Source organism: Brachybacterium subflavum, from assembly GCF_009299795.1.
Taxonomy (GTDB): domain Bacteria; phylum Actinomycetota; class Actinomycetes; order Actinomycetales; family Dermabacteraceae; genus Brachybacterium; species Brachybacterium subflavum.
The window spans coordinates 1-56,835 of the sequence record NZ_VIGP01000008.1 but is presented as its reverse complement, the minus strand read 5'-3'; the positions used below and the strand labels follow the sequence as shown (position 1 = coordinate 56,835).

The following is a 56,835-nucleotide window of genomic DNA, read 5'->3' as shown; positions in this document are numbered from 1 at the left end:
TGAGCGAATCCAAGGCGAGCCTGAAGCCTGTCGTCAACGTCCTGCTGATCATCGGCGCCGGAGGCGGCCTCAAGGAGATGCTCTCCGCGATCGGGCTCAGCGACACCATCGCCGACTACACGGCGCAGTGGGCGATCCCGGTCGTGCTGCTCGCGTGGATCATCGCAGCGCTGTTCAGGATCGCCCTCGGCTCCGGGACCGTCGCGGTGACAGCAGCCGCGGGGATCGTCGCCCCGATGGTGGCCCAGGCCGATGACGTGCACAAGGCGCTGGCCGCACTGTCCGTGGCGACCGGAGCGATGATCTTCTCCCACGTGTCCGACGGAGCGTTCTGGCTCTTCCAGGAGTACTTCAAGCTGACGGTTCCGCAGACGCTGAAGACGTGGAGCCTGCTCGTCACGGTGCAGTCCGTCGTGGGCCTCGCGGGGCTGCTCGTGGTCGACGGGGTCGTCGCGCTGCTCTGACGGCGCGGGGCCGAGGGATCAGGCCGACGGGCGCTTCGTCCCGCGGGGGGCGGGGCCGAGCTCGCGCAGCACCTCGCGCATGCGGGCGTAGGCCTTGTTGCGGTAGGCGATGAGCTCGGCCTTCGTCTCCTCGTCGTAGTCCTCGACGAGGCCGTGGCCGTTCTTCAGGCCCTTGTGGTCCGCGGCGACCGCGTCCTGGAGCAGCTCCGGGGTGGCCAGGCGCTCGCCGTAGGCCTCCTCGAAGGTGCGGAAGCAGTTCGCGTAGACGTCCAGGCCCGCCTGGTCGGCGATCGCGAAGGGGCCGAAGAAGCCCAGGCGGAAGCCGAACGTGGTGCGCACGATCGTGTCCACGTCGTCGACGGTCGCCACGCCCTCCTCGACCACGCTCGTGGCCTCCTTGAGCAGGGCGTACTGGAGGCGGTTGAGCACCATGCCGGGGGTGTCGGCGACCTGGGCGCCCTCGCAGTCGGCGCGGGCCAGCAGGTCCTTGACCGCGTCGATCGACTCCTGCGCGGTGGCCTCTCCCGCGACCAGCTCGACGCCCGGGATGAACGGCATCGGGTTGGAGAAGTGGACGGTCAGGAACCTCTCCGGGCGGGTGACCGCGGGGGCGAGGACGCGCACGGGGATCGTCGAGGTGTTCGTGCCGATGATCGCGTCGGGGCGGGCGGCGGCGGAGATCCGGCCCAGCACCTCCTGCTTGACCTCGGGCAGCTCGAAGACGGCCTCCTCGATGAAGTCCGCGTCGGACACGGCCTCCTCGATGCTCTTGCCGGCGCTCAGGTGCGCGGCGACGGCGTCGGCGCTGCCGGCGGGCACGAGCCCCTGCTCCTCGCTCGCACGGGCCTCGCCGAGGATGCGCTCCAGGGCGGCGTCGGCGGCCTCGACGCTCACGTCGGCGATCTGCACGGGGAGGCCGGCCATGGCCAGCACCTGCGCGATGCCTCCGCCCATGTATCCGGCGCCGACAACGGTCACGGTGCTGATGGTCATGAGGTGGACTCCTTCGTCTGGGGTGTGCGCCTGAGGCAAGGGCGTCGCGACCGTCCTCATGGGGCGGGATCGGACGCGCGGAACGTGCGGGGATCCGTGCGCTACACCCTCAGGGTAGTGATCCTATTTGATGAGTGCTAGTGGGATTGGCCTGGCCCTCGAGGCTGGAGCAACGCCGAGCAGGCGCCTTCGGTGGTGGTGAATCGAGGGCGCTCACTCAATAGCGGCGACGCCAGCGCCACGACGTGCTCAGCCGCCGTGCGTTGCTCGGTGCCGAACGTTCAGCTCGCGGGTGCGATCGGCGTCCACCGTCGCGAGGCGGCAGCTCCGGCGATCCTGTAGGAAATGGTTGACACAATCCCGGGCGCCACCTAGGTTCGACACCCAGAGAGGTCGGCCCCTGACCTCGCGGAACGATCCCGGCTGCCGACGACGACAGCGACCGGTCCCGACCAAGCTGGGACCGCAGCGACGCGACGTCGACCGCGGGCGAGATCCGTCGAACGACCCGGCGCCCTGAGGCCCGACGTCGACTGGCCCGAAGGAGGACCAGCTGGCATGACTGCACCACAGCACCAGGAGCTCGGACTGGGGGAGCTGCGCTATCCCGAGGCCGATCCGCGACTGAAGAAGTGGACCTTCGGCAACCTGATCGCCTTCACGGGCCCGGGCATGATCCTGGCGTCCGTGACGATCGGAAACGGCGAGATCTTCTCCTCCTCCCGGGGTGGCGCCGTGTTCGGCATGGCCATCATCTGGACTTTCGTCCTGTGCGCGATCATGAAGGCGGCCATCGTCTACTCGGGCGGGCGCTACATCGTGCTGACCGGGGAGCATCCTTTCCAGCGCTGGGCGCAGATCATCCCCGGACCACGGAACTGGCTCGCCCTGTTGCTGGGCGTGCTCGCCGTCGTCTGCTTCCCCTCCTGGGCTGTGGCGTACTTCCAGGGTCTCGGCCAGTGGTCCAACTGGACCTTCCACACCTCGATCGACCCGGAGATCTGGGGTCTCGTCTGGGGCGTCATCGGGTTTGCGACAGTGTTCCTGCGCAGCTTCAAGATCGTCGAGAACTTCCAGACCGTGGTCGTCGGCCTGATGGTCCTGTTCTCCTTCGTCGCCGTGTTCGTCTCCAACCCGCCGTGGCTCGAGGCCCTCAAGGGCCTCGTTCCGAACGTACCCAGCGACTACCCCGACTGGGTGAAGCGGGACTTCCCGGACGTCGCAGGACGCTCGATCCCGCTAGAGATCGTCGCCTACCTGGGGGCGCTCGGCGGCGGGACCTACGACTACATCGGCTACGTGGGATCCCTGCGCGAGAAGCGGTGGGGAATGCTGGGAGTCCCCGACCACGCGGTGCTCGAGGAGAAGCTGAACCAGCTCGACAGCAATCACGCCCGCATCCCGCTCGCGGAGGACACGGAGAACGTCGTCGAAGGTCGGGCCTGGCTGCGTGCGGTGAAGCTGGACGTGCTCGCCTCCTTCGTATCCGTCGGGATCCTCGCAATCACCTTCCTCGTGCTCGGCGACGTGGTGCTGGGCACGGGAGCCTCCCAGACGGTTCCGGGCGACGACGACATCCTCGGTGATCAAGCCGGTTTCTTCTCCGTGATCTCCCCGGTGCTGGTGTACCTCTACCAGATCGCTATCTGGGCGGCCTTCTTCGGGTCACTGCAGGCGCTGATGTCCACGATCTACCCGTACACGGTGCGTGAGAGCTTCGCGCCGAGCTTCAAGGCCCTACGCGAACCGAAGAACTGGCAGAAGGTGCGGGTCGCCGTGGCGACCTACACCTTCCTCGGCGCGGTGGTGCTGCTGTTCAGCGGCCTCAGCTATACCACCGTGATCTCCTTCGCCGGGATCCTGGGTGGGGTGCTGTCCCTGGGAGTCTGGGGGTTCGCCCAGCTGTGGACCGAGCACAAGGTGCTCACGAAGCCGTTCCGGATGCGCCGATGGGCGCAGGTGGTCGTCGCGATCAGCTCTCTGGTCCTGTTCGTCTTCGGCGTGGTGGCGATCATCCAGTTCTTCCAGGACTTCCTCGGATGAGCGCCCCCGCGGCGCCCAGCGCCCCCTCGATGACAGGACGTCGGCCCATGCGCACTCCCGTGTACCTGCTCGCGATCGGTTCCTGCCTCGTCCTCTCCTGGCTCTTCGCGGCCCGCGAGAACTGGATCGGACTCGCTCTCGTCCTGGTCGGCGCCGTCGCGTACGCGGTGCGCCTGGTGACGGCGAACCGGGCCGATCGCAGGGAGGCCGTGGCCGAGGCGCGCGAGCAACGGCCCGGCACGTCGGCCGAGCAGGAGGCGCTGCGCACCGAGCTGGGGCAGATGCGCGAGGCGTACGAGTGGAACCGTCGGGTGATGCTCCTGATCTCCGTGGTCATCGCGGGCCTGGCCACCATCGCCTGGGCCTGGAACCCCGCGCTCGCGCTCGCGCTGCTGCTGTTCGCGATCCCTTGCCTCGCGCTCGCCTGGCGCAGCACACGCGCTGTGCGCAGGATCGACAGGGAGCTCGCGGCGGTCCGCCGACATCCCATGACCTGAGACCGGGAAGGACTCGCAGATCTGATGACCTCATCGACGACGAACGGGCAGCGTCTGCGTTCGCCCATCTACGGCACCCTCGACAGGATCCCCGGCGGTCTCATGGTGATCCCGCTGATCCTCGGCGCGGTCGTGGGCACGCTCGCCCCCGGGTTCCTCGAGATCGGAAGCTTCACCACCGCCCTGTTCGCGACCCCGATGCCGATGATGGCCCTGGTCATCTTCGCGACGGGCATGCAGATCACCCCGCGCTCGATCGGCCCTGTCGCCGGCACCACGGGCGCGATCCTGCTGGCCAAGAGCCTGATCCCCGGCCTCCTCGTGGTCGCGCTGGGGTCGCTGGTCGGCATCCAGGGGATCCTGGGGATCTCGATCTTGGCGATGCTGGCGACCTTCGACAACTCCAACGGCGGGGTCTGGATCGCCTTCACCGGCAAGTACGGGACGCGCACCGATCGCGGCGCCTACGTCGCCTCCGCCCTGAACGACGGTCCCTTCTTCACGATGCTGTTCATCGGCGCGGCCGGGCTCGGCTCGATCCCTCTCGAGGCGTTCGCCGCCGCGGTGATCCCTCTGATCCTGGGCATCGTGGTCGGCAACATCGACCACCGATGGGCCGAGGTCATGCGGCCCGTGCCCAACATCGTGATCCCGTTCTTCGCCTTCGGGCTGGGCACGGGGATCGACCTGTCCGCGGTGCTCACCGGCGGCGTGACGGGGATCCTCTTGGGCCTGGTCGTCACCCCGTTCACCGGCGGACTCACCTACCTCGCCTACCGCTTCCTGCTGCGTCGCGGGCGGCGCTCCGGGATCGGCTTCGTCGCGGGCACCACCGCAGGCAACTCCCTGGCGACACCCGCGATCGTCGCCGCGGCGGACCCCCGCTTCGAGCCCTTCGTGGGCGTCGCGACGGTGCAGATCGCGACCGCCGTGCTGATCTCGGCGATCACCGCGCCCCTGATCGCGGCCTGGGTGCTGCGCAGAAACAACTCGCTCGATGACCCGGAGGCCGATGACGAGCCGACGGAGGCCGAGGCCGTGGCCGCGACGTCCTAGCCGACGCGCATCCCGCCGTTGAGGTTGTACGTCGAACCGGTCGTGAACCCGCCCGAGGGCCCGGTGAGGAAGGAGACCAGCGCGGCCAGCTCGTCGACCGTTCCCAGGCGCCCCACGGGCGTCCGCGCGATGAACTCCTCGCGGCGGGCGCCCTCGAGCGGACCGCCCATGATGTCCGTGTCGATGTTCGCGGGCGCGATCGCGTTGACCGTCACGCCGGTCCCGGCGGTCTCCTTGGCGAGGCCGCGCACGAGACCCTCGAGCCCAGCCTTCGAGGCCGCATAGGCGGTCTTGGAGAAGTTGCCCCCGCCGTCCTGCCCGGCGGTCGACGAGATCGCAACGATCCGGCCCAGCTGCTGGTCGAGCATGGTCGGCAGCACGCGGTGGCACAGGTGGAAGGCCCCGCCGACGTTGATGGCGAGGGTGCGGTGGAAGCCCGCCGAGGTCACGTCGAGGAACGACGTCGGGTTCGCGATCCCGGCGCAGCTGACGAGCGTCCCGATCGGTGGCGCCCCGGCCTCGCAGCGGGTGATCGCGGCATCCACGCTCGCCTCGTCGGCGATGTCGGCCTGCGCGGTGACGACGATCGGAGCGCCGGCCGCCCGCGCCCGCTCGGCCACGTCGGCCAGACCCTCCGCGTCGAGGTCGACGAGAGCGAGCGGGCGGCCCTCGCGCGCGAGCCGCAGGGCGACCCCGCGCCCGATGCCGCGGGCCGAGGCGGCGCCGGTGACCAGGGCGGTGAGGTCCTGCACGCGCGCCTCGTCGGCGAGGGACCTCGCGGTCATGAGCCCGACCCGTCGTCGGACGAGGCGCCCCCGCCCGTCGGCCCGACCTGGCCTCCGCTCGTCGGCCCAGCAGACGCCCCGCCCTCCGGCTCCCGATGCAGCCCGACCCCGTGCCACGCCTCGGGGTAGTCCACGAACCCGCGGTCCAGCGCTCCGATGCTGGTCGCGCCCAGCTGGCCCATGGCGAGCGCGAGCTCCTCGTCGAGGATGTCGATGACGCGGGTGACGCCGCGCTCTCCGGCGGCGGCGTTCGCGTAGCCCCAGGCACGGCCCACGGAGACGAGGTCCGCGCCGACGGCGAGGGCCTTGGCGATGTCGTCGCCCGTGCGCACGCCGGAGTCGAAGACGACGGTCATGTCCTCGCCCACGGCGTCCACGATGCTCGGCAGCACGCTGATGGTGCTCGGCGAGGAGTCGAGCTGGCGTCCGCCGTGGTTGGACACATAGATGCCCTGCGCGCCGACGTTCCGGGCCCGCTGGGCGTCCTCGGGCGTGAGGATCCCCTTGATGTACAGCGGACCGTCCCACTGCCGGCGCACGTCCTCGATGTTCTCCCAGGTCAGGGTGAGGTTCGCGAGGTACTTCGCGACGAACTCCTGGTGCGAGACGGCGTTGTCTCCCTGGATCTCGCCCACGAGGTTGCGGAAGCCGATGGTCGGCGGGCGCATGACCGCGAGCGTCCAGTCCAGGTGCCGCACGGCCTCCAGGGCGTTGCTCACGGTGACCTTGGGCGGGATCGACATGCCGTTGCGGTGGTCGCGGTAGCGCTTGCCGTTCAGCGGGACGTCGACGGTGACCACGAGGGCCTCGGCGCCGATGGCCTTCGCGCGCTGGATCAGGTTGGTGACGATCCGCTCGCTCTTGTACATGTACAGCTGGTACCAGAGCGGCCCGGTCGCGGCGTCGGCGATCTCCTCCATCGACCAGTTCGAGGCCGTGGAGATCGTGAAGGGGATGCCCGCCTTCCCGGCGGCCCGCACGGCGGGCAGCTCGCCGGTGCCGCCGATCATGCGCTGCAGGCCCAGCGGGCCCAGCACGTAGGGGCGGGCGAGCTCCATGCCGTCGACCTCGGTGGTGATGCCGACGTGGGAGATGTCGGTGAGCCAGCGCGGGCGGAACCTCACGCGGCGCAGATCCTCCTCGTTCACGGACTTCGTGATCTCGTGGTTCGAGGCGCCGTCGATGATGTCGAAGGCCATCTTCGGCAGGCGCCGGCGGGCGAGGGCGCGGAAGTCCTCGACCGACGGGGCTGACTCGACGGGATCGACGCGCAGACCGCCTGCGGCGATCATCTTGGCGAACTCGACGGCTCCGGACAGCGGGTTCTCGGGCATGTCTCCTCCTCGGGTCGGGCGATGTCCTCGGGCCGGGCGGCGCACGGCGGGCCGACGGGCTCCTCGGGTCGGGCGGATCGTTCGGGTCGGATGGTTCGAGCGGGTCAGGCGCCGTGCGGGTCGTTCACCCGGTGCGCGGGCTCGCGGCCCTCGGCCACGGCGATCACCTCGCCGAGGGCCTCGGCGCCGGTGGCGGCGGTGAAGTCTGCGGTCCAGCACAGGGAGTGGGGGGTGAGCAGCACGTTGTCGAACTCGAGCAGCGGGCTCGAGGTCGGCAGCGGTTCGGTCTCGAAGACGTCGAGGGCGGCCCCGGCGATGATGCCCTCGCGCAGCGCCTCGACGAGCGCCTGCTCGTCGACGACCGCTCCGCGGGCGACGTTGACCAGGTGCCCGTCGGCCCCGAGCTGCTCGAGCTCCCGGGCGCCGATCAGGTGGCGGGTCTGCGCGTTCGAGGAGACGGTGAGGATCGCGAAATCGCTGCGGCGCAGCAGCTCCGCGAGCTCGACCTGCTCGATGCCCTGCTCGGCGCAGAACTCGGGGCGGGGCGTGCGGTTGTACGCGATCACCTCGAGGCCGAGCCCGCGCAGCAGGCGCACGGTCTCGCGGCCGATGCCGCCGAGGCCCACGACGCCGATCGTCGAGCTCGCGAGCCCGCGGCCGCGCAGCCCGGCGCGCTGGTCCCAGCGGCCCGTGCGCACCAGCTGCGACTTGGGGACGAGGTGGTGGGCGAGGGCGAACAGCAGGGTCAGCGCGGCGTGGGCCATCGGCACGCGCAGGCCCGTCGGTGCGTTGGTCACCGGGATCCCGCGGCGGGCGCACGCCTCGAGGTCGACCTGGTCGAAGCCCGCCCCGAAGCGGGCGACGTGCTTGATCGTGGTGTCCTCGCCCAGCTGCTCCTCGCCGAAGGGGGACTCGCCCATCAGCAGCACCGCGTCGAAGCCGCGCAGCGCCTCGGCCGTGAGCTCCTGCTGGGCGACGTCGATCGGGGACCAGTCGATACCGTGCTCGGCGAGCGAGCCCAGGCCGATGTCGCCGTGGATGGTGCGGCCGGATGCGTCGATGCCCTCGGCGGCGACGGCGAGACGCCAGGGTGCGCTGCTCATGGGAGCCTCCTCTGGTGCGTGGGGTGCGTGGGGTGCGTGGGGTGCGTTGTCACGGGGCGACCGCCTCGGCCGCCTCGCGCTGCGGGATCGGCCGCCGGATCAGCAGCCCGAAGAACAGGGCGCCGCAGGCCGCGATGACGCCGGCGAGCACGAACGAGGGCGAGTAGCTGCCGGTCGCGTCGAACACCATGCCGGTGATCACCGGGGCGAGCGCGCCGCCGAAGTAGCCGCCGAAGTTCATGATGCCCCCGAACCGGGCCGCGTAGGCGTCGGGCACGATGTCCGAGGTCACGGCCCAGGCCTGCGCCTGCACGAGGGCGATGAGGCCCAGGGCGAGGCTCAGGACGACCAGTGCCAGGGCGAGGTTGTGGACCAGCGGCACCAGGCAGAGCAGCACGCCGATCGCGAGCGAGGCGATCACCAGCACGACCCTCTTCGAGGCGAGCGGGCTGCGTCCGCGCCGCGCCAGGATCAGGGTGATGCGCCCGCCGAAGATCGCGCCGAGCGCGGCGACCACGTACGGGATCGCCGCGACGGTGCCGGTCCCGGCGATGGAGACGCCCAGGGAGTGCTGGAGGAACAGCGGCAGGAAGGTGATGAAGATGTTCCAGATCCAGATCGAGGTGAAGAAGCCGAGCATCATGCCCCAGGTCTGGCGGAAGGTGAACAGCTTCAGCCAGGGGATCTTCACGGCGTCGGCCGCCTCGGCGGTGTCGCGGCCGGCGAGGATGTGCCGGTACTCCTCGTCCGAGAGGTGCTTGGCGTCCTCGGGGGAGCGGTAGAACGCCCAGAAGGCGGCGGCGAGGATGATGCCGGCGACGCCCAGGGCCAGGAACATCGCGCGCCAGCCGAAGGCGAGCATGAGCACCGTGAGCACGGGCGGCGCGATCGCCGAGCCCCACTTCGATCCCGAGTCCCAGATCCCCGCGGCCTGCCCGCGCTCGGAGCGGGGGAACCAGTGGGTGGAGATCTTCGAGCTGTTGGGCGAGTTCGGGGACTCGCCGATGCCCAGCAGCACGCGGAACAGCAGGAAGTGGCCCAGCGTGTGGCCGGCGGCCATGAGCGCGGAGGCGATCGACCAGATGCCCACGGCCAGGAAGTACATGCGCCGCGGCCCCACCTTGTCGATCAGGTACCCCACCGGCAGCTGGCAGATCGCGTAGGTCCAGGAGAACACGCTGCCCATGAGGCCGATGTCGGTCTGGGCGAGGCCGAGCTCGTCGATCATGTGGGGTGCGGCGATCGAGACCGATGCGCGGTCCATGTAGTTCAGGACCCCGGCGAGCAGCAGCCAGATCAGCACGAAGTAGCGGAGGTTGCGGACTTTCCGGTGGTCCCGCGCGCGGCGGGCGTCCTCGGCGTCGAGGCTCATGGTGACCTTCTCGGGGAGAGGGCGGAGCGGCGGTGCTCCGCGGGGAGGGGCCGACGGCGGGGTCGCGTCGTCCCGGGACCGGTCGGCCCGCGACGGGTCGGCGGCCCGAGACCGGTCGGCCCGGGACGGGCCCGTCGGCCGACGGGCGGCACCGCCGTCAGGCGGCGGCTTCCCCCGTGCGCTCGGCGCCGTCGCGCCGCTCGAACAGGGCGGTGCCGGCGACCAGGAGGGCGCCGACGAAGGGGGCGATCGCGAGCATGACGAGGCCGGCGGCCTCGCTGTCGAACGCGGTCACCATCCAGGAGCGCAGGTTCGGGGCGATGAAGCCGCCCAGGTTCCCGAGCCCGTTGATGAGGCCGACGCCCGCCGCCATGGCGGCGCCGGAGAGATAGCCGGTGGGGATGTTCCAGAAGATCGGCTGCGCGGAGACGAAGCCGATCGCGGCCAGGCACAGCGCCGCCATCGCCAGCACGGGCTGGCTGAGGAAGGCGCTCGCGCCCAGACCCACGCCCGAGAGCGCGAGCATGAGCGTCGCGGTGGAGCGGTAGGCGGCGCGGCGGTCCGCCCAGCGGCCCACGAACAGGTTCACGACCAGCGCGCACAGCCACGGGATCGCGACCAGCAGCCCCACCAGGAAGCCGACCTCGCGGCCGGTGATGCTGGCGACCTGCGCGGGCAGGAAGAACGTCAGGCCGTACACGGCGACCTGGATGGTGAGGTAGATGAGGGCGAAGTAGAGCACCCGCGGGTTCAGCAGGGCCTTCCACCAGGAGAGCTTGGCGACCTGCTCCTTGGTCTCCGCCTCGGCGGCGAGGACTCCCTCGAGCGCCTCGCGCTCGCCTGCGCTGAGCCAGCGGGCGCGGGCGGGGCGGTCGGTGAGCGCGAAGATCGCGACCACGCCCACGATCACCGCGAGCAGGCCCTCGAGCAGGAACATCCACTGGAAGCCGTGCAGCCCGAGCGCGCCGTCGAGCTCCAGGAGCCCTCCGGACAGCGGCCCGCCCACCACGTTCGCGATCGGAAGCCCCAGGTAGAACAGGGCGGTGGCCTGGCCGCGCGTGCGCCGCGGGAACCAGTAGGTGAGGTAGAGGATCACGCCCGGGAAGAAGCCGGCCTCGGCGACGCCCAGCAGGAAGCGCAGCACGTAGAACATGACCGGGCCGGTCGTGAACATGAACAGTCCGGCGACCACGCCCCAGGAGACCATGATCCGCGCCATCCACCAGCGCGCCCCGACCCTGTGCATGATCAGGTTCGAGGGCACCTCGAACACGGCGTAGCCGATGAAGAACAGCCCCGCCCCGAAGGCGTAGGCCGCGGCGCCGAGGCCGGCGTGGGCCTCGAGGGACTCCTCGGCGAAGCCGATGTTCGAGCGATCGATGAACGCGATCACGAACATGAGCATGAGGAAGGGCAGCAGGCGCCAGCGGGCCTTGCGGGTCGCAGAGGCGACCTCGGGGGAGAAGGCGAGCTCCTCCGCCTCGTCGACAGTGCGCGCGGAACGGGCGGTGCGCGCGGGACGGGCGTTGCGCGCGGGACGGGCGTTGCGCGCGGGACGGGCGGTGCGCACGGACCGGGGGTCGGCCGGCGCGGTGGACTGCTCCGGACCGTTGCCGGAGGGGGATGACGTCGTCGTCACGTAAGGCTCCTCAGGACGTGCAGGAGGGGGCCGGCCGGGCGCGCACGGCAGGTGCTGCAGGGGTCGCGCGCGCCCGGCCGACGGGGGTGGGGTCAGACCATGTGCTTGCCGCCGTCGACGAAGACGGCGTCCCCGTTGACGAAGCTCGAATCCTCGCTGACCAGGAACTTGATGAGGCCGGCGACCTCCTGGGGCTGGCCCACGCGCTGCAGGGGGATGTCGGAGGACATCCCGGCCTTGCGCTCGTCGGTCAGGGTGCCGCCCATGATGTCGGTGTCGATGGGGCCGGGGACGATCGCGTTGCAGGTGATGCCGTGCTTCCCGAGCTCGCGGGCGCCGCCGCGGGTCAGGCCCAGCACGGCGGCCTTCGCCGCCGCGTAGCCGGTCTTGGAGAAGGTGCCGCCGCCGTCGTAGGCGGTGATCGAGGAGGTGTTGACGATGCGGCCGCCGTGGCCGCCGTCGATCATGCGGGTCGCCGCGGCCTGCATCATGAACAGGGTGCCCTTGGCGTTGACGTCCATGACGCGGTCCCAGATCGCGTCGTCGAGCTCGAAGATCGTGTGGGGGCTGGGGATGCCGGCGAGGTTCACCTCGGCGAGCACCGGCGGCAGCTCGCGGTCGATGACCGCGAAGGCGGCCTCGACGGAGTCCTTGTCGGAGATGTCGACGCCGATGCCGACCACGGTGCGGCCGGACTCGGCGGCGAGCTCGGTCGCGAACTCCTTCACGGCGGCCTCGTCGATGTCCAGGACGGCCACGTCCCAGCCGTTGGCGGTCAGGACGCGGGCGACGTGGCGGCCGATGCCGCGCGGGGCGCCCGCCCCGGTGACGACGGCGGTGCGGCTCTCGGGGAACGTGCTGGTCATTGCTGCTCCTTCGCAGAGGTGGGGTGACGCGGGGTGACGCAGGGGCGGGACCGTGCTCAGGCGAGCGCGGAGGCGAGCACCTGGCGGATGTACTGGATGTTCTCGGCGATCACGCCCAGGGAGTCCGAGCCGTAGTGCTCGCAGCAGAACGGCCCGGTGTACCCGAGCTCGAGGGCACGGCGGATGACCTGGCGGTAGTTCACGTAGCCGTACTTCAGCGGCATGGGGGCCGAGGAGTACGCGCCGGTCGCCGGGTCGACGTCGCGCGTGTAGTTCTTGATGTGCCAGAAGTTCGCGTGCGGCAGCACCGTCTCGTACATGTCGGTGGGGTGCGGCATCGGGCGGTGCAGGCGCACGAGGTTGCCGAGGTCGGGGTTCAGGCCCACGGCCTCGTGGTCGACGTCCTTCAGGAACGCGACGGCGTCCTCGGGGGTGCCCACGTACGTGTCCTCGTACATCTCGAGGCTCAGCTGGAGACCGTTCTTCTTCGCGTGGTCGCCGAGCTCGCGGGTGCGCTCGATCGCGAGATCGCGCAGCGCGGGATCGTCGTGATGGCCGTCCTCGAGCCAGAACCAGATGGCGTCGGCCTGGGCGGGGGTGAGGGACTGCATGAAGCCGATGTTCACGACGCTCGCCCCGAAGCTGGGGGCGATGTCGAGCAGCCGGTGGGCCTCGGCGAGGAAGTCCTCGCCCTTCTCTCGGTCGACGACCGAGCTGCGGGTCATCGAGATCGAGGGGATGGTGAGGTCGGCGTCGTCCAGCGTGCTGCGGAACTCCTCGACGCGCGCGTCGCTCAGGCGGGCGAGCGGCACCCAGGCGTCGGTCGGGTCGATCTGGGTGATGCCGAGGTCGCGGGCCTGGCGCATCTGCGAGGCCCATACGCTCGCGGGCGCATCCTTGATGTGGCCGCCGTCGGGCGCGGTGGCGCCGAACGAGAGCATGTTGGCGGCGATCGGCCAGGACTCGGCAGTGAGCATCTTCGGTCTCCTTCACGACGAACGTTCCTATAGGATTTCTTCCGCCGTGGCCGATGTCAAGCGGGGCGGTGGGGGCGCGGTGGTCGCCACCTATAGGATCGCCGCGAGCATGTGTCGCGACGTCATCGCTGCGTCACCGGCCCGTCGCCCGCTGCGTGTCGTCACCCTTGCGCTCTCGTGTCCCTTGCGCTCTCGTCACGCTCGCGCCCTCGAGGCCCGCACGCTCTCGACGTCCGCACGTTCTCGTCGCCTGCGCGCTCCCCGAGGAGGTCGTGCGGGCGCCGGGGATCCGGAACGAGTGGCGCGTCAGTGCAGTCAAAGCGCCCTATGAACGCACTGGCGCGCCATTCGCCCCCACTGGAGGTGCCACTCGTCCCCACTGGAGGTGCCACTCGTCCCCACTGGAGGTGCCACTCGTCCCACTGGAGGTGCCATTCGCCCCCACTGGAGGTGCCACTCGTGCCCGCTGGAGGTACCGCGCGCCCCTCGGGGCGGCGCTGCGCGGATGGGGGTGTGCGCCGTGCTGCCGGGCAAGCGCTGACCGCTTCTCGAACTCGAGATGCGCACGGGCTCACCAGCTCATAGGGTCATTGCGGTCCGTCTCCCGCCGGGCGGGACCCGCCTCCGCACCATCACGAACAGCGAGGAACCTCCACCCATGCAGACCCTCTGGATCGGCACCAGCTGGAAGATGAACAAGACCCTCGCGGAGGCCCGCGAGTGGACCACGGCGCTTCGCGAGCACCTGGACGGCAGCGCCCCCGAGGGTGTCCAGCCCTTCGTCATCCCCTCCTTCACCGCCACCACGACGGTCGCGCAGCTGCTCGGCGAGGACTCGCCGGTGCTGCTGGGCGTGCAGAACGCGCACTGGGAGGACGCCGGCGCATGGACCGGCGAGGTCTCCGTCCCGCAGGCGAAGGACGCGGGTGCGCAGATCGTCGAGATCGGCCACTCCGAGCGCCGCGAGCACTTCGGGGAGACCGACGAGACCACGAGGCTCAAGGTCGCCGCCTCCCTGCGTCACGGGCTCACGCCGCTGCTGTGCATCGGGGAGAGCGCCGAGGTCAAGGACGCCGGCGGCTCCGCCGAGTTCATCCTCGACCAGGCCCGCGGCGCCCTCGAGGGCCTCACCGAGGAGCAGCTCGCGGGCGTCGTCATCGCCTACGAGCCGATCTGGGCGATCGGCGAGAAGGGCCGCCCGGCCGCCGTCGAGGAGCTCGTGGAGCCCTTCGCGGCCCTCGGTGCCGAGTACGCGAGCCGCGTGAAGGGCCTGCTCTACGGCGGGTCCGTGAACCTCGAGAACGCGGCCGACCTGCTCGGCATCGAGAACGTCACCGGCCTGTTCGTCGGCCGCACCGCGTGGAACATCGAGGGCTATCTCGAGCTGCTGCGGATCGGCGCGGAGCGCGCCAGGGGCTGAGCGCGGGGAGTGGGCGTGGACGCGGTCCGGGTCTGGTTCCCGGGTGTGCGACGCACTACCCTGACCTTAAGTGGTGAACCGGTTGGTTGATTCGGGCGCTGACGCCCCGATCCGCCGACCGGACCGCCCGACCGCACCCCCGACGATGGAGGACCCATGACCACCACCACCCCGCGTCTCGACGGCAGGACGGCCCTGGTCACGGGCGCCGGCTCCGGCATCGGCCGCGCGATCGCCGACCGCTTCGCCGCGGAGGGCGCGCGCGTGGTCTACGCCGACATCGACGAGCAGGCCGCCCGCGAGGCCGCCGGGGCGACCGGCGCCCAGGCCGTGCGCATGGACGTCTCCGACGAGCAGAGCGTCGAGGCGGCCTATGCGGACCTCGCCGCGCGCGGCGCCTCGCCCGACGTCATCGTCGCGAACGCGGGCGTGCAGCTGTTCGGCCAGGACGCGAAGACGGCCGACGTGCCGCTCGAGGCCTGGAACAGGACCCTCGCGGTGAACCTCACCGGCACCTTCCTGACCGTCAAGCACGGCGTGCGCGCGCTGCTCGCGAGCGGCGGCGGCTCGATCATCTGCACCGGCAGCCCCACGGGCCTGAACGGCGAGGGCGCCGACTTCGCCGCCTACAGCTCCACGAAGGGCGGCATCCACTCCCTCGTGCGCGCGACGGCGATGGCCTACGCGGGCGACAACATCCGCGTGAACACGGTGGTGCCTGGGTTTACCGAGACCTCGCTGGTCACCACGATCTCCGAGGACCCGGGTGCCCGCGAGGGCATCGTCGGGCGCACCCCGCTGGGGCGCGCGGGCACCCCCGAGGACGTCACCGGCATCATGGTCTACCTCGCGAGCGAGGAGTCCAGCTTCGCCACCGGCGCGATCTTCCGGGTGGACGGCGGCATGACCTCGCTGTGACGGAAGCCGGGTCCGTCGGCCGATCCGACCGGATCAGCGCTTCACGGCGTCGATCTTCAGCATCTTGGCGATGACGGAGTCGAGCTCGGAGTCCTTCCAGATCTTCTGCCAGTCCTCGCGGATGATCGACTCGCGGCCGTAGTCCATCGCCAGCAGGCAGGCGTCGGAGAACGGGTTGGAGCCGCGCAGGGCGTTGGTCAGCGAGATGAAGATGTGGCCGTAGAAGATCGCCTTCACGGCGTCCTCGGGGATGCCCTGCTCGTTGATCGCATAGTCCATCGAGTCCTTGAGGAACTGGCCGATCATGCAGCCGGTGGTCTCCACGAGCGTGGGCTCGAGCTGGGCGAGCTGCTTGACGCTCACCCAGTGCACGTCGATCACGGGGGCGTAGATCGCGCGGATGACGTCCTCGACGCGCTTCTTCGCGGCGGCGCGCTCGCCGTCGGAGGCGTCGGCCGCCTCCTCGTCGCCCTCGAGGGCCGCGACGACCTCCTGCGGGGCGGCGATGCCGCCGAAGGTGTCCGCCCACTCCTCGGGGGTGGTGCGCTCGAGGAAGACCGAGGGGTGCGCCGGGTGCGCGCACGCCTGCAGCACGCCGTCCTCGGTGGCGAGCAGGCCGGCGTAGGCGGCGGCCGGATCCAGGGTGAGCAGGACCGAGCCCTCCTTCATCTTCGGCACGACCTGCTCGGAGACCTTCCCGAGGACCACGTCGGGCACGGCGAGGATGACGACGTCGCACTCGCCGGCGACCTCGTCGATGTCGCTCACGGTGCGGCCCAGCGCCTCGACGCGCTCGATGCCCGCGGGAGAGGACTCGCAGTAGTGGATGGTCGCGTCGGTGAGATTGAGGTTGTTGGACACGCGCGTGCCCATCTTCCCGGCGGCGCCGACGACGGCGACGGTGAGGCTCGCATCGAGCTCGACCTTCTTGCCCTTCAGCGGGTTCAGCTCGCGGCTGTCGGTGGTGGTCATGGGGTCCTCCTGGTCGGTGGTGGATGAATGGGCGGTCGTGTGGTCAGCGGCGCTGGCCGACGGGTCGGTCGATGGGACCGGGCCGACGGGTCAGCGGCGCGCACGCAGGGCGGCGAGGGTCGCCTCGGTCCAGTCGCGCTCGCGCGCGATCGTGGTCTCGGCATCGCCCTGCCAGGGCAGCCAGTGCTCGGCGATCGCGGCGGGCCGACGGCCCTCGCGGTAGACGGCGTCGAGCTCGTGGTCGAGGTCCAGCAGGCCCTCGCCCATGCGGGCGCCGGAGAAGGTGAAGCCCACCCAGCCCTCCTGGCGGGCGAAGCGGAAGTCCTTGACGTGCAGGTCGAGGGTGAAGGGCGCGGCGGCGTCGATGACGTCGTCCGGGTGCTCGAGCGCGGAGACGCAGTTGCCGGGGTCCAGGCAGATCCCCACGAGCGGGGAGTCCAGGGCGCGCACGATCCGCAGCAGGTCCTCGGTGGGCAGCTGCTCGTAGGTCTCGAGCGCCAGGGCGATGCCCGCGGACTCGAGCAGGGGGAGCGTGCTGCGCAGGGCGGCGATCGCCTGCTCGATGCCGCCCGTGACCTCGTGGGTCTGGATCATCGAGCGCATCACGCGCGCGTCGAGGGCGCGGGCGATCGCGAGATACCGGGCGAGGTGGTTGGGATCGATCGTGCGGGTGCCGAGCTCGAGGCGCAGGCCGTGACGCTCGGCGCGCTCGCGCAGGGCGGCGAGCTCGTCCGCATCGGCGTCCTCGATGCGCGGATCATCGCAGATCTGGAAGACGTCGCAGCCGAGCTGCGCGGCGCGGTCGATCATGTCCGCGATGCCGAGGCGGTCGGGGTTGCGCTCGCTGCCCTCCCAGTACAGGGCGTAGCTGCCGATGCCGATGTCCATGCGGTGCTCGCCCGTGCGGTGCTCGGAGCTCCGTGCCTGGTCCACTCGCGTCACCTCTCGCCTCACCTCGTCGTGGCGCGGGGGAGGGTGCACCGCCCGCGGTCGTGATGGCTCCAGGGTAGGCGCGAGAGCCCATATTGGTCAACCGGTTGCGCGACGAAGGCGGGAGGGAAGGAGCGTGCAGAAGGATGGGTGGTGGCGCCTAAGGGCCCGCGGACCTCAGTCCTCGGTGGCCTCGAGGATCCGGTCGCGGGCGGTCGCCATGTGCGCGACCATCGCCGAGGCGGCGCGCTCGCCGTTGCCCTCCTCGAGGGCGGCGAGGATCTTCGCGTGCTCCGCGTGCGCGGCCTCCATGTCCTCGCGGTCGCGCACGGCGCGGTCGTTGTACACGCGCAGCAGACTGCGGGTGACCTGCAGCAGGTCGGTGAGCATGGCGTTGTCGGCCGCGGTGGCGAGCACCTCGTGGAAGGCGGCGTCGGCCGCGACGAAGGCCTTGAGGTCCTCGAGGCTCTCGCCCATGGTCGCGGTGCTCCCGCGCAGCGTCTCGAGCTGCTCCTCGGAGATCCTGTCCGCCGCCAGGCGCGCCGTATAGCTCTCGAGGCCCGCGCGCAGCTCGTTGAGCTGGTCGGTGTTCTGCTTGCCGATCATCAGGCCCCAGCGCAGGGTCTGGGGGAGCAGGTCACTCGCGGACCCGCGCAGGTAGGTGCCCGATCCGGGGCGCACGTCGACGATCCCCAGGATCTCGAGGGCAGCCAGGGCCTCCCGCACCGCCGAGCGGCCCACGCCGAGCGCGCTCGAGAGCTGGCGCTCCGGGGGCAGGCGCGTACCGGGGGCGACGTCGCCGCCGGTCAGGAGCTCCAGCAGCCGGCGGGCAACCTCGGAGACAGGGGTGCCGGCGGGCACGGCCGCCAGCGACGATGCGATCGCGTCGGAGGCGCTGTCGGAGAAGGCGGGCATGAGGTGAAGGTATCAAGAGCGCGGGGCGGGCCCGGCCCCGTCGGCGGGGGCGACGCGGAGCACGGTGCCCGCCGGCACGCGCAGCGCCTGCCCGTCGACCGTGCCTGCCGCCGCCTCCCAGTCCTCGAGGCGGGCGTTGGTCAGCAGGACCTCCTCGCCGCGGGCGATCAGGGCGGTGCCGGGGCCCCCGGGGCCGCGCAGCACGCGCACCTCCCGGCCCGACCAGGGCGCGAGAGCGACCAGCAGCTCGCCCAGCGGGCTCAGCGGAGCCCCGGCATCGCCGGTGAGCACGCCGCGGGGACCGGCGAGCTCACCCAGGGTGACGCTCTCGACCCCGCCGTGCGCGGCCTCCGCGAGAGCGGCGGCCGTCCATGCGGCCGCCCAGGACGTGCGCCCGCGAGGATCCGTGCTGCCGGGCACCAGGTGCGCGCCCCAGCCGGAGGCGTCGGCCCGATCGACGAGCTCGGCCTGCGTCGCGACCGCATTCACGCGCGGACGCAGCGTGAGCGGGCCGAGGTGCAGGCGAGCCGTCGGCCGCAGCATCCGCGCCGAGGCGAGCACGTCCCCGAGGGCGGCGACGCTCTCGGCCACGTGCCAGCTCTCGCGCATGTGCATCTGCGGGGTCGAGGGAAAGGAGAGGAGATCGGCCGCGGGGATCGCGTGGATCTCGCGGTTCAGCTCGGTGAAGTGGGTGCGCGAGCCCGCGACGAGCTCCGCGCTCCTGCCCGCGCAAGCGCCGCGCAGGCGCTCCCAGAGGCCGGCCGTGGTCACGTGGCGCTCCTCGTCGACGATCCCGATCCGGCGCACGGGCAGACCCGCGGCGCCTGCCGCATCGAGGAGCGCGGGCACGTCCGTGGCCTCGGAGGCGATGATCCGCAGGTCGACGGGCAGGCCCGCCGCGGCGGACTCCTCGGCAGCGGCCGCGACCACCCGCTCGGGCCCGAACCGATCGCTGACCTGGACCATCAGATGGTCGAACCCGGCCGCGGCCGAGATCGGCAGCGGGCCGCCGCGCTGCACGTCGGCCGCCGCGGTCGTGGCGCCGAGGCCGAGTCGCGGCAGCGTGCAGGCGGAGGCGGCCGTGAGGAGATCGGCGAGAGCGGGCGGGGTCGGATCCGACGCCGACGGGGGAGAGGGCCGCGCCGCAGCGGTCGGCGTCGACGCGGGGACGGCCGGCGCCTGCGACGGGGAGGGCTGCGCCCGCGTCGCGGCGGGCTCGGGGACCAGGGTGATCTCCTGGGTGATGCTCTCGCCCGCACCGACCTCGTAGGGGAAGGGCAGGGCGAGCGGACGCGAGTAGATCTTGAAGCTCGCGTCGGTCCAGTTCCGCTGGTCCTCCATCTCGAACACGTCGCCCAGCAGCTCCAGGCGCGCTCGCACCCCGGCGTGATCGAGGTCCAGGGCGCGGATGTCGAACAGCGGCTGCCACGGGGAGATCGGGCGCGGGAAGCGGACGTCCCGTCGATCGCCGCGGGTCGTGGTCACGACCGCGTCATCGCCCGCCATGGCGCGCGGGAGCATCGCGGTGAGCCCCACGCGGTTCGTGGTCAGCGGGGCCTCCGCCGTGACCGTGAAGCGCAGGCTCAGGCGCTCGGGCGTCAGCGTCAGCACCGAGAGGGCGGTGGCCTCCCCGCCCGCGCCGACGTAGCGCACGCGCAGGGTGCGGGTGAGGGAGGGACCGGCGCCGCGGGACCACTCCTCCGCGAGGACCTCAGGGGCCACGGTGTCCCAGTCGCGGTCGCGCAGCGCGGGACGCGCGGAATCCAGCAGCACCGTGCCGTTCCAGGCGATCTCGCTGACCTCGTCGCCCTCGCAGCGCACGGACCAGGGCCCCAGGGCGTGAGTGGTGCGGTGATCGGCGGGCGAGGCGGGTGCATCGGTGGGGGATGAGTAGTCGGCGGGCACGGGCGCTCCTTCGGGCCGCTGCGCACTGCGGCGGTGACGGCGGCATCGCGTTGGCGACGGGTGGGACCGGGAGCGCGAGGTGGTTCGGGGCGTCACTCCGCGAACCACTCTAACGAAACCGGTTGACCAATACATGCTGCGGTGCGTCCGGGGGGTCGCTGTCACACGGGTCAGCGCCCCAGCCGGCGGTACTCCCGAGGGGCCATGCCGCAGGCGGCCGTGACGTGGCTGTAGAAGCTGCTGAGCGATCCGAAGCCGCTCGCCGAGGCGATCTCCGCCGTGGTGAGGTCGGTCGTGATCAGCAGCCGCTGCGCCTCGGCGACCCTGCACATGGCGAGGTATTCGCCGATCGTGACGCCGACCGCCCGGCGGAACACCGTCATCGCGTGCGAAGGGGCGAGGTGGACCGCGCTGGCGACGTCGGCGACGGCGAGCTCCTCCCGGAAGCCGTCCATCACCACCTGGGCCATCGTGCGCACGTGCTGCAGGCGCTCGGCGGTCAGACCGCGCCGCCCTCCGTCCGACGGGCCGGTGGGGGAGGCGTGCTCGGTCTCCGTCTGCAGGATTCGCAGGAGGGCGGCACGGATCTCGAGCAGGGCGAACTCCTCGCGGGGCCCGTCCCCGATCTCCTCGAGCCAGAGGCTCGTCATCTGCGCGAACCTTGCCACCAGCTCCGGAGCCTCGATCACCAGCGGACGGGCGCGCAGCAGAGCCCCGACCGCCTCCTCGGGGAGTCCCCAGCGCATCGCGGTCGCGAGCGGCACGTGGACCCAGCACACGTCGCCCGGCCGGGAGTCCACCAGTCCGTGGGGCTGGGTCGCCCAGAACATGGCGATCCGTCCCTCGCGGACGATCAGCGGAGCGCCCACGTGCAGGTACCGCAGCTCCCCGCGCACCACCACGTTGACCTCGATGTCGTTGTGGCGGTGCATCGTCTCCATGACGGGCGGGTCGCCGCGGCGGCACCACAGCCCCTGGTCCGCGGCGACCACCTGGGACCTCGAGCCTGGGGAGCCTGCCATGGCATCACAGTAGGGGCCGCGCGACGGCGCCGGCGGGCAGGAGGCGTAACGTCGAGGTCCCATCGGGCACGAAGGATCGAGGCGACATCATGCGCAGCAGCGTCATGAGCATCCGCACCATCACCCGCAGCGCGTGCGCGCTCTCGGCCACGACTCTCCTGGCCCTCGGTGCCGCGAGCTGCGGGAACGGGTCCGACGGCGGCTCCGATGACGCCGCGCAGTCCGGATCGAGTGCGAGCGACAGCGGGGGAACGGACCAGGAGGCGGCCGACGGGTCCTCCGACGGCGGCGGGTCCGGCTCGGGTGCGAGCTCCGACGGCGGGTCGGATGCGTCGTCGGACCAGGCATCCGACGGCTCCTCGTTCGCAGGCTCCGACTCCTCGACGCCCTCTGCATCCTCGGACGACGACTCCGACGACTCCGACGGCTCGTCGGGCAAGGGATCCTCGGACGACGGCTCCTCGGTCGCCTCCAAGGGGTCGGGGTCCGGGACCGCCTCGGGGAAGGCGGACGGCGGCGGCAGCAATGACCAGGTCTCCGACTGCACCGCATCGCACCTGAAGATCTCCGTCGACCAGGGCGACCCTGCGGCCGGGAGCGTCATGTTCACGATCTCCTTCACGAACACCGGCGACGATCCCTGCCGCATCGGCGGGTATCCGGGCGTCTCCGCCGTCGGCGGGGGCGACGGCACCCAGCTCGGGAAGGCCGCACAGCGCGGGCAGGCCGGCAAGGCGGCCGTCCTCATCCCGAACGGCCACGCCGAGGCGTCGCTGAAGGCGGTCGATGTGGGCGACGGCGGCGGCCCCCTCGGCGACGAGTGCGAGGCGACCGACGCCGACGGCTGGCGCATCTATGCGCCGGGCTCGAAGAAGGCGCAGTACGTCGCTCAGGACGGTCTGCACGCCTGCGCGGGCGACGTCGACTGGCTGACCGTCGACGGGGTGCACGGGATGAAGTGATCGGTCGGCGGAGTCCGGCCGAGACCGAAGGATCCTGGACGAACGGCGCACGATCCCGCGAGACCTCCCCTGGGGTGCGTCCCTAGCGTGGCGGCATGACCACGAAGACGTTCGTCACTTCCCCCAAGATCACCATCATCGGCGCCGGCGGGTACGTGTTCCCGTTCCGCCTGATCGGCGACATCCTCAGCTTCCCCGCCCTGCGCGACGCGACCCTGTGCCTCATGGACGTGCGGCCGGACAAGCTCGGCCCCGTCGCCCAGGCGGCGCGCGACCTCGTCGCCCACCACGGCTTCCTCACCCGCATCGAGGAGACCACGGACCGGCGCGCGGCCCTCGAGGGGGCGGACGTCGTCGTCATCACGTTCCAGGTGGGCGGGATCCCGTCCTACCGCCACGACGTCGAGATTCCCCGGAAGTACGGCATCGATCAGGCCGTCGGCGACACCGTCGGCCCCGGCGGGGTGTTCCGCTTCCTGCGCTCGGTCACCGCCTACGCCGAGATCGCGGCCGACGCCCGCGAGGTGTGCCCCGACGCCGCCTTCATCAACTATGCGAACCCCATGGCGATGGCCACCGCGTACCTCAATTCCCAGGGCCTGCGCACCGTGGGACTGTGCCACAGCGTGCAGGGGACCACGCGGATGCTCGCCCGCACCCTCGACGTCCCCTACGACGAGGTCTCCTACCGCTGCGCGGGCATCAACCACCAGGCATGGGTGCTCGAGCTGTTCCGCGGCCAGGAGGACCTCTACCCGCGCCTGCGCGAGGTGATGGCGGAGCACCATCGGCCCGGCCGCGCCGCCGCCGATCTCGCCGGGGACGACGGCGACCACTCCGAGGCGGCCGAGGCCGCGAGCACCTACGAGGGCGGCAACGAGCAGGTGCGCACCTCGATCATGAACACCTTCGGTTTCTTCCAGACCGAATCCAGTCACCACGCCTCCGAGTACGTCCCCTACTTCCGCAAGGACCCGGAGACCACGAAGGAGTACATCCCCGAGCGCTGGGACTACTTCGAGATCTGCGCGGCCCACGACGACCAGGGCGACATCGACGCCCAGCTCGAGCGGCTCAAGGCCGAGCTCGCCCCGAGCGTCGAGTACGGCGCGCAGATCGTGAACTCGCTCGTCACCGGCACACCCAGCGTGGTGCACGGGAACGTGCCGAACCGGGGCGCGCTCATCACGAACCTCCCGGCCGACGCCTGCGTCGAGGTGCCCTGCCTGGTCGATGCCAGGGGAGTGCAGCCGACCTCCGTCGGCGACCTGCCGCCGCAGCTCGCGGCCCTGAACCGCACCAACGTCAACGTGCAGACCCTCGCCGTGCGCGCGGCCCTGACCGGCGACGTCGAGAACGTGTTCCAGGCCGTGGCCCTGGATCCGCTGACCTCCGCCCAGCTCACGCTCGAGCAGGCCCGCGCCATGACCACTGAGCTGCTCGAGGCGCACAGCGACCTGCTCCCGGGCGAGGTGCGCGATGCCGCGCGGCGCACGAACTCGCGGGACTGACACCAGAGGGCCTCGTCGATGCCCTCACCCACCCCGTCGGCCGGTGCATCCGAGGCATCGGCCGACGGTCCCATCCAGCCGTGACTCGAAGGAGAGTGACAGCGTGAGAGCCCCCGACATCGGGCGTCGCCAGATCCTGGCTGTTGCCGGCATCTCGATGGCCGGCGCGCTCGCCGCATGCAGCGGCGGCCCCACCGGCACGATCCATCTGCGACTGAGCTCGTGGAACATCCCCGTCGACCTCGACTCGTACCAGGCGATCGCTGACGCGTTCGTCGCCGACCACCCCGGCACCTCGGTGTCCGTCGAGGTCACCACCGGTTCCTTCCATCAGTGGTTCATCACGCGCCTGGCGGCGGACCTCGCGCCCGACATCATCCGGATCACCCCGCAGCAGATCGGCCGGTACGCCGCGAACGGCAGCCTCGTCGACCTCACGGACGCCGTGCCGAAGGATTACCGCAAGGACTGGAGCGACCCGTTCTGGGCGATCGGTCAGCGGGAGAACGGTCTGTTCGGCATCTTCCAGCACACCGACAACTTCATCACCTTCTACGACCGCGAGGTCATGGACCGGATCGGCGTCCAGCCGCCCCAGCGTCTCGAGGACGCCTGGACATGGAAGCAGTTCCTCGAGATCGCGGGGGAGGTCAAGAAGGCCACGGGCAAGTACGCCTTCTCCTACGGATGGAGCGGAGCGGACACCGCCTACCGCTGGATGCCGCTGATCTACCAGAACGGCGGCGCCTTCCTCGGGGATGACGGGCTCACGCCCTCGATGGACTCCGACGAGGCGATCGAAGCCCTCGCCTTCGGACGCAGCTGGTACGAGAAGGGCCTGGTGAGCCCCAGCAACATGAGCAAGTCCGGCGGCGGGCACGTCGACCACGACCTCTTCCTCACCGGCCAGGTCGGCATGGCGCTGACGAACCCGGAGGCGATCGCCGCCTTCGACGAGTCCATGAAGGGGAAGTGGGGGACCGCGCCGATGATCCGGAACTCCGGCGAGGCCTCCGACCTCGGCGGGAACGCGCTCGCGGTCACCCGCTCCTCGCAGAACCCGGAACTGGCCGCCGAGCTCGTCGCCTACCTGACGAGCAGGGAGAGCATCCAGGAGTTCTGCCACAACGGCAACTGGATCCCCTCGCGCAGCTCTCTGGACGCGAAGTCCATCCAGTACGCCGACCACACCGACGTCATGCAGCAGTTCATCGACCAGGGCTCCACGATCCCCCTGTCGATGGTGAAGGCGCAGTCCGGGGAGTTCTTCAGCTCCCTCAATGCGGTCTTCGGCGACTACCTGGATCTGTGCCTGCTCGGCGAGCTCACTCCCCAGGAGACGTCGGCCCAGATGATGGAGGCGATGCTCAGTGTCACGCAGCGCTGAAGCCCCGACCGACGCAGCACCCGCGGCGACCGCGCGACCCGCGATGAACACGGGAGCCGCGACGAACACGGGCCCTGTGAGCAGCACGGGGCCCGAGAGGAGCAGGGGAGCCGCGGCGAACAGGCGGGCCGGGCGATTCGTGCCGTACGTGTTCGTCGGCCCCGCGGCGCTCCTGTTCCTCGCCTTCTCCCTGGTGCCGATCGTCATCGCGATCACCCTCAGCTTCCAGGACACCCAGACCCTCGGCGAGGGGAAGTGGGTGGGGCTGGACAACTTCTCCCAGCTCGGCTCGGACCGCCTGTTCCGCACCGCCCTGCTGAACACCCTGGTCTTCACCGTGGGCACCGTGCCCACGGCGATGGCGATCGGGCTGGGACTCGCGATCGCCCTGAACCGTCCGCTCCCGGGCCGCTCCGTGCTGCGTGCGATGTTCTTCGTCCCGATGGTCGCCGCGGGCGTCGTCGTCGGCGTGGTCATGTCCTGGATCTTCAACACCGACTACGGCGTCGCGAACAATGCGCTCGAGATGCTCGGACTGGACCGCCTGCCCTGGCTGACCTCGCCGAGGATGGCGATGCTGACGCTGATCATCGTGGTGGTCTGGACCCGCATCGGCTTCTGCATGGTCATCTACCTCGGCGCCCTGCAGTCGATCCCCGCTGAGGTCCGGGAGGCCGCCGCGATCGACGGCGCCGGCCCCTGGGCGAGGTTCCGGGCGATCACCCTGCCGATGCTCACACCCACGACGTCGATCCTGCTGATCCTCAACGTGGTCTTCTCCCTGCAGGCCTTCGACGTCATCTACGTGATGACCGGCGGCGGCCCCGGATTCTCCACGACCGTGCTGATCCAGTACGTGTTCCGCTCCGCCTTCCAGGACGCCCGCATGGGCTATGCGGCGGCCCTCGGACTCGTGCTGGTCGCGATCCTCCTGATCTTCACCCTGCTGCGCCAACGCGCGGCCAAGAGAGCGGAGAGCTTCCTGTGAACACGACGACGATTCCCGGGCCCGAAGCCGCTGCGGCCGGTGCACCTGCTCCCGGCAGAGCGCCGCGCTCCGTCGGCGCACGCCGCCGCGGAACGAGTCCGCGCAGCTGGCTGCTGGTGGCCGGGCTGGCCGTGCTCGCCCTGCTCATGGTGTTCCCGCTCTACTGGATGCTGGTCTCGGCGCTCACGCCGGGCGGCCAGTCGCAGAGCTCCTCCTTCTACCTGTGGCCCTCGCATCCGAGCTTCGCCAACTATGCCGAGGTCTTCGCGACCCAGCCGGTCTGGCGATGGATCGGCAACTCCCTCCTGATCGCGTGCGTGACCACCGCGATCTCCGTCGCCGTCTCCCTCGGCGCGGGGTATGCGCTCGCGAAGTTCCGCTTCGCCGGCAAGGGGCTGATCTACGCGGCGTTCATGGTCACGATCATGATCCCGATCCAGGTGACCCTGGTCCCGTCGTTCCTGGTGGTGGCGCGCCTCGGACTCGTCGACTCGCCCCTCGCGGTCATCCTGCCCACCGCCTTCGACGTGGTCGGGATCTTCATCGCCCGGCAGTTCATGCTGAGCGTCCCCGACGCTCTGGTGGAGGCCGCTCGCGTGGACGGCGCCGGGGAGATCCGAGCCTTCTTCTCCGTCGTCCTGCCCACCTGCGGACCGCTGATCGGCGTGCTCGTCATCCTCGCCTTCATGGCGCGCTGGAACGACTTCCTGTGGCCGATGGTGGTGCTGCAGGGCAACGAGAACCTCACGATCCCCGTCGCCCTGTCCACGCTGACCAACAACCCCGCGTTCGCCTCGCCCTGGGGAGCGGTGATGGCGGTCGCCTCGATCACCGTGCTGCCGATCCTGGTCGTGTTCCTGGCCTTCCAGAAGCAGTTCGTGCAGGGCATCGCGAGCACGGGGATCAAGTAGGCGCCGCGACCCGACGGGGCGCGGCGCCCCGCAGCCCGCGGCTCTCCGCGCTCAGCCGCGTTCGTCGAGCGCGCGCTGGTGCTCGGCGTAGAACTCCGACTCGGCGGGCTCGGGGCGGTCCTGGCCGTTCAGCAGACGGTGCCAGAGCGGGTAGTAGGCGGGCTGCTGGGTGAGCGCGGTGAGGCGGTCCCGGGCGCCGTCGGGCAGCGTCAGGTCGCCGGCCTCCAGGTCCTCCACGAACTCCTCGAAGCGGCGGGCGGCGATCACCGCCCCGGCGATGCCGGGGCGCCCGAGGATCCAGGCGATCACGACCTGCGGAATGCTCCAGCCGAGATCTCCCGCGATCTCGTCGAGCTGCTCGATGATGTCGAAGGCGCGGTCGCGATCGACCACGTGCGGCTCGGGCCAGCCCGTGCCCTGGCGGGTATCGGGCGGGGTCTTCTCGCCGCGTCGCACCTTTCCGGTCAGCAGTCCCTCGCCCAGGGGGCTCCAGGCGAAGGTCCCGACTCCCAGGTCCCGCGCGGCGGGGAGGATCTCGTACTCGATCTCGCGGGCCTCGGGCGTGTAGTAGACCTGCTGGGCGACGGGGCCCTCGAGACCCTCCATCCGTGCCTCGTAGACCTCTTCGCGAGCTGCCAGCCGTTGTAGTTCGACACTCCCCAGTAGCGGATCCGCCCCTCGCGGATGAGCTCGTTCGCGACGCGGATGGTCTCGAGGATCGGGGTCTGGCCGTCCCACTGGTGCATGTACAGCAGGTCGAGGTGGTCTGTGCCCAGGCGCTCGAGGCTCTGCTCGACGGAGCGCCGCACGTGGATCCTGCTCGCCCCGGAGTCGTTGGGGCCCTCACCCACGGGGCTGCGCGTCTTGGAGGTGAGCACGATGTCGTCCCGGAGGCCGCGCATCGCCTTCTCCAGGACGCGCTCGGAGTCGCCGGCGGAGTAGATGTTCGCGGTGTCGATGAAGTTCACGCCGCGGGACAGGGCCTCGTCGAGCTGCCTGCGGGCCTCCTCGACGCCGAGGCCGGCGATCTTCTCGAAGCCGCCGCCCGAGCCGAAGGGGATGGTCCCGAGCGCCAGTCAGGAGACGCGGAGGCCGGAGGATCCGAGGGTGACCGTGTCCATGAGCAGGTCCTTCCATGCGGCAGGGCCCGGCCGCTCCGAGCCCCGGGACCCTCGACGGTACGTCGGATGAGGCGCCGTGTCGTCAGGTGCGCGCGGACAGGTCTGCCCACCGCCAGTTGTGCGGGACCTCCCGGGGTCGGTACGCGCCGACGGGGAGGTCGTCGGCCACGCGAATCATCCACAGGGCGAGGCGCCGCAGCAGGTCCTCCCGGACCTCGGCGAGCGCCGGGTCGTCGATGAGGTCGTGGACCTCAGCGGGGTCCTCCTGCAGGTCGTGGAGAGAGAAGGCCCCGAGATCGTCCATGACCAGCTTGTACCGGTCGTCGACGACCATCCGCATCTCGCCGCTCTGGGTGACCGAGTTCAGCTCGTCGAAGGACCGTCCCTCGTAGGAGAAGTGCAAAGGCGGCCTGTCGTGCTCCCCGTACGAGACGCCCCCGTACCCGTGCTCCGCGTACATCGTGGAGAACTCCGCGGCCGGCGCCTCCTCGCCCGCGAGCAGCGGGAGCAGGGACCGGCCCTGCACACCGGGCGGGAACGGCGCACCGACCAGCTCGCAGACCGTGGGCAGGACGTCGACGATCGAGACCGGCTCGTGCCGGCGCTGGGCGGCGATGCCGGGGCCGGCCACGCCCAGCGGGATCCGCACCAGCGCCTCCGGCAGCCCCGCGCCCTTGCGCTGCAGGCCGTACTCGCCGACGAGGTCCCCGTGGTCGCTGAGCACGATCACGACGGTGTCCTCCAGCGCGGAGCCCAGACGGTCCAGCAGGCGGCCGATCTGGTCGTCGATCAGTCGCAGCATCCCCAGGTAGTTCGCCCGCAGCCGTCGCCACTCGGCGTCGAAGCCGGGGCGCTTGTCCTCGATGAGGGAGTGCAGCCAGCGGAAGCGCCACCCCATCCGGTCCAGGACCTCGGGGCCGGCGGTGCGGTCCGGGACCCCGGCGGGGTCGAACATGCTGAAGTACGGCTCGGGCACCTGGTACGGGTTGTGGGGCTCGGGGAACGAGACCCACAGCAGGAAGGGGTCCTCGTCCGTCGCCTCGTCCAGGTCCCGGATCGCCCCGTCGATGATCCGAGCGGGCAGCTGCACCTCGGGTCCGAACGGAGCCGGCTCGTGCGCGACCGAGTGGTCGAGCTCGTGCAGCCAGGCGTCGAAGGACTCCTGCTCGGCGCCCTCGGCGGGACCGCCCTCGTGCATGAACGGCCCGTGATAGGCGTCGAAGTCCTCGGGCTGGGCGTGCATGTGGGGCTTGCCCGCGAAGTGCAGGCGATAGCCGCGCCCGCGCAGCACGTCCAGCATGTCCGAGGAGAACGCGGCGTGCTGCGGCGTGGAGTTCTGCCGCACCCGGTGCGCCGAGGGGAAGCGCCCGGTGAGCAGGCTCGTGCGGGCGGGGACGCATGCGGGAGCGCTCGTGTACGCCCTCTCGAAGCGCGTGCCGTCCTCGAGCAGCGCATCCACGCGGGGCATGGAGTCCGGGCCGCCCGCACCGGCGGTGAAGCCGGTGCGCTGCTGGTCCGTCATCAGGATGAGGATGTTCGGGCGACGGGGGCTCGGGGGCGGTTCGCTGGGCATGGGCCGGGCAGTCCTTCCGGTGCGGCATCGGCGCCGCGCATCGCGACAGATGCTACGGGTCGGCATCGGCCGCGCGCGCGGGGCGACTCGCCCCCGGCCCCGGTACGGACCCATGCCCATGCGGACGGGCCCCGATCGCACGAGCCCCTGCAGACCGACGACGGCGCAGAGATCTGCAGGGGCGCGGCGGCGGAGCGATCACCAGCCCTGCTGGCCGGGCTGCAGCGTGACCTCCTTCAGGTCGAGGTCGTTGGAGAGCGTCTTGGGCTCGTTCTTGAGCTCATCGATCGCGTACTCGTTGACGTCGGACTTCTCGTAGGTGCCCGAGCGCGACACGGTGCCCGAGACCTTGAGCTCCTTCGTCCCCGTCGGCACCTCGGCAGTCACGGCGATCTGCTGGTCCTTGCCGGTCCAGTCGTCGTCTGCCCGGGGCTTGACCTTGAGCGACGAGGCATCGACCTTCACGTCTTTGCCGTCAGCCGTGATCTTCAGATCCTTCACCGAATACTTGACATTCTCGTCGTAGACGAGCGTGTCGCCGAAACCGTCCGTCTTCTCCGTGTACTTCGACTTCTCGTCGAAACCGATCTGCAGCTCGAGACGGTCCTTGCCCTCCGATGCCCAGGAGTCCTCCTCGTTCCAGGAGGAGATCTCTCCGCCGACGTCGAACTGATAGGACGTCGACGCACCCTTGGTCTCATCACCGATGAGCTCGTCCTTGGGCGCGTTCACGGCGGTGAAGGACTGATCGGTGTACGGGTGCCCGTCGACCAGCTTCTTCTCGGCGAGGGAGACCTTCTGGACGTTGCCGTCGTAGTCGATCTGCACCTGGGCGTCCTTGCCGTCGCCGTCGACGGCCACGGCGCTGGAGCCGTCGGACGGGATGTCGACCTTCTTGCCGGCCACCATCAGGGTCGCGGAGCTCGTGTTGCCGTTCGGGGCATCGGGCTTCGAGGTGCGGGACATGCCGACGGTCACGATCGACCCGCCTTCGGGCGCGTCCACCCGGTCGGCCCCGTCCCCTGCGTGGTCGGAGACGCCGAGTGCGCTGAAGGAATAGTCGGCGTCGGGCGTCGAGACCTCTAGGGAGTCTTCGCCGAGCGAGGAGTCCTCACCGGAGGGAACCGAGTCCCCGACCTTCGCCTTCGGTGCCGCCGGTGCGGAGACCTCGAGATCATCCGGAGGGGTCTTGGCCTTGGCATCGAGCAGCTCGGCCTGCGCATCCGGTTCGACCGTGGAGAAGTCCCCGGCGTCCTCGGCGACGAGCTTTACCTTGTCCTTCTTCGCCGGGGAGCCGACGATCGTCGTCCCCACCCAGCGGTCCTCCTCGTCGCCGAGCATGCGGATCGGTCCGCACGCGACCTCCTCGCCCACCGTGGTCTCGCCCTTGACCTGCACATAGCAGCGGGCTTCGTCCGGAACCGTCGACGGCGTCTCCTCGTCAGCGACCGCGTCCTGGAAGGAGGATGTCAGTGAATCGAGCGACTCGTCGACATCGACGAGCTCGCTTCCCTGGAACGTCCAATCCGACGTCGGATTGCTGCAGCTGGCGAGAGGGCAGATAAGAAGCAAAGCGGCGAGAGCTGTCGCCGATCGTGCGGATCTGATGCGGATCATTCGAGTCCCCTCTATCGCGGCGACGCTGCTGTGTGTCGCCCCCGTACACTCAGTGTCTTCTAAGGAACGTACCAAGCACTGTGCAGGTTGCGCACTCCCCGTCGATATTGTGGATTCCGTGGCGGGGTCCCGCTTCTCGTCGGCGCGATTTCACTCGTCGGCGCGATTCCACGATCCCGCGCCCGTTCACGACCCCTTGTCCACCATGTGGTCGCCGCGTAGCGTCTGGGGTATCCGCAGTCGACATCGGAAGAAGGAGATGCGCGATGAACGAGACCGTTGACGTCCCGACCCCGGCAGGAGCCGAGCGCACTCGGCCGGAGAACGCGGAGGGCGGCTTCCTCGCCTCCGACGCCCTGGCCAAGAATCTGCAGCGCGTGCTCGTGGAGCTCACGGCCCTCCACCTCGTGGGCAAGCAGGCCCACTGGAACATCGTGGGCCCGAACTTCCGCGACCTGCACCTGAACCTCGACGAGGTCGTGGACATCGCGCGGGAGGCCGCGGACGACGTGGCCGAGCGGATGCGCGCCCTCCACGCCACGCCCGACGGTCGGCCCGCCGTCGTCGCCGAGCAGAACTCCCTGCCCGAGTTCCCCCAGGGCGAGGTCCTCACGCACGACGCGATCGACCTCGTGACCTCGGCGATCGAGGCGACCGTGGGCAGCATGCGCTACGTCCACGACGAGGTCGACGAGGCCGATCCGACCTCGGCCGACATCCTCCACGGCATCATCGAGAAGCTCGAGCAGCAGGCCTGGTTCATCAGCGCCGAGACGCGCACGCCGGTCTCCTGACACCCACCCAGGCGGCGCATCGCAGCCGGGTGCGCCGCCGCCTCCTTCCCGCACGAGCCGACGGAACCGGGATACTGCCTGGGGACCCGTGACAGGGCGGAGCCGCAGCACGGCGGAGCCGAGATGCTGCGGCGCCGAGAAAAAGAGAGCAGGCGAGATGGGGACGCTCGGACGGGGCGCGGCGATGGCGGCGCTGGTGCTGCTGATGGCCTCGGCCTGCGGTGCGCAGGATGCCGAGGCCGACGGCAGATCGGCGCCGGCGGGCGCGGGGACGTCGGCCGCGGAGACCACCACGGCACCCTCCGACCCTCCCTCGGAGGACCGGGCGCGACCCCCGGCGCCGCCTCCCACCAGCGGGGTCTTCGACTATCAGCTCGGCGGCGCGTACTCGCCGTCCGACGGCGAAGGCCCGTCGGCCCCGATCGACGTGGTGGTGCGCGATGCGACTGCCGAGCCGCTGCAGGGCGCGTACAGCGTCTGCTACGTCAACGGCTTCCAGACCCAGCCGGGCGACGCCGCGATGTGGAGATCGCACCCCGATCTGCTGCTGCACGACGCGAACGGCGAGCTGGTCACCGACCCCGACTGGGACGACGAATACATCCTGGACCCCTCGACGAAGGACCAGCGCGACGACATCCTCGAGATCCTCTCGCCCGTCATCACAGGCTGCGCGGACGCGGGCTACGACGCCGTCGAGATCGACAACCTCGACACCTTCGACCGCTTCGACCAGATCGACGAGGGCGGTGCGATGGACCTGGCCAGGGCCTATGTGGACCGAGCGCATGATTCCGGGCTCGCGATCGCCCAGAAGAACGCCGCGGAGATCACGAAGACCGCTCATCGCGACCTCGGCTTCGACTTCGCCGTCACCGAGGAATGCGGCCGCTTCGACGAATGCGCCGCGTACACGGGCGTCTACGGCGACCACGTCCTGCAGATCGAGTACCCCGACAGCCTCGAGGAGGCGGGGATGTCCTTCGACGACGTCTGCGCCCTCCCGGAGCGCGCATCGCTGACGATCCTGCGCGATCGCGACCTGGTCGCCCAGGGCGGCGCGGGCTACCGCTACCGATCCTGCTGATCCCGACCCGGCCTCGAACCGACGTCGAGCGCTCACCGGGCCGGCTTCGAGGAGTTCTCGAGTCACTCTCCGGCTGTCCGCGAGCCGGTCCCGGGGCTGTGCGCGAGTCGGCTCGAGACCGACGTGCTCCGCGCATCCGACCGTGGGGTGACGCGGGGATCGGCGCACGGTCGCACGGCGCAGGGACCCCGGCATGACGCGGGCGCAGCAGCGGTCAGGGGAGTCTCGAGGACATGCAGACAACCACGTCCCCACACCCCCTTCCGGCCCCGGTCGACCCCGGCGCTGAGGTCGGCTCCTCGCCCTCCGCCGGTCGCGCCCGCCTCGAGGCCCTCGACCTCGCACGGCTCGTCGCGATCGTCGGCATGATGACCGCCCACCTGCTCGTCCCGCTGGGCACTGCGCCGGGCGGATCGGCCTGGCAGAGCGCCGCCGCGCGCGTCGCCAGCGTGCTCACCGAGGGGACATCCGCTGCCCTGTTCGCCGTGATCGGCGGCTGCAGCCTCGTGCTCGCCTCCCGCAAGCGCCTGGAGGCCGGCGACCGCGCGGGCGCCGTGCGCAGCGGCATCGTCCGCGGCGCGCTCGTGCTGGCGATCGGCCTGCTGCTCGGCTTCGTGCCCACCTGGGTGGTGGTCGTGCTCGTGCCCTTCGGGCTGGGCATGATGATCGCCGCGCCTCTGCTGCTCCTGCCGAGCCGCGTGCTGGCGGTGATCGCCCTCGTCCTCGCCGCCGTCGGCGGCTGGCTGAACGCGAGCGTGCGCTCGAGCCTGGACGTCGTCCAGGAGATCGGGAACGTGACCCCGCTGAACGTGCTCGAGCCCGCGACGCTGCTGCGCGGCCTCGCGCTGACCGGCATGTATCCGCTGATCACGTGGCTGCCGTACCTTCTGCTCGGCGTCGTCCTCATGCGTTCGCTGCTGCGTGCGATCGAATCGGACCGCGCGCGCCGCTGGTCCCTCACGATGCTCAGCACGGGCCTCGCCGCCGCTGTGATCGCCTACGGCACCTCGGCCGCGGTGAAGGCCTGGGCGCTCGCCCGCGGCGAGGACGCGATGCTCCTGGAGCTCCACGGCTTCGGCGCACCGATCCGCGACGACCTGTGGATACAGGCCCTCGCGAACCCGCACACCGGCTCCGTGGCCGACATCGTCGCGACCGCAGGCGTGTCCGTCGCCGTGATCGCCCTGCTCACGCTCCTGCTCCCGCCGACCCGGCACCTCGCCGGCGCGCTGCCGCGGGCACTGCGCTCGGCCGGCGGCGCCCCGCTCACGATCTACACGATCCACGTGCTGCTCACCGGCGTCGCCATGATCGCCGCGCTGATCGTCGCGGGCGCCGGAGCCTTCGAGAGCGCGCCCTGGTTCATCGCGAGCCCGTGGATCCTGCTCCTGCACCTCGCGGTCGTCGTGGTGGTCGGTCTCGTGCTCGCGGCGCGCCGCTCCCGCGGGCCGCTCGAGGCGCTGGTCAGCAGGATCGCGGGTCGGGCCGGTGGACGGGCCGGAGAACGGGCCGGAGAACGGGCCGACGGCTGAGTCGACCGCCGGGTGAGCCGGCCGCCGGGTGAACCGGCCACCGGGTGAGCCGAGGGCCTCACCCGTCGGCCTTCACGCCCCCGCGGCCAAGCTCGCGAGCGCGAGCGGGAGCAGTGAACTGACCAGGTTGTTGGTGCCGTGCAGGACCACGCCGGGCCAGATCGAGCCGGTGCGTCGGAACAGCAGGGCGGCGAACAGGCCGACCATGAAGGCCGAGGGCAGCACGGTGTTGATGCCGTGGAACAGGGCGAACACGATCATGCTCGCGAGCACGCCGACCCATGCCCCGTACCGCGCGAGCAGGGCGTTCGCGATGACCCCGCGGAACAGCGACTCCTCGCCGATCGGGGTGATGATCGAGCCGCCCACGAGAGTGAGGGCCAGGGACAGCGCCCCTCCCATCGAGGCCGCCTGATAGCTGGACTGCGGGGCCTGCATATCGCCGGAGAGCACCACGTAGCCGATCGACAGCGCGCTGCCGATGATCGCCGCGAGCAGGCCGAGCCCCGCGCCCGCGAGCAGCTGCCGCGGGCTCGCGCGCCGGAAGCCGAATGCCGCGGCCGACCGGATGCGCAGCGCCCAGGCGGCGCCGAAGGCGATCAGTCCCATCACGCCGGAGACGAGCAGGCCGATGATGCCGCCCAGCGCGCCGCCGCCCGCGAGCGGCAGCAGCCAGAAGACGAGGGCGAAGCAGACCACGTAGGCGATGAGTCCCACGAGGATCTCCGGCCAGCCCGGGGCCGACGGGCGAGTCGTCGGCCGGCCCGTCTGCCGGGCCGGATCCGGGGCGGTCGCTGCAGGGGAGGCGGGTCCGGTGGTCATGTCGATCCTCCTTCGTCGGCCCGAGGGGCGGACCGTTCGGTGGCGAGGAGACCAGGCAAGACCCTGTGGTCACCACAGGGTCAAGGGGCGGGGTCGTCCCCGGCGAGGGTCCCGGCGCGAGCGATGACGTCGAGCTGGGCTTCGTTGTAGACCTCGTGCAGGGCTTCGCGCAGTGCCTTCCGCGTCTCCGACCCGCTCTTCTGGTACTGCGGGGCCGGATCCCGCAGCCATGGGTGGGCCTCGAGCTGGGCCCGCAGCCGCGGCAGCAGATCCTCGGCGAGCCGCTGCCGGGTGGTCTCGTCGGCGTCGGCCGGCAGCGCGTCGAAGCGCCGGGACGTCTCGTCCGCAGCCTCGACCATCGAGCGGACATCGGCGAGGGCCTCGGGCCGGTAGAGCTCGGCGTAGATCTGGATGAGGGAGCGGTCCGCCTCGCTCATCCCCGCGCTCACCGACTCGAAGCCCGCAGGGGTGTGGGCGGGAGCGCCGCCCTCGAGCAGCGCCGTGATCTGCGTGCGCGCCTCCTCGAGCTGACCGATGCGCGAGGCCAGCTCCTCATCGAGCTCGCGCAGGGTCGCGGGGACGGAGTCCTCCTGGGCCCCGGCAGGTGCCGGGCCGTCGTCCCGGGGCCGGCTGTCCGACTGCGTCGGGCCGTCGCCCTTCGTCGCGTGCTCCCGCTTCAGACCGTCGTCCTGCGTCGTGCCCTCCATGCTGTCGATCCGCGAGAGCGGGACGCCGAGGTCGACGAGCCGGCGGATCCGCAGCAGACGCACCAGATGGGGGACGGTGTACTGCTTGTAGCCGTTGCTGCGGCGCTCGGGCTCGGGGAGGAGGCCGACCTGGTGGTAGTGGCGCACCGTGTTCACGGTGGTGCCGGCGAGGTCGGCGAGCTGGCGCGTGCTCCAGGGCATGCGGGTCCGATCAGAGTGGGCGCGGGGCCTCGAGCCTAGCGTCCGCCCTCACATCACCAGCAGCAGCCCCCGCACGAGGGCCATCAGCGCTCCCGCAAGGGCGACCACGAGCACGATCCGCATCGCGCTCTCGCCGTCGATCCGCCGCGAGACCCGGCCGCCCGCGACCACGCCCAGAAGCAGCGCCGCGATCAGCACCGTCCAGCCGACGGGGGAGAGCGTGGGCAGGGACCGCTTGGCCAGCAGCGAGACGATGCTGAGGATCATGAACTGCACCTGCGCGGTCGCCGCGAAGCCGCGGTGCTCCCAGCCGGTGGCGCGCGCGTAGATCACCACGCCCGGCCCGCCCACGCCGGCCGTGACGTTCATGAACCCCGAGGCCAGGCCTCCTGCGACGCCGAGCCCGGGGGAGTCGGGGACCGTGCGGCCGCGCATCGCGAGGGTGAGCAGCAGCCCCAGCAGCACGATCGTGGACACCGCGATCATCAGGGACGCCGCGGGCAGCACGGCCACGGCGATCGCGCCGGGGATCACCCCGAGCACGCCCATCGGCGCGAGGACCCTCAGCCGCTTGCGGTCGGCGTCCTTGCGCACCTGGATCAGGTTCAGCAGCGCGGACAGGGCCCCGCACACGTTGACCACGAGGATCCCCTGCAGCGGCCCCAGCACGAGGACCAGGAACGGCGAGGCGAGGAGCGCGAAGCCCATGCCCGTCGAGCGCTGCGCGAGCGCCCCCACGAACGTCGCCGCGGCGAGTCCCAGCAGCACGGCGACGTCGGATCCGATCACACGTTCCAGGGTATCGGGATGGTGAGGACGTCGCGGGCCGCATGGGTGGTGCGGAGCGCCCCCAGGAGCGGGACGCCCTCCCCGTTCAATCACGCTCCCTCGGCGCTCCGCGACGAGTGGCACGAAACGNAGTTTCGCACCACTCGACGGGCGGGTAGGGGGGGGGTAGAGGGCCGTACCGGCCGCTCCACACCCCTGCGGGATGCCGACGCCCCTGGAAGGATGGGCACATGGCTGCAGCGCTGCGCTTCCGCGATGACCGCACGTTCACGATCGTCCAGTTCAACGACACCCAGGACGGTCCGCGCACCGACCACCGCACGATCGCGCTGATGGAGTCGGTGCTCGACGATGTCCGGCCCGACCTCGTCGTCCTCAACGGCGACGTCATCGACGGCCGTCCCGAGACTTCTCTCGAGGTCGCGCAGGCGATCCACAACGTGGCCCGCCCCATGGAGCAGCGCGCGATCCCCTGGGCGCTCACCTTCGGCAACCACGACGAGGATTCCGCGCCCGCGACCGGCCTGCGGGAGCGCGACCAGCTGGACCTCGCCCGCGCCCTGCCGCACAACCTCAACGCGGCCGACGACCCGGCGCTCACCGGCACCGGCAACCAGATGCTGCCCGTGCGCTCGGCCGACGGCACCCGCGACGCCTTCGCGATCTGGCTGCTGGACTCGGGACGCTATGCCCCCGCGAGCATCCGCGGACGCGACGGCGCCGCACAGGATTTCGAGGGCTATCCCGGATGGGACTGGCTGCGGCCCGACCAGATCCGCTGGTACCTCGAGACCTCCGCCGAGCTCGAGCGCTGGAACGGGGCTCCCGTGCCCGGCGTCGTCTTCCAGCACATCCCGCTGTGGGAGCACCGCTTCGCCTGGTTCGCGAGCGTCGACTCCCGCACCGGCGCCGACCACGAGCGCGCCGTGGCCCGCCACCGCATCGTCGGGGAGCGCAACGAGGAGGAGAGCCCCGGACCGGTGAACTCGGGGATGTTCGCCGCGATGCTCGAGCGGGGCGACGTGCAGGGGCTCTTCGTCGGCCACGACCACACCAACACCTACGTCGCCGACTACTACGGGATCCTGCTGGGCTACGGCCCCGGCAGCGGATTCGGCGCCTACGGGCTCGAGGGCGAGGACGAGCATCGGCTGCGCGGCGCACGCGTGCTGCGCCTGGACCAGTCGGCCGACGGGGTCCTCGCCGGGACCGAGATGCGCCTGGCCTCCGACTACGCCATCGACCTCACGCCCGGCGTGCAGCCGGGCGAGCCCGCGCCGCTGCCCGCGGAGCTCGAGGAGGCGCTGGCGAGCGTCGTGCAGGCGCCGGATCGCCAGGTGAGGTCCGGGTCCGCGACGCGGGAGACGGCCACGGGAGACGGGCACACGCACACCCCAGGAGCGGGACGATGACGCTCCTGCCCCTGCCCCTGCCCCCGCCCCGGATGATCCTGCCCCGGACCCATTGCAGCCCCACGTGTCGATTCCCGGGGAGCCGTTCGACAACAGGGTGAGGACGGCGAGAGACGCCGCCCACGATCGAGGAGGATCCTGATGGCCCGCTACACCGTGTTCCTGCACCACCCGCTCGACCAGCGCGAGACGGACCCCGAGAAGCTCGACGCCCTGATGGCGGAGCACGACGCCCACGGGCGCGAGCTCGTGGATGAGGGGGTGATGGTCTTCGGCTCCCCGCTCGAGGATCCCGATGCCAGCACCTCGATCCGTGCGGACAGCATCGTCGACGGGCCGTTCGTCGAGGTCAACGAGATCATCGTGGGCTTCTACGTGATCGAGGTGCCCGATCTCGACGCCGCGATCGCCGTCGCCCGGCGCAATCCGATCATCCGTCATGGAGGCGGCGTCGAGGTGCGCCCCATGCCCGACGACGCGGAGCCCGGGGTCCAGGGCTGCGCCGGCGCGTGAGAGGCGTCCCCGGATGAGCCCGTTGGACGCGCGGTGGGCGGCCTCGGCGCTCGCGAGCGTCGAGGCCGTCCACCGCGAGCACTGGGGGTCCGTGCTCGCTGCGACCCTGTCCCTCACCCGCGAGCTCGACCTCGCCGAGGACTGCGCGCAGGAGGCCTTCGCCCAGGCGCTCGCCGCTTGGCCGCGGGACGGACTCCCCGACAATCCCGTCGGCTGGCTCACGACGACCGCCCGTCGCCGGGCGCTGGATGCGATGCGGCGCAGCGAGACCCTGCAGCGCAAGCTGCCCCTGCTGGTGTGGGACGAGCCCGCGGTGACCGGAGCGGACGCGTCGGCCGCCGTGCCGGCGCACGCGGAGGTCCCGGCCTCGTCCGCGACCTCGGACGCGGCCTCTACTGCCGAGATCGAGGACGAGCAGCGGGCGATCGTGCTCGACGAGCAGCTGCGGCTGATCTTCCTCGCCGCGCATCCGGCGCTCGCCCCGGAATCCCGCATCGCCCTCACCCTGCGCCTGGTCGGCGGCATGCCGACGGCCGACATCGCCGCCGCGTTCCTGGTCAGTGAGAGCACCATGGCCGCGCGCCTCACGCGCGCGAAGAAGCGCATCCGCCTGAGCCGCATCCCCTGCCGCGTCCCCGGGGCCGACGATCTCGAGGGGAGGGTCGGCGATGTGCTCGACGTGCTCTCCGTCCTGCTGACCAGGAGCGACGCCGGCTCCCGGTCCGGTCGGTATGCCCGCTCGGACAGCGAGGAGCCCGGTGGTGCGCAGAGCGTGGTCGACGTCGCCGTGCACATGCTCGAGACGCTCGTGCGGCTGCTGCCCGACCGGACCGAACCGCTCGGTCTGCTCGCCCAGGCGCTCGCCCTGCGGGCACGGGCGAGCACGCGCACGGACGCGGACGGGCGTCCCGTCGCGCTCGCCGCGCAGGACAGGAGCCGCTGGGATCGCGGCCTCCTGGAGAGAGCGGATGCCCTGGTCATCGACGGGCTCGCCCGGGGCGGGCGCGGCCCCTATCTGATCCAGGGAGCGATCGCCGCAGCCGTCGCCCTGCCGCCTCGGCACGAGGACGTCGACTGGGACGAGGTCGTCGAGCTCTACGACGCGCTGCTCGTGCACTGGCCCACGGCGATCGTGCGGCTGGGGCGGGCCGCGGCGCTCGCCGAAACCGCGGGCCCGCGGGCCGCGCTCGCGCAGCTGGACGACCTGGCAGGGGACCTCGAAGGGCACCGCCCCTTCCACGTGATCCGCGGTGACCTGCTCGAGCGCACGGGTGACGTCCGTGCCGCGATGGGGGAGTTCCGCGCAGCGCTCGACCTCCCCGGTCGGGCGGAGGAGGACGAGATGCTGCGCGAACGGGCGCTGCGCTCACCGGGCCCCGACCCCTGGGAGTGAGCGCACGGGACCCGCGACCCTTCCCGTCCCGCTTCCGACGTCGGCCCCGCCCCTCCCGCCGAGGTCCCGGGGTTGCACGCCTGATGAGCACGGAACCGCTGGTCACTCCCGCTAGGAGGTCAGTCATGGACGACCAGATCCGCTTCGACTGCACAGACCGCGACCTGGAGGTGCTCGTCGGCTCCGACGGCTCCGACGGCTCCGCACAGGCTCGAACTGCCCTGGGCTCCGCCACCGGCGTGAGCGCCGCCGTGCCCGGCGGCCGTTCGGTGCACGCAGCCTCTGACCTCACCCCTCCGCGAGCACCGCGAGCACGTCCTCGCCGTACTCCGCGAGCTTCTTGGCGCCCACCCCGCTGACGCCTCCGAGCTGCTCGACGCTCGTCGGCCGCAGCTCGATGATCCCCACGAGCGTCGCGTCGGAGAAGACCATGTAGGGGGCGATCTGCTTCTCCTTCGCGACCGAGGTGCGCCAGGCCCGCAGGCGCTCGAAGATCTCCTGCTGCGCCGGTTCCAGGGTGGCCGCGGCCCGCGGCGCCCCGCCCGAGCGGCCCGCCCCCTTCGAGCGCGGGGCCTTCGCGGGGGAGCGGTCGACGGCGAGCTCCACGGTGACCTCTCCGCGCAGCACGGGGCCCGCGTGCTCGCCGGGCACCAGCACCCCGTACTCGCCGATCGCCTCGACGATCCGACGGGCCAGCAGCTGACGCAGCACCGTGCGCCACTCGCGCTCGGAGAGGTCCTCGCCGATGCCCCAGACGCTGAGCTCCTGGTGGCGGGACTGGGCGGAGCGGTCGTTGTGCTTGCCGCGCAGCACGTCGATCACCTGCCCGGAGCCGAACTGCTGGCCGCGCTCGCGGTCCAGGCGGATCAGCGCCGAGAGCAGCTTCTGCGCGGGCACGGTCGCATCCCAGGTGCTGGGCGGGTTCAGGCACACGTCGCAGTTCCCGCAGGGCTCGGACTCCTGGCCGAAGTAGTGCAGCAGCTGCACGCGGCGGCAGGTGACCGTCTCGCACAGGGCGAGCATCGCGTCCAGGTGCGCGCGGGCGTTGCGCTTGAAGGGCTCGGAGCCCTCGCCGGTGTCGATGAAGCGGCGCTGGCTGACGAGGTCGCCCAGGCCGTAGGCCATCCAGGCGGTCGAGGGCTGCCCGTCGCGGCCCGCGCGGCCGGTCTCCTGGTAGTAGCCCTCGATGGACTTGGGCAGGTCCAGGTGGGCGACGAAGCGGACGTCGGGCTTGTCGATCCCCATGCCGAAGGCGATGGTCGCGACGATGACCAGGCCGTCCTCGCGCAGGAAACGCTCCTGGTGATCGTGGCGCACGGCCGCGTCGAGGCCCGCGTGGTACGGCAGGGCGGCCACGCCGCGCTCGGCGAGCCAGGCCGCCGTCTGCTCGACTCCCTTGCGCGAGAGGCAGTAGACGATCCCCGCCTCGCCCGGGTGCTCGCTGCGGATCAGCCGCAGCAGCTGCTCGCGCGGGGAGGCCTTGGGGTCGATCCGGTACTGGATGTTGGGCCGGTCGAAGCTCGAGACGAAGTGCGCCGCGTCCTGCATCCGCAGGTTCTCGGTGATCTCCCGGTGGGTCTCGCGGGTCGCGGTCGCCGTGAGGGCGATCCGGGGGACGTCGGGGAAGGTCTCGGCGAGCATCGAGAGGCCCAGGTAATCGGGCCGGAAGTCGTGGCCCCACTGGGCCACGCAGTGGGCCTCGTCGATCGCGAACAGGGCGAGCTCGGCGCGCTGCAGAAGCTGGACCGTGCGGGGCAGCACCAGGCGCTCGGGCGCCATGTACAGCAGGTCGAGCTCGCCGGCGAGCAGCTGCTGCTCGACGGCCTGGGCCTCGTGCATCTCGAGCGTGGAGTTCAGGTAGGCGGCGCGGATGCCGTTCAGCTCGAGCGCCGCGACCTGGTCGGCCATCAGGGCGATCAGCGGGGAGATCACGATCCCTGTGCCGGGCCTGATCAGCGAGGGGATCTGGTAGCACAGCGACTTGCCGCCGCCGGTGGGCATGAGCACCACGGCGTCGCCGCCGCCGATCACCCGGTCGATGATCTGCGCCTGCTCGCCGCGGAAGGAGTCGTAGCCGAAGACGGTGGAGAGGATGCGCAGTGCCGGATCATCGGCCGACGGCCCGCCGGGATGCGCCGCCGGTGCCGGCTCGGTCGCGGGGACCTCCGCGGTGACCTCGTTGTCGATCTCGGGAGGCGCGATCGTGCCGGCGTCGGAGGTCTCGTGCATGCGATCCAGCGTACGGCGCACGCGCGGGGGCGCGGGCGGGCTGTGGACGGTGCCGACGGACACGGCGCCCTGCGGTGCCGACGGGCACTGCTCCCCGAGGTGCGAGTCCGCGCATGAGGGCAGGTCTCCCCGATCTCTGCCGATGCGCTGGAGAGGATGGAGCCCCCCACAGCGGCAGCAGCGGCACCGAGAGGGCGGCGGCGGCCGGCCTCCTCCGAGACGTGGGCGCCCGCCGCCGGCTGCTCGCCGCCCCGCCGGGGTCGGGTCGGGCCCGGGCGCGGTCGATGGGGACTTCTCCCCATGGCGGTCGGGAGCAGGTCCCCCTAGTGTGCTGACGGAGCACGTCCTTCCCGCGGAGCACGCGTCGACGAGGACGACCTGCGAGCACGACCTGCGAGGACGACGAGGAAGAGGGGACCGTGACGTTCTACGGCGCAGACACCGAGGCACTGAGGAAGGTCGGCGACAGCTTCAAGGACGCCGGCAAGCGGCTCGAGGAGATCCGGGACGAGCTCGGGGTCCTGGTCATGAATCCGACCATGTGGCAGGGGGCCGATGCGGACGAGCTGCGCCGCACCTGGTTCGAGGAGATCTCGCCCAAGCTCGGCTCCGTCGCCGAATCCGTCGGTGAGCGCAGCGGGCAGCTCCAGGAGCAGGCCGACGAGCAGGACGAGGCGTCGCACCAGCGTGGGGTCCTCGAGACGGTCTGGGACGCCATCAAGGTGGGGGTGAAGGGCTATTCCGTCTACAAGGCAGGGAAGTCGCTGCTGTCGGGCATCGATGACATGAAGCGCCTCGCGAAGGCCGCCCACCTGGGACCGGAGGAGGTCAGCAAGGTATGGGCCGAGCTGAAGGATCGGGGTGCCAAGGAGCTGGCCGAGGGCGGGTTCGGCAAGCTCGCCAAGACGATCGCGGGTCAGATCCCCTTCGCGAAGGACGTAGGGCCGCTGTGGGAGGCGCTCGGCAAGAAGGTCGACGCCATCCCGACGAAGCTCGCCGAGGGCGGGAAGATCGTCACCGCGATCGGGGACAAGCTGGGCCCTGACGGGTTGGCGAAGCTCGGCAAGACCTCGAAGATGCTGGGCAAGGTCGTCCCGGGCGTGGACATCGGCGTGGGGATCGGCCAGATCGCCACGGCCGACGACGGGTACGGCAAGGTTTCCGGCGCTCTCTCGGTCGCGGGAGGCGCACTGATGCTCGCCGGTGTGGCCTTCCCTCCGCTCGCAGTCGTGGGCGGCGTCCTCTCCGGCGCAAGCCTGGCCATGGACCTCGTGGACCTGGGCGGCGAGCTGTTCGGCGCCGATCCGTCCAAGGCGGTCTCGGAAGCGGTCGGCAATGCCGCGGGCGCTGCGGGGGACGCGATCGGGAACGCGGCGGAGTCCGCCGGAAACGCGATCTCGGACGCGGCCGGTGGGATCAAGGAGGGACTGGGTAGCATCTTCTGACGCAGCAGTCCCGCAGACCACCCGATCCCCGACGACGGAGCCGCCGCATGACCTCGACGACCGACACCTCGACCGACGGGCGGGAGGGGGACGGCTCAGTGGACGAGCGCTCCCTCGCCTGCGCGGCCGGTCTCATCGAGGTCGGACGCAGCCGTGTCGAGGACGTCGCCGTCCTCACCGACGAGGAGCTGGCCGCGCTCGAGGGCATCAGCACTGCCCAGACGACCGCGATGCCCTTCCTCGATGAGCACGCGCCCGATGAGACGACGCAGCTGCCGATCGCCCGCACGGCGATGCGATCGCTGATGGCACGCCGCCTGGTGATCAGCGAGATCGAGGCCGCGGAGGGCGAGGACCGACCGCTGGCGGACGACAAGCTGCAGAGCGTCACGGCGGAGCCCCGCACGACCGGCGCGCTCGTGCTGCGACGCACGAGCCGGATCCTGGTGTGGTTCGAGCGCGAGGTCTCCACGCAGACCCATCGCCTGTACTACTACCCGCACGTCGATGACGTCGTGCTCGAGGAGGAGGTCACGGCCGACGGCGTCCACATGTTCACGATCATGCCGATGTCGAAGGTGCCCACGCGCGTGAGGCACCTGATCGACCAGCCGGGGGTGGGCGGCCAGGACGGCCCGGCCGCCACCCTCGCCGTCGCGGACGTGGAGTCGGATACCGAGATGGGGCCGCGACTGGCGGACACCCGAGCCCTCACGGTGGGGTCGATGGTCAGCCGGACCACCGATGTCACCAAGCGCGTCCTCTTCCATCTCACCTCGAGCGAGGTCATCGCCGGCCAGCCGTCCCCGGAGGGCGAGGAGATCACACTCATGCAGGTCTCCGCCGACTCCGTCGAGGAGATCGTCGCGGATCTCTTCGACGATGACGGGAGCGCCGGCGAGGGCGAGAACGACCGAACGGACGAGGACGAGGAGGCCCGATGATCCCGCTGCGGGCACGTCTGATCGCCGGTCGTCACCAGGAGATCGTCGGCAGGCCGGTGAAGTCCTGGCGCGTCGGCGCGGGGCCGCTGCTCCCGGCGGTGCTCCTCGCCGTCCTCGTCCTGGTCGGGATCCTGCTGGTGCTTGTCCCTGGCGATCATCTCGCCCTGACCGTCGGCCTGATGGTGGTGCTGGCGCTGATCCTTCTGGGGGCCTACCTGGTCACCGTCGACGCGCGCCTGGTCGTGTGCGAGCGGGGCCTGATCATGGGGCGTCTGGTCCCGGGGCTCCCGCTGAGCCCCACCTACGTGATCGCGGGACGCGAGATCGATCCGCGCACGGTCTGCGTGGTCGCCGACGGGGCGAAGGCCGCGCAGGAGCTCGGGATGCCGTTCTTCTTCTTCCAGTACAAGACGTTCCCCGGGGCGCTCGGCGTGCCGGCCCTCGTGTTCAACGGCCCGTGGGGCGCTGATGTCAGTGCGCCGCGGCGCTCCGGCCCCCTCCCGCCCCGGGACAAGTCGCTGTTCATCTTCTCCCAGCGCAGGGCCGCCGACGTCGCCGATCAGATGCTCCGCATGATCGGCCGGGAGGGCGCGATCCCAACGGGCTTCGCCCCGCATGGCGGGCTGCAGGCGATTCCGGTGACCGGCCGGCGCCAGGACGCGGTCGCCCAGATCCCCGGCGCGTGGGCCCCCGATCCTCAGTCGCCGGGTGAGGGGTCCGGGATCTCCTCCGGGCGGTAGCGGGGCAGCCGCGAGGCCGGCAGCGCGGCGGCCGCACTGATCCCCGCCAGCACCAGGAAGCCGAGCTTCAGGGTGCGCAGGCGCTCGGCCTCGTTGACCTCGATCGCGGCGTCGACCTGCTGGGGCGTGGCGGTCGTCCCCTCGAGCAGCTGCGCGAGCTCGGCGTTGCTCACGAAATTCGCGTTGTCGAGGTCGACCTGCGAGACGAGCTCGGGCGGGAGCTCCGTGTGGTCGACGACGGCGCGGCCTACGTTCATCCCGAGCAGTGTCACCAGCAGCGCCCCCATGACGGCCGTCCCCACGGCCGACGCCAGGTTCTGCGTGGTCCCGCGCAGCGATCCCACGTCCCCGGCGAGCCGCTTCGGGGCGCTCGTGACCAGTACGTTGAAGACGAGCGTCACGAGAGAGCCCTGCCCGATGCCGAAGACGATGAGCCCGAGGATCGTCGGCAGCGTCTCCCAGTTGTTCGTGACCACCGCTGCGAGCCACACCAGCGCGATCGTGGTCAGCGCGAAGGAGAACAGCGCGATCGTGCGGGGGCTGAAGCGCGAGTAGAAGCGGACGATGAGCGTCGCCGTGACGAACACGGTGAGGTTGAACGGCATCATCGCCAGGGATGTTGCGAAGGGGGCGCGCCCCTGCACCACCTGGATGTAGGTGGGGACCGTGAAGTTCACGGCCGCCTCCATCGCCACGATGATGAACATCGCGTACACGGCGGAGCGCTCGGAGCGCGAGCCGAGCACCCGCAGATCCACGAGCGGCACCCGGTCTGCGGCCATGCGGCGGCGGGTCCACAGCAGGAACGCCTGACCGCAGATGAGCCCGAGCACCACCAGGACCGGCGCGGGTGACATCCCGAGCACCGAGAACGGGGCGGCGTCCTCGGCTCGGAGGATCCCCCAGCCGTTGAGGTTGTTGAAGCCGAGGGTGAGCATCACGATCGCCGCGCCGATCAGCACCGAGGCGACGATGTCGATCTTCACCGAGGCGTCCCCGCGGTCCGAGCGCAGGGTGAAGCTGAGCGCGAAGACCGCCACGGCGAGGGCGAGGGTGATGAGGAAGATCGGCCGCCAGCCGACGAGAGTCCCCAGGGTGCCGCCGATGAGGAAGGCGCTCATGCCCGAGAAGGCCCGGGCCGACCCCAGGGAGCCGACGGCGGTGGCCTGCTGCGCTCCGCGATAGTTCTCCGCGATCAGCGCGACGAGCGCCGGCACGATGATCGCGGCGGCCGCGCCGGCGAGCAGCTGCCCGGCGATCGCCCACGTGATGGTGCGCGAGAAGATCATCAGCAGCGACGAGGCGGCGAACACCACCAGGACGCCGCGGAAGATCAGCGTCCAGCCGATCCGCTGACCGAGTTTGGCGCCGGTCATCACGAGCGCAGCCACGGCGAGGCCGTAGACCACGATCGTCGAGCTCGCGGTGGTGGGCGGCACGTGGAAGTCCTCGACCATGCCGCCGAGCGAGATCGGCAGGGCCGCGACGTTGAAGGACATGAGCACCTGCGCGAGGAACAGGCCGATCATCGGCACCCACGAGCGGCGCTGATCGAGGTCCTTCGTCCCGGACGGAGAGGAGGCAGAGGACATGAGGACCCTCCTGGTGGTCGTGGTCCTGTGGGGATCGGGGATCGGGGATCGGGGACGGTGATGGGGATGGGGAACGAGAGGGGCTGGGTCTGCGACGACGGTTCAGGGACTGGGCGAGGCGAAGAGGTTCAGTCCGAGGGCTCGCGAGAGGTACGCGCAGGTCCGCAGGCCGCGCACGCTGTTGCCGGCGCGGTCGAGCGGCGGGGAGAAGACGCCCACGGCGCCCTTGCCCGGTGCGATGGCGGCGATCCCTCCCGAGACCCCCGACTTCGCGGGCAGACCGATCTCGAACATCCATTCGCCGGACAGCTCGTACATGCCGCAGGAGGCGAGGACGGCCAGGGTGTCGCGGCAGACCTCCGCCGAGACGACCCGTCGGCCCGTCCGGGGGTTCACGCCGCCCGCCGCGAGGGTGGCGCCCATGACGGCGAGATCATCGGACGTGACCAGGAGGGAGCACTGCCGCGTGTAGGCGTCGAGGGCCTCCTCCGCAGGTATGCGGAGCCGGTCGTAGCTGGTCAGCAGATCGGCGATCCCCCGGTTGCGGTGGTTGCTCGCGGACTCGGACTCCAGCACCGTCTCGTCGATCCGCAGCGGACGGCCCGCGAAGGCGCTGAGCCCCTCCCGGATCGCCTCGAACTTCGCGGCGCCGTCCCGCCCCGGCATGAGGGCGGTGGTGGCGATGGCGCCCGCATTCACCATCGGGTTCATCGGGCTCCCGTTGTTCAGCTCGAGGGCGATGACGGAATTGAAAGGCAGCCCGGTGTTGTTGACGCCCACGATCTCGTGCACGCTCTCGTGGCCGATCGCATCGATGACCAGAGCGAGCACGAATGCTTTCGAGATCGATTGGATCGTGAAGAGGGCGGAGGTGTCACCGGCCGTGTGCATCGGCCCCGCGGCCTCGGCGAGGGAGACGGCGAAGAGGTCCGGATCGGCCTTCGCCAGCACCGGGATGTAGTCCGCGACCGAGCCTTCCTGCAGGTCGCGGTAGCGCTCGTGCACGTCGTGCAACAGCGTGCGCACGGAGGATTCGGCGGGGAGAGAGCCCGTGCGAGCGCTCTGGGGAATCTCCAGGACATCGGTCTCGAACATCGCGCCCTCCCATGCGGGATCCGAGCGATCGACAGCTTCGTCATCAGCAGCTCTGTTCACGATACGACCGTTGCCGAGCGATGAACAGAGCTGCCCGGAATGCCCCCATCGGGCTTTCCGTCCCGGTGCCTCCCGGCATTTCCGATGCTCGCCGGAGAGCGCAAAGCGGTCGGTCTCCGTCGGGCGACCCGGATCAGCTCAGCGCGACCTCGCGCCCCTGCGCCGCGGATGCGTAGATCGCCTCGAGGATCTTCACGATCTCGACGCCGTGGCCGACGGGCGCCAGGTTCTCGATGCGACCCAGGCAGGAGTCGACGAAGTGCGCGATCTCCGCCTGGAAACCGGCCTCCATCTCGAAGGTGCCGGAGCCGATCTGCGGGGTCACGTTCACGATCGAGTCGTGCATCTCGGTGGCGATGCTCAGACGGGGCTCGAGGTCGGCTCCGCCCTTGTCCCCGAAGACGGAGACGCTGATCGAGTCCTGCGCCGCGTGCAGGGAGTACGAGCAGTCGATCTGCAGGGTCGCCCCGTTGTCGAAGCGCACGAGCGCCGTGGCCATGTCCTCGACGCTGTTGGCCGCGGGGTCGTGGTCCGAGACCTGGTAGCGCGGCAGGGTGGTGATGTTGGCGCGGTTGCCGAGCAGGTCGTAGGTGCTGCCGCTGACCGTGACGGCCGTCGGGCTGCCCATCAGGTACCAGCAGAGGTCCAGCACGTGGATGCCGATGTCCAGCAGCGGGCCGCCGCCGGCGATGTCCTTGTCCGCGAACCAGCCGCCCGGGTTGCCCGCCCGCCGGATGCAGGAGGCCTTCGCGTAGTAGATCTCGCCCAGGTCGCCCGCGTCGATGAAGGACTTCAGGACCTGGCAGTTCGGGGCGTGGCGGCGCACGAACCCGACCTGCAGCACACGGTCCGCGCCCGCGACGGCCTCCTGGATCCGCTCCGCCTCCTCGAGGGTGCGGGCCAGGGGCTTCTCGACCAGCACGTGCTTGCCGGCGCGGACGGCGGCGATCGCCCACTCCGCGTGGGTGTTGTTCCAGGTGCAGATGCTCACGGCGTCGACCTCGGGATCGGCCAGCAGCTCGTGCGGGTCGCCGTAGGCGCGGCGGGCGCCGTACTCCTCGGCGACCGCCCGGGCGCGCTCGGGGTTTACGTCGCTGATGGCGACGAGCTCCGCCTCGGGGTGGACGGCGTAGGCGTCGAGGTGGGCGCGGGCGATGGTGCCGGCGCCGATGACGCCGATGCGCAGGGTGGTCATGACGTGGGTGCTCCTGAGGTCTGGGGGTGGGAGGGAGGAGAGAGGGCCGACGGGTCAGAGGCCGAGCAGGCGGCGGGCGTTCGCCAGACCGCGGGAGCAGCCCAGCAGGCTGTCCTCCCAGCCCTCGAACTCGATCGCGACGAAGCCCGCGAAGTCCGAGGCGCGGATGCTGCGGCAGATCGCCGCCAGATCCAGGTCGCCGCAGCCCACGACCGCGCCGCGCAGGTGCATGCCGCCCCGGCTGCGGAACCAGCCCTCACCCAGGTCTGCGTCGGCCGGACGGACGTAGAAGTCCTTGAGGTGCACGACCATCGCATAGGGGAGGTTCTGGGCGACCGACGCCTCGGGCGACTCGTCGACGCACACGAAGTTGCCGACGTCCAGGGTGGTGCGGAAGTTCGGCTCGTCCACCGCGTGCACGATGCGGCGCACGCGGTCGGCGGACTGCACGAAGAAGCCATGGTTCTCGAGGCTCGTGGTGATACCCCGGGTCGCCGCGTACCGCGCGATCTCCCGCGCGCCGGCGACGATGCGCTGCAGGACCTGCTCGAACAGCGGGGTGTCGTCGCCCTCGATCCCGGCGTGGCGCACCACGTTGTGGCGCATGCGGGTGATGCCCAGGCGTTGCGCGAGGTCCACGTAGGCCTTCACGAGGTCGATCTCGCGGGACGCCTGGTCGGGATCCTCGGAGGCGAGGTCCGCGCCGACGGCGAGGCTCGAGAGGGTGACGCCGGCTGAGGCGGAGTGCTCGCGGATAGCGTCGACAGCGGCGTCGTCCCAGCCGATCGAGGGGACGGGGGAGTCGGGCTCGTCGGAGAGGATCGCCAGCTCGAGGTGCTCGCCGTCGCCCGCGGCGATCCAGTCGATCACCTCGCGCAGCGTCATCTCGCCCGAGGAGAGCTTCGGGTGGAAGGAGTAGGAGCTGAAGCCGAGGCGGAGGTCGGAGGTCACCGGGTGGTCCTCGAAGGCAGTGGGATGGGCCAGAGTGCGGAGCCGACGGGGAGTCCGGCTGCCGATGGCGCGCGGACCGAGGACGCGGTGTCTGCTTCGACGTACGGGACCGGTCGGCGGCCTGTGTGATCGGATCCAGTATGACGGGGGAGCCATCGAGGTCCGCAAGGGATTCACCATGCGGAAGGCCGGAGCTCTCGTCCGGCGCCACGGTCACGTGCAGTGGTCCCGGGCCGAGGCAGGGCAGTTGCGGCGATTCAGCCGAGGATCCGCCGCGCCGCGAGGTCCAGCGCCGCGTGTGCTTCGGGAGCGTCCGCCGCGGGGTAGACGTGGAAGGCGCCCTCGACCAGGTCGAGCTCCACCTCCACGCCCTGCGCTCGGGCCTCCTGGACAAATCGCAGCACGTCCGGGAGCAACAGATCCCTCGTGCCCTGCAGGACCGTGACCGGCGGCAGGGAGCCGATGTGCCCGAAGATCGGGCTGACCATCGGGTCGGTGAGGTCTCTACCGCCCGCCCAGTTCCGGGCGGACAGGTGCAGATTGTCGACGGTCATCAGCACGTCGGTCGGCTCCATCCGCACGGACTCGGGATCGGCCGTGCGCAGGTCGACCCAGGGGGCATGGACCACCAGGTGATCCGGCATCCGGGTGCCGCTCTGCGCGGCGCGCAGAGTCTGCACCAGGGCCATGTTCCCTCCGGCGGACTCGCCGGCGACGATGTACCGATTGTCTCCGGCCACGCTCGGGACCTCCCGGGCCAGGGCGTCGACGAAGGGCAGGGCGTCCTCGATGGTGCCGTCGGGACCAGGCAGGTAGTGCGGGATCCACAGGTCAGCGCCGGTGCGGTCGGCCAGCCCCAGCACGATCCGCCCGTGCGACTCCTGGAACGGCAGGGTGTACGCGCCGCCGTGGAAGTAGACGACCTGGATCCCCGAGCTGCTCTCATGCGGATGCAGGACCTGCACCGGGAAGCCGGCGATCTCCCGCTCCTCGACCTCGTAGCGCTCGGGCACGTCGGGCGGCAGCGGCGCCGGACCCTTCACGCGACCGGGATGCTGGGCGTCGCTCATCGCTTGGACGTGGGCAGGTTTGGCAGCGAGAGCGGCCTCGTAGGCCTCCTGGAGCGATGCGGACATGGGCCGATCCTTCGTCCGTGCGCGGGACCTGTCAATCAACGGTTTGCTACTCGTGCCGTCGGATCTCCGCTCGCGACTGCCGCACACGCCGCGTCCCGACCCGGGGGATCGCGGGGATCGCTCATGCCCTCGGCGTCCACGCTCTTCGGCCTGGGCGAAGATGAGCACACCGCGACAGCCTCGAACCCGAGCCCGCTGCTGGGAACGTCGATCGCGGCCAGGGTGAACAGAGCCGACGCCTGGATCACGAAGCACACAGGGTGACTCGAGGACGTTCGAGAGGCAGGTGCGGGCGCTTGCGCGCCCGGAGCCTTCGGAAGTGCCCGCGCCGAGGGCACCAAGCCATGGCGCTGAGAGAAGGCCGTGTCCTGGTAGCTCTCCGGCCGCGGTGCCAGGAGCTCATCGTCACCTGCTGGGCGTAGCAGAGGAGGTGGTCGTCGCCCTTCAGCGGCACGAAGGTGTAGCAGAGCGACGGAGAGTTGAACCAGGTACGTGAGCCGTGGAGAGACACCTGCAATGCGCTCTGGCGCGCCGTGCGTTGAGGGTGCAGCATGGCGGCCCTGACACGAGAACACGCGAACTCGCGCAGCGAAAGGCCACAACGATGACGTCAACGCCGGAAGCCCCGCGACCAATCACGGGGATCGCATTCGACCCGTGGACGGCTTCACCTCAAGCCTTTGACGCTCATCTCTTTGATCTGAGGAGGCAGAGGACCGATCGTCGTCACGAACTTCGAGGCACGGACATGCGGGTATTGCCGCCGGTCCGCTCCGGCTCCGTAACTCCCGAGATGCTGAATGGGATGCGTCCGCCCGATTCCGAGATCCAAGACGACGTGATCCGGGCGCTGACGGAGAACATCAAGGCGCTCGACCGCATCTATACCGACCGGGGGAGATGGCTGCGTGTGTATGCCACACTCTCGCCCCGCGGTCACCTGCACCGTCACCGGTACTGCAGGACACTCCGCCCGACGACGATCCTGGCTTGGCTCGTGCGCTTGGCCGACGCGAGCAGCGATGAGGTCGTTGCACTCGCCGGCTGGCGCGCGTGCGGGGCGTGCTTTCCGACGGACGACATGGAGGAACGAAGGCGGATGCAGTCGAGAATCAATGCGTTCGCGGACTACATGGCGGCGCATGATCGAGGGCGAGGGCATGAGCCCGACCAAGGGGGCGCTAGTCAGGAGCGCGGCGTGGCAAGATGAGTTCATGCGCACGCGCGCGAGGAATGGGCCTTACTGAGTTGCGAGGCGGTGGCCCAACGCGTCGGGCCAGTATCAAGCGGTGTGGCCCCGGCTGTACGCCATAGTCTCCGCGAGTAGGGACCTCTATCGCTGGAAAGCCTTCGGGCCGCTGCGGTTCGGCACGGTTCGTGCGTGGCTCGCCGTCCTTTCAGGCGCAACCAGTGAGGAAGTTGTCGAAAGTGGAGGCTGGCGTGTTTGTGGAGCGTCCTGCCGGGCGGACGGCAAGGATGGGTGGGGCGGTGTGCCGGCTCGGCTGGATGTCGTCGCTACTTACGCGGCGGTGCGGGCTTCTAGGTAAAGGTCAGTTGGCATGTGCCGATCTAGCTTCCACGTGATCTGCATGGGTCGAGATCCCTGGGATTCCTGGAATTGCGCAGTGCCGAGGCACAGGTATGGCTCTGTCCCGATGTCGCCAGTCTTGGCCCGGCGCGCGAACAGCACTACGTGAGAACCCTGCCCGCGGTGGTGCTGATACCGCTGCCCCGTGGCGCTTTGTGCGCTAGTGGTGCTCTGTGATTCCCAATGGAAGAGTTCCTGGTTGATGGCGTAGTCGCGGTAGAGAGTGCTGGGGGAATATTCTGCTTCGGACTTCTTGATTGTCACGAGAAGGGCGTCGGTGCGCAACGATGGCAGCCATTTTACGCCCTCGCGAATCGATCCGGGGTGTCCGGGGTCGAGAGTTCCAAGCCCAAGACCAGCGAGGAGTTCCTCTCGCGAATAGTGTGCATGGGAACGCAAAGGGGACTTCGCGAGAAGACCGCCGAGCGGTTCCGGCAGCGACCTGGAGGCGACCTCGAGATGCTCCAGCAGGCCCAGTACCTCGCGGGTCACAGCAGGGTCATCACGGAGGCGGGTCAGGGCGCCATGGATTCCTTCAGGATGACCCGAGGGCCAGAAGGAATAGGTGAGCATCGCCGCGAAGGGGTCGTGGTCGACAGTGTTGCTGAGCCTTGGAGCGGTGAGGAGCCGGCGGTAGGTGTTGATCCTCTGGGGATCATCAACATGCACAAGGTTCGACACCCGCCTGAGCAGGGCTAGGGACGTGGGATCGCTGATCTCAGTGGCAGTCTCGGGGAACGCCCAATCGACAACTGATGTCCAGGTGGAGGGCTTCCTGTTGCCCTGGAACGTGCGATCGCCCGGGCCGTAGATGTCGGCGAGTGACCGATCCGCGTCGTGCAAGTACTCGCTCATCCGGTACTCGGAGGGGTCGGAACCTGCTGGACGGTGCTGACGGACGTCCGCCACCAGGTCCTTCGTGCTCAACTTGAGTTGCTGACGCACGTTATTGAGAACGATGGCTTCGGCGACTCGGTCAAAGACGATTTGCGATCCAGGCGGAAGGAACGGGAAACCCTCTTGGATACTATTTTCGAGACGGTTGCGCGAGAGGCCGGTGAGCGCGCGATATTTCAGGTCGAATCGGAACTGTTTGCTCTGCATCCCGACGAAATCCAGCACGGTCAGAACCGACTTGCTCTCTGTGCGCCGCAGCCCTCGCCCCAGTTGCTGAAGGAATATTGTTGCGGACTGCGTGGGCCGAAGCATGAGAACGGTGTCGATCATGGGGATGTCAAGCCCCTCATTAAAGAGGTCGACGGCGAAAATGCAAGAAATCGTGCCATCTCGGAGTTTGCGCAGTCCGTTCCGTCTCTCATTCGACCCAGAATCGCCAGACAGCGCGATCGCGGGGATGCCGGCCTGGGAGAATACGTCCGCCATATACTGGGCGTGCTCGACGGTTACGCAAAAACCCAGCGCCCGCATGGTCCCGACGTCTGTCACCTTCTCGGACACCGCCTGCAGGATGATCCGTGCCCGAGCGTCATTACCCGTGAGCGCCTTCGACAGCTGCCCCGTGTCGTAGCGTCCCTGTCGGAACATGATAGCGCTGAGATCCACGCCGTCGGCAATCCCGAAGTAGTGGAACGGTACGAGTAGATCAGCCTCGAGGGCGTCCCAGAGCCTCAACTCGCTGGCGATGCACCCTGCAAAGAAATAGTCCGCCACGTTCACTCCGTCGGCCCTCTCCGGGGTGGCGGTCAGCCCCAGCAACTCCTGAGGGGAGAAGTGGTCAAGTATGCGGCTGTATGTGCGTGCACGTGCGTGGTGGAACTCGTCGATCACCAGAACGTTGAATGAGGTGGGCGACCATCGTGCGAGTTCATCTGGGTTGGACAGAGACTGCACAGAAGCGAAGACATGCTGCCATCGCCTCGGGCGGTTGCCGTCCACGTAGAGTTCGCCGAAGGAAGGGTCCTTGAGTACCGCTCGGTACGTGCTCAACGCCTGCTCGAGTATCTCTTTGCGATGTGCGAGAAACAGGAGTGCAGGTTTGGGCCCACGTCCTGCAAGGCGTCGGTAGTCAAGTGCTGCAATGACAGTCTTGCCGGTGCCTGTCGCGGCCACCAGCAGGTTGCGGTGACGTCCGTGTATGAGGCGTTCGGAAGCGAGGTCGTCCAGCATGATCTGCTGGGGGGGGGTACGGGCGGACATCCAAGTATGTGGAGTCGAAGGCGACGCCAGAGGGGCCTCCTCTGTTCTTCGCCAGCATGGCGTCGAGGAACTCAGCGTCGGTGTCGGGGTCATACGTCGCGAACGCAGGGTTGTCCCAGTACCCAGCGAACGTCGAGTTGAACTTGTCCAGCAGCGTCGGAGTGGCGTGTTGGGACAACCTGACGTTCCACTCGAGTCCGTCGACGAGCGCCGCGCGACTCATGTTGGAGCTGCCGACGTAGGCGGTGGGGAAGCCGCTCCTGCGATGGAACATCCATGCTTTGGCGTGCAAGTGGGTCGACTGCGACTCGTAGTTCACTCGCACCTCGGCACCGAGCTGTCGCACAAAGAAGTCGAGTGCACGCCGATCGGTCGCGCCGATGTACGTGGTGGTGAGAACTCGGATCGGTACGCCGCGCTCCGCAGCCTCGCGCAGCGGGGCCTCGAGGACGCGGATGCCGCTCCACTGCACGAACGCGCATAACAGGTCGATGCGGTCCGCGCTCCCCATTTCGAGGCGCAGCTCCGATCCGAGCTGAGGGTCGAGGTGCGAGTTCGTGAAGAGCGCGACATCGCGCAGTGGCGTCGAGGGGCGGGCTGGAGGCAGAACCGGTGTCGCGCTGACTGAGGTGAGAATCTTCGGACCGGGCGCTATGGAGGCCTGGCCCGACGCCTCAGCGAGGATGCTGAGCACCTGATTCGCTGTATCGATCTGGCGTTCTTTGGGAAGCTCGGAGAGCGTGGACTCAAGGACTGAGCTGAGGTGCTGGGTAAGCACGTGCGGGACATCGGCGTCGTCCACCACCTCGGTGGCTGCGCTCAGGAGCTCGTGGTCCACGTCGTCGAGGAGTCGCGTGAGCCCCGAGGTGACGAGAAGTTCGTAGAGGCCGGGAGAGAGCTGCGGCTGGTCAGTCATGGCGTGGTTCCGAACCTTTGGGGACACTCAAGGTTGTTCGTGAAAATGCCTCTTCGATGATCGGCACGTCCGCCGGAGACCATTGCCGCCCGAGCAGGTCCGTGGGTGCGATCCACGCGAGAGCGTCGTGGTCGGTGCTGTGGGTCGGGGTGTCTCTGGTCAGCGTTGCCCAGTAGCAGTCGAGGTCAATCAGCGCAGTGCCGACTGCCGTCGTGCAACGGGGAGCCTGTCAATCTGTCTGTGTAAGTGGTGGTGT

Annotated in this window: 48 protein-coding genes and 1 pseudogene (1 of these 49 only partly in view); 21 read left to right on the top strand and 28 right to left on the bottom strand. The window is 70.4% G+C overall.

Annotated elements, in window-relative coordinates; genetic code table 11:
- A protein-coding gene (locus tag FHG10_RS16815; RefSeq protein ID WP_152354521.1) for a GntT/GntP/DsdX family permease crosses the window boundary here: on the top strand, positions 1–464 show its 3' portion. The gene continues 877 nt to the left of window position 1, outside the view; only the last 464 of its 1,341 coding nucleotides appear in the window; its start codon lies beyond the left edge, outside the window; its stop codon occupies positions 462–464.
- A gap of 18 nt (positions 465–482) precedes the next feature.
- Here the strand turns inward: FHG10_RS16815 and FHG10_RS16810 are convergent, their stop codons facing one another.
- On the bottom strand, positions 483–1,457 hold the full coding sequence (locus FHG10_RS16810; RefSeq protein WP_152354520.1) for a 3-hydroxyacyl-CoA dehydrogenase family protein: 975 nt from the start codon (positions 1,455–1,457) through the stop codon (positions 483–485).
- A 558-nt stretch (positions 1,458–2,015) separates the two neighbouring features.
- On the opposite strand from FHG10_RS16810, the gene FHG10_RS16805 reads away from it, so the two are divergent.
- Genes FHG10_RS16805 through FHG10_RS16795 form a run of 3 tightly spaced genes read left to right on the top strand, consistent with a single transcriptional unit; the run spans position 2,016 to position 5,053 of the window.
- Positions 2,016–3,500: an Nramp family divalent metal transporter gene (locus FHG10_RS16805; protein WP_152354519.1), complete on the top strand. Its 1,485-nt coding sequence runs from the start codon at positions 2,016–2,018 to the stop codon at positions 3,498–3,500.
- A gap of 47 nt (positions 3,501–3,547) precedes the next feature.
- On the top strand, positions 3,548–3,997 hold the full coding sequence (locus tag FHG10_RS16800) for a hypothetical protein (RefSeq protein WP_152354518.1): 450 nt from the start codon (positions 3,548–3,550) through the stop codon (positions 3,995–3,997).
- A gap of 24 nt (positions 3,998–4,021) precedes the next feature.
- Positions 4,022–5,053, top strand: a complete 1,032-nt coding sequence (locus FHG10_RS16795; RefSeq protein ID WP_152354517.1) for a 2-keto-3-deoxygluconate permease — start codon at positions 4,022–4,024, stop codon at positions 5,051–5,053.
- On the opposite strand, the gene FHG10_RS16790 is transcribed toward FHG10_RS16795, so the two are convergent.
- From FHG10_RS16790 to FHG10_RS16755, 7 genes are all read right to left on the bottom strand, one after another.
- Positions 5,050–5,838, bottom strand: a complete 789-nt coding sequence (locus FHG10_RS16790) for an SDR family NAD(P)-dependent oxidoreductase (RefSeq protein WP_152354516.1) — start codon at positions 5,836–5,838, stop codon at positions 5,050–5,052. The genes FHG10_RS16795 and FHG10_RS16790 overlap by 4 nt on opposite strands.
- Complete coding sequence (locus tag FHG10_RS16785; RefSeq protein ID WP_152354515.1) at positions 5,835–7,172, bottom strand: alpha-hydroxy acid oxidase; 1,338 nt, start codon at positions 7,170–7,172, stop codon at positions 5,835–5,837. Before FHG10_RS16785 ends, FHG10_RS16790 begins: the two co-directional genes overlap by 4 nt.
- Positions 7,173–7,276: 104 nt before the next feature.
- The gene (locus tag FHG10_RS16780; RefSeq protein WP_152354514.1) at positions 7,277–8,275 is read right to left on the bottom strand and encodes a 2-hydroxyacid dehydrogenase; all 999 of its coding nucleotides are present in this window, start codon (positions 8,273–8,275) and stop codon (positions 7,277–7,279) included.
- A gap of 49 nt (positions 8,276–8,324) precedes the next feature.
- The gene (locus FHG10_RS16775; protein ID WP_152354513.1) at positions 8,325–9,647 is read right to left on the bottom strand and encodes an MFS transporter; all 1,323 of its coding nucleotides are present in this window, start codon (positions 9,645–9,647) and stop codon (positions 8,325–8,327) included.
- Between the two features lie 157 nt (positions 9,648–9,804).
- Positions 9,805–11,286, bottom strand: coding sequence for an MFS transporter (locus FHG10_RS16770; RefSeq protein ID WP_227488342.1), 1,482 nt, complete (start codon positions 11,284–11,286; stop codon positions 9,805–9,807).
- Positions 11,287–11,378: 92 nt separating this feature from the next.
- Positions 11,379–12,152 (bottom strand): SDR family NAD(P)-dependent oxidoreductase, encoded by a 774-nt coding sequence (locus tag FHG10_RS16760; RefSeq protein WP_152354511.1) that lies wholly within the window; start codon positions 12,150–12,152, stop codon positions 11,379–11,381.
- 56 nt (positions 12,153–12,208) lie between these two features.
- A complete protein-coding gene (locus FHG10_RS16755) occupies positions 12,209–13,129 on the bottom strand; it encodes a sugar phosphate isomerase/epimerase family protein (protein WP_152354510.1) in 921 nt (306 codons plus the stop codon).
- Positions 13,130–13,787: 658 nt separating this feature from the next.
- Here FHG10_RS16755 and FHG10_RS16750 point away from each other — a divergent pair.
- Both FHG10_RS16750 and FHG10_RS16745 read left to right on the top strand, forming a co-directional pair.
- Complete coding sequence (locus FHG10_RS16750; protein ID WP_152354509.1) at positions 13,788–14,549, top strand: triose-phosphate isomerase; 762 nt, start codon at positions 13,788–13,790, stop codon at positions 14,547–14,549.
- Between the two features lie 156 nt (positions 14,550–14,705).
- Positions 14,706–15,467, top strand: coding sequence for an SDR family NAD(P)-dependent oxidoreductase (locus FHG10_RS16745; RefSeq protein WP_152354508.1), 762 nt, complete (start codon positions 14,706–14,708; stop codon positions 15,465–15,467).
- Positions 15,468–15,500: 33 nt separating this feature from the next.
- On the opposite strand, the gene FHG10_RS16740 is transcribed toward FHG10_RS16745, so the two are convergent.
- From FHG10_RS16740 to FHG10_RS16720, 5 genes are all read right to left on the bottom strand, one after another.
- Entirely contained in the window at positions 15,501–16,439 is a 939-nt protein-coding gene (locus tag FHG10_RS16740; RefSeq protein WP_152354507.1) for a phosphogluconate dehydrogenase C-terminal domain-containing protein, read from the bottom strand.
- Positions 16,440–16,529: 90 nt separating this feature from the next.
- Positions 16,530–17,372: a sugar phosphate isomerase/epimerase family protein gene (locus tag FHG10_RS16735; protein ID WP_152354506.1), complete on the bottom strand. Its 843-nt coding sequence runs from the start codon at positions 17,370–17,372 to the stop codon at positions 16,530–16,532.
- Between the two features lie 174 nt (positions 17,373–17,546).
- Positions 17,547–18,284 carry a FadR/GntR family transcriptional regulator gene (locus FHG10_RS16730; RefSeq protein ID WP_152354505.1) on the bottom strand — a complete coding sequence of 246 codons (738 nt, stop codon included), beginning with the start codon at positions 18,282–18,284 and terminating at the stop codon, positions 17,547–17,549.
- 12 nt (positions 18,285–18,296) lie between these two features.
- Positions 18,297–20,189, bottom strand: a complete 1,893-nt coding sequence (locus FHG10_RS16725) for a hypothetical protein (protein WP_152354504.1) — start codon at positions 20,187–20,189, stop codon at positions 18,297–18,299.
- A gap of 170 nt (positions 20,190–20,359) precedes the next feature.
- A complete protein-coding gene (locus FHG10_RS16720) occupies positions 20,360–21,211 on the bottom strand; it encodes a helix-turn-helix domain-containing protein (protein WP_152354503.1) in 852 nt (283 codons plus the stop codon).
- An 89-nt stretch (positions 21,212–21,300) separates the two neighbouring features.
- Between FHG10_RS16720 and FHG10_RS16715 the strand changes: the two genes are divergently transcribed.
- The 5 genes from FHG10_RS16715 to FHG10_RS16695 all read left to right on the top strand — a co-directional run bounded on the left by FHG10_RS16715 (position 21,301) and on the right by FHG10_RS16695 (position 26,970).
- Entirely contained in the window at positions 21,301–22,173 is an 873-nt protein-coding gene (locus tag FHG10_RS16715; RefSeq protein WP_227488341.1) for a DUF4232 domain-containing protein, read from the top strand.
- Between the two features lie 95 nt (positions 22,174–22,268).
- Complete coding sequence (gene melA, locus FHG10_RS16710; protein WP_152354502.1) at positions 22,269–23,684, top strand: alpha-galactosidase; 1,416 nt, start codon at positions 22,269–22,271, stop codon at positions 23,682–23,684.
- A 103-nt stretch (positions 23,685–23,787) separates the two neighbouring features.
- Complete coding sequence (locus tag FHG10_RS16705; RefSeq protein WP_227488340.1) at positions 23,788–25,071, top strand: ABC transporter substrate-binding protein; 1,284 nt, start codon at positions 23,788–23,790, stop codon at positions 25,069–25,071.
- A gap of 76 nt (positions 25,072–25,147) precedes the next feature.
- On the top strand, positions 25,148–26,059 hold the full coding sequence (locus FHG10_RS16700; RefSeq protein WP_227488339.1) for a carbohydrate ABC transporter permease: 912 nt from the start codon (positions 25,148–25,150) through the stop codon (positions 26,057–26,059).
- Entirely contained in the window at positions 26,056–26,970 is a 915-nt protein-coding gene (locus FHG10_RS16695; protein ID WP_227488338.1) for a carbohydrate ABC transporter permease, read from the top strand. The genes FHG10_RS16700 and FHG10_RS16695 overlap by 4 nt, the downstream gene beginning before the upstream one ends.
- Before the next feature lie 51 nt (positions 26,971–27,021).
- Here the strand turns inward: FHG10_RS16695 and FHG10_RS18405 are convergent, their stop codons facing one another.
- The 4 genes and pseudogenes from FHG10_RS18405 to FHG10_RS16680 form a co-directional block, all read right to left on the bottom strand.
- Positions 27,022–27,576 (bottom strand): aldo/keto reductase, encoded by a 555-nt coding sequence (locus FHG10_RS18405; RefSeq protein WP_264674034.1) that lies wholly within the window; start codon positions 27,574–27,576, stop codon positions 27,022–27,024.
- Positions 27,577–27,662: 86 nt separating this feature from the next.
- Positions 27,663–27,998 (bottom strand): annotated as a pseudogene (locus FHG10_RS18400) (aldo/keto reductase); the annotation flags it as partial.
- A 175-nt stretch (positions 27,999–28,173) separates the two neighbouring features.
- Positions 28,174–29,664: a sulfatase-like hydrolase/transferase gene (locus FHG10_RS16685; RefSeq protein ID WP_152354500.1), complete on the bottom strand. Its 1,491-nt coding sequence runs from the start codon at positions 29,662–29,664 to the stop codon at positions 28,174–28,176.
- A 198-nt stretch (positions 29,665–29,862) separates the two neighbouring features.
- Positions 29,863–31,281: a hypothetical protein gene (locus tag FHG10_RS16680; RefSeq protein WP_152354499.1), complete on the bottom strand. Its 1,419-nt coding sequence runs from the start codon at positions 31,279–31,281 to the stop codon at positions 29,863–29,865.
- Between the two features lie 266 nt (positions 31,282–31,547).
- Here FHG10_RS16680 and FHG10_RS16675 point away from each other — a divergent pair, with 266 nt between their 5' ends.
- The 3 genes from FHG10_RS16675 (at position 31,548) to FHG10_RS16665 (ending at position 34,694) form a co-directional block, all read left to right on the top strand.
- Positions 31,548–32,075 carry a Dps family protein gene (locus FHG10_RS16675; RefSeq protein ID WP_152354498.1) on the top strand — a complete coding sequence of 176 codons (528 nt, stop codon included), beginning with the start codon at positions 31,548–31,550 and terminating at the stop codon, positions 32,073–32,075.
- 157 nt (positions 32,076–32,232) lie between these two features.
- Positions 32,233–33,162, top strand: a complete 930-nt coding sequence (locus tag FHG10_RS16670) for an endo alpha-1,4 polygalactosaminidase (protein ID WP_152354497.1) — start codon at positions 32,233–32,235, stop codon at positions 33,160–33,162.
- Between the two features lie 233 nt (positions 33,163–33,395).
- Positions 33,396–34,694: a heparan-alpha-glucosaminide N-acetyltransferase domain-containing protein gene (locus FHG10_RS16665; RefSeq protein ID WP_152354496.1), complete on the top strand. Its 1,299-nt coding sequence runs from the start codon at positions 33,396–33,398 to the stop codon at positions 34,692–34,694.
- A gap of 72 nt (positions 34,695–34,766) precedes the next feature.
- Here the strand turns inward: FHG10_RS16665 and FHG10_RS16660 are convergent, their stop codons facing one another.
- The 3 genes from FHG10_RS16660 to FHG10_RS16650 all read right to left on the bottom strand — a co-directional run bounded on the left by FHG10_RS16660 (position 34,767) and on the right by FHG10_RS16650 (position 37,213).
- A complete protein-coding gene (locus FHG10_RS16660; protein ID WP_152354495.1) occupies positions 34,767–35,516 on the bottom strand; it encodes a CPBP family intramembrane glutamic endopeptidase in 750 nt (249 codons plus the stop codon).
- A gap of 80 nt (positions 35,517–35,596) precedes the next feature.
- Complete coding sequence (locus FHG10_RS16655) at positions 35,597–36,424, bottom strand: MerR family transcriptional regulator (protein WP_152354494.1); 828 nt, start codon at positions 36,422–36,424, stop codon at positions 35,597–35,599.
- Between the two features lie 48 nt (positions 36,425–36,472).
- A complete protein-coding gene (locus FHG10_RS16650) occupies positions 36,473–37,213 on the bottom strand; it encodes a sulfite exporter TauE/SafE family protein (protein ID WP_152354493.1) in 741 nt (246 codons plus the stop codon).
- A 230-nt stretch (positions 37,214–37,443) separates the two neighbouring features.
- On the opposite strand from FHG10_RS16650, the gene FHG10_RS16645 reads away from it, so the two are divergent.
- The 3 genes from FHG10_RS16645 to FHG10_RS16635 all read left to right on the top strand — a co-directional run bounded on the left by FHG10_RS16645 (position 37,444) and on the right by FHG10_RS16635 (position 40,531).
- Positions 37,444–38,625, top strand: a complete 1,182-nt coding sequence (locus FHG10_RS16645) for a metallophosphoesterase family protein (protein ID WP_152354492.1) — start codon at positions 37,444–37,446, stop codon at positions 38,623–38,625.
- 141 nt (positions 38,626–38,766) lie between these two features.
- A complete protein-coding gene (locus FHG10_RS16640; RefSeq protein ID WP_152354491.1) occupies positions 38,767–39,138 on the top strand; it encodes a YciI family protein in 372 nt (123 codons plus the stop codon).
- Positions 39,139–39,151: 13 nt separating this feature from the next.
- Complete coding sequence (locus tag FHG10_RS16635; RefSeq protein WP_193636366.1) at positions 39,152–40,531, top strand: RNA polymerase sigma factor; 1,380 nt, start codon at positions 39,152–39,154, stop codon at positions 40,529–40,531.
- A 288-nt stretch (positions 40,532–40,819) separates the two neighbouring features.
- Here FHG10_RS16635 and recQ read toward each other — a convergent pair whose 3' ends face one another.
- Positions 40,820–42,760, bottom strand: a complete 1,941-nt coding sequence (gene recQ / locus FHG10_RS16630; RefSeq protein ID WP_152354489.1) for a DNA helicase RecQ — start codon at positions 42,758–42,760, stop codon at positions 40,820–40,822.
- Positions 42,761–43,179: 419 nt separating this feature from the next.
- On the opposite strand from recQ, the gene FHG10_RS16625 reads away from it, so the two are divergent.
- The 3 genes from FHG10_RS16625 to FHG10_RS16615 are packed head-to-tail and all read left to right on the top strand — an operon-like array spanning position 43,180 to position 45,889.
- Positions 43,180–44,205: a hypothetical protein gene (locus FHG10_RS16625; RefSeq protein WP_152354488.1), complete on the top strand. Its 1,026-nt coding sequence runs from the start codon at positions 43,180–43,182 to the stop codon at positions 44,203–44,205.
- A 47-nt stretch (positions 44,206–44,252) separates the two neighbouring features.
- Positions 44,253–45,149 carry a hypothetical protein gene (locus FHG10_RS16620; protein ID WP_152354487.1) on the top strand — a complete coding sequence of 299 codons (897 nt, stop codon included), beginning with the start codon at positions 44,253–44,255 and terminating at the stop codon, positions 45,147–45,149.
- Positions 45,146–45,889, top strand: coding sequence for a hypothetical protein (locus tag FHG10_RS16615; protein ID WP_152354486.1), 744 nt, complete (start codon positions 45,146–45,148; stop codon positions 45,887–45,889). Before FHG10_RS16620 ends, FHG10_RS16615 begins: the two co-directional genes overlap by 4 nt.
- On the opposite strand, the gene FHG10_RS16610 is transcribed toward FHG10_RS16615, so the two are convergent.
- The 5 genes from FHG10_RS16610 to FHG10_RS16590 all read right to left on the bottom strand — a co-directional run bounded on the left by FHG10_RS16610 (position 45,847) and on the right by FHG10_RS16590 (position 51,918).
- Positions 45,847–47,481, bottom strand: coding sequence for an MFS transporter (locus tag FHG10_RS16610; protein WP_152354485.1), 1,635 nt, complete (start codon positions 47,479–47,481; stop codon positions 45,847–45,849). The genes FHG10_RS16615 and FHG10_RS16610 overlap by 43 nt on opposite strands.
- A gap of 102 nt (positions 47,482–47,583) precedes the next feature.
- Positions 47,584–48,576: a glutaminase A gene (glsA, locus tag FHG10_RS16605; RefSeq protein ID WP_152354484.1), complete on the bottom strand. Its 993-nt coding sequence runs from the start codon at positions 48,574–48,576 to the stop codon at positions 47,584–47,586.
- Between the two features lie 193 nt (positions 48,577–48,769).
- Entirely contained in the window at positions 48,770–49,831 is a 1,062-nt protein-coding gene (locus FHG10_RS16600; RefSeq protein ID WP_152354483.1) for a Gfo/Idh/MocA family protein, read from the bottom strand.
- Between the two features lie 54 nt (positions 49,832–49,885).
- On the bottom strand, positions 49,886–50,782 hold the full coding sequence (locus tag FHG10_RS16595; RefSeq protein ID WP_152354482.1) for a sugar phosphate isomerase/epimerase family protein: 897 nt from the start codon (positions 50,780–50,782) through the stop codon (positions 49,886–49,888).
- A gap of 257 nt (positions 50,783–51,039) precedes the next feature.
- Entirely contained in the window at positions 51,040–51,918 is an 879-nt protein-coding gene (locus FHG10_RS16590) for an alpha/beta hydrolase fold domain-containing protein (RefSeq protein ID WP_152354481.1), read from the bottom strand.
- A gap of 805 nt (positions 51,919–52,723) precedes the next feature.
- Between FHG10_RS16590 and FHG10_RS16585 the strand changes: the two genes are divergently transcribed.
- Entirely contained in the window at positions 52,724–53,128 is a 405-nt protein-coding gene (locus tag FHG10_RS16585; RefSeq protein WP_152354480.1) for a hypothetical protein, read from the top strand.
- A 309-nt stretch (positions 53,129–53,437) separates the two neighbouring features.
- Here FHG10_RS16585 and FHG10_RS16580 read toward each other — a convergent pair whose 3' ends face one another.
- A complete protein-coding gene (locus FHG10_RS16580; RefSeq protein ID WP_227488337.1) occupies positions 53,438–55,633 on the bottom strand; it encodes a DUF3427 domain-containing protein in 2,196 nt (731 codons plus the stop codon).
- Positions 55,533–56,579, bottom strand: a complete 1,047-nt coding sequence (locus tag FHG10_RS18335; protein WP_227488336.1) for a phospholipase D-like domain-containing protein — start codon at positions 56,577–56,579, stop codon at positions 55,533–55,535. The genes FHG10_RS16580 and FHG10_RS18335 overlap by 101 nt, the downstream gene beginning before the upstream one ends.
- Between the last annotated feature and the right edge of the window lie 256 nt (positions 56,580–56,835).

What these genes read in the sequence shown, in the direction of transcription:
- FHG10_RS16810 (WP_152354520.1), bottom strand. Translation starts at nt 1,457, where the DNA reads ATGACCATCAGCACCGTGACCGTTGTCGGCGCCGGATACATGGGCGGA.
- FHG10_RS16805 (WP_152354519.1), top strand. Translation starts at nt 2,016, where the DNA reads ATGACTGCACCACAGCACCAGGAGCTCGGACTGGGGGAGCTGCGCTAT.
- FHG10_RS16800 (WP_152354518.1), top strand. Translation starts at nt 3,548, where the DNA reads ATGCGCACTCCCGTGTACCTGCTCGCGATCGGTTCCTGCCTCGTCCTC.
- FHG10_RS16795 (WP_152354517.1), top strand. Translation starts at nt 4,022, where the DNA reads ATGACCTCATCGACGACGAACGGGCAGCGTCTGCGTTCGCCCATCTAC.
- FHG10_RS16790 (WP_152354516.1), bottom strand. Translation starts at nt 5,838, where the DNA reads ATGACCGCGAGGTCCCTCGCCGACGAGGCGCGCGTGCAGGACCTCACC.
- FHG10_RS16785 (WP_152354515.1), bottom strand. Translation starts at nt 7,172, where the DNA reads ATGCCCGAGAACCCGCTGTCCGGAGCCGTCGAGTTCGCCAAGATGATC.
- FHG10_RS16780 (WP_152354514.1), bottom strand. Translation starts at nt 8,275, where the DNA reads ATGAGCAGCGCACCCTGGCGTCTCGCCGTCGCCGCCGAGGGCATCGAC.
- FHG10_RS16775 (WP_152354513.1), bottom strand. Translation starts at nt 9,647, where the DNA reads ATGAGCCTCGACGCCGAGGACGCCCGCCGCGCGCGGGACCACCGGAAA.
- FHG10_RS16760 (WP_152354511.1), bottom strand. Translation starts at nt 12,152, where the DNA reads ATGACCAGCACGTTCCCCGAGAGCCGCACCGCCGTCGTCACCGGGGCG.
- FHG10_RS16755 (WP_152354510.1), bottom strand. Translation starts at nt 13,129, where the DNA reads ATGCTCACTGCCGAGTCCTGGCCGATCGCCGCCAACATGCTCTCGTTC.
- FHG10_RS16750 (WP_152354509.1), top strand. Translation starts at nt 13,788, where the DNA reads ATGCAGACCCTCTGGATCGGCACCAGCTGGAAGATGAACAAGACCCTC.
- FHG10_RS16745 (WP_152354508.1), top strand. Translation starts at nt 14,706, where the DNA reads ATGACCACCACCACCCCGCGTCTCGACGGCAGGACGGCCCTGGTCACG.
- FHG10_RS16740 (WP_152354507.1), bottom strand. Translation starts at nt 16,439, where the DNA reads ATGACCACCACCGACAGCCGCGAGCTGAACCCGCTGAAGGGCAAGAAG.
- FHG10_RS16730 (WP_152354505.1), bottom strand. Translation starts at nt 18,284, where the DNA reads ATGCCCGCCTTCTCCGACAGCGCCTCCGACGCGATCGCATCGTCGCTG.
- FHG10_RS16720 (WP_152354503.1), bottom strand. Translation starts at nt 21,211, where the DNA reads ATGGCAGGCTCCCCAGGCTCGAGGTCCCAGGTGGTCGCCGCGGACCAG.
- FHG10_RS16715 (WP_227488341.1), top strand. Translation starts at nt 21,301, where the DNA reads ATGCGCAGCAGCGTCATGAGCATCCGCACCATCACCCGCAGCGCGTGC.
- melA (WP_152354502.1), top strand. Translation starts at nt 22,269, where the DNA reads ATGACCACGAAGACGTTCGTCACTTCCCCCAAGATCACCATCATCGGC.
- FHG10_RS18405 (WP_264674034.1), bottom strand. Translation starts at nt 27,576, where the DNA reads ATGGAGGGTCTCGAGGGCCCCGTCGCCCAGCAGGTCTACTACACGCCC.
- FHG10_RS16685 (WP_152354500.1), bottom strand. Translation starts at nt 29,664, where the DNA reads ATGCCCAGCGAACCGCCCCCGAGCCCCCGTCGCCCGAACATCCTCATC.
- FHG10_RS16680 (WP_152354499.1), bottom strand. Translation starts at nt 31,281, where the DNA reads ATGATCCGCATCAGATCCGCACGATCGGCGACAGCTCTCGCCGCTTTG.
- FHG10_RS16675 (WP_152354498.1), top strand. Translation starts at nt 31,548, where the DNA reads ATGAACGAGACCGTTGACGTCCCGACCCCGGCAGGAGCCGAGCGCACT.
- FHG10_RS16670 (WP_152354497.1), top strand. Translation starts at nt 32,233, where the DNA reads ATGGGGACGCTCGGACGGGGCGCGGCGATGGCGGCGCTGGTGCTGCTG.
- FHG10_RS16665 (WP_152354496.1), top strand. Translation starts at nt 33,396, where the DNA reads ATGCAGACAACCACGTCCCCACACCCCCTTCCGGCCCCGGTCGACCCC.
- FHG10_RS16660 (WP_152354495.1), bottom strand. Translation starts at nt 35,516, where the DNA reads ATGACCACCGGACCCGCCTCCCCTGCAGCGACCGCCCCGGATCCGGCC.
- FHG10_RS16655 (WP_152354494.1), bottom strand. Translation starts at nt 36,424, where the DNA reads ATGCCCTGGAGCACGCGCCAGCTCGCCGACCTCGCCGGCACCACCGTG.
- FHG10_RS16645 (WP_152354492.1), top strand. Translation starts at nt 37,444, where the DNA reads ATGGCTGCAGCGCTGCGCTTCCGCGATGACCGCACGTTCACGATCGTC.
- FHG10_RS16640 (WP_152354491.1), top strand. Translation starts at nt 38,767, where the DNA reads ATGGCCCGCTACACCGTGTTCCTGCACCACCCGCTCGACCAGCGCGAG.
- FHG10_RS16635 (WP_193636366.1), top strand. Translation starts at nt 39,152, where the DNA reads ATGAGCCCGTTGGACGCGCGGTGGGCGGCCTCGGCGCTCGCGAGCGTC.
- recQ (WP_152354489.1), bottom strand. Translation starts at nt 42,760, where the DNA reads ATGCACGAGACCTCCGACGCCGGCACGATCGCGCCTCCCGAGATCGAC.
- FHG10_RS16620 (WP_152354487.1), top strand. Translation starts at nt 44,253, where the DNA reads ATGACCTCGACGACCGACACCTCGACCGACGGGCGGGAGGGGGACGGC.
- FHG10_RS16615 (WP_152354486.1), top strand. Translation starts at nt 45,146, where the DNA reads ATGATCCCGCTGCGGGCACGTCTGATCGCCGGTCGTCACCAGGAGATC.
- FHG10_RS16610 (WP_152354485.1), bottom strand. Translation starts at nt 47,481, where the DNA reads ATGTCCTCTGCCTCCTCTCCGTCCGGGACGAAGGACCTCGATCAGCGC.
- glsA (WP_152354484.1), bottom strand. Translation starts at nt 48,576, where the DNA reads ATGTTCGAGACCGATGTCCTGGAGATTCCCCAGAGCGCTCGCACGGGC.
- FHG10_RS16600 (WP_152354483.1), bottom strand. Translation starts at nt 49,831, where the DNA reads ATGACCACCCTGCGCATCGGCGTCATCGGCGCCGGCACCATCGCCCGC.
- FHG10_RS16590 (WP_152354481.1), bottom strand. Translation starts at nt 51,918, where the DNA reads ATGTCCGCATCGCTCCAGGAGGCCTACGAGGCCGCTCTCGCTGCCAAA.
- FHG10_RS16585 (WP_152354480.1), top strand. Translation starts at nt 52,724, where the DNA reads ATGCGTCCGCCCGATTCCGAGATCCAAGACGACGTGATCCGGGCGCTG.
- FHG10_RS16580 (WP_227488337.1), bottom strand. Translation starts at nt 55,633, where the DNA reads ATGCTGGACGACCTCGCTTCCGAACGCCTCATACACGGACGTCACCGC.
- FHG10_RS18335 (WP_227488336.1), bottom strand. Translation starts at nt 56,579, where the DNA reads ATGACTGACCAGCCGCAGCTCTCTCCCGGCCTCTACGAACTTCTCGTC.